Origin of the sequence: Vagococcus martis (genome assembly GCF_002026305.1) — a bacterium.
GTDB classification, from domain to species: Bacteria; Bacillota; Bacilli; order Lactobacillales; family Vagococcaceae; genus Vagococcus; species Vagococcus martis.
Map to the genome: position 1 here is coordinate 1 of NZ_MVAB01000003.1, position 46,801 is coordinate 46,801.

Annotated in this window: 14 protein-coding genes and 9 pseudogenes; all 23 read right to left on the reverse strand. The window is 29.5% G+C overall.

The genetic code is table 11. From position 1 onward, the window contains the following. Positions 1-2,678: 2,678 nt before the first annotated feature. A pseudogene (locus BW731_RS12250) lies at positions 2,679-3,608 on the reverse strand (replication initiation protein). Between the two features lie 1,068 nt (positions 3,609-4,676). After that, positions 4,677-5,150: a hypothetical protein gene (locus BW731_RS12255; protein WP_079348697.1), complete on the reverse strand. Its 474-nt coding sequence runs from the start codon at positions 5,148-5,150 to the stop codon at positions 4,677-4,679. 1,312 nt (positions 5,151-6,462) lie between these two features. Beyond that, a pseudogene (locus BW731_RS12260) lies at positions 6,463-7,392 on the reverse strand (replication initiation protein); the annotation flags it as partial. A 1,069-nt stretch (positions 7,393-8,461) separates the two neighbouring features. Further along, entirely contained in the window at positions 8,462-8,935 is a 474-nt protein-coding gene (locus BW731_RS12265; protein ID WP_079348697.1) for a hypothetical protein, read from the reverse strand. Between the two features lie 1,320 nt (positions 8,936-10,255). Beyond that, a pseudogene (locus tag BW731_RS12275) lies at positions 10,256-11,186 on the reverse strand (replication initiation protein). A gap of 1,040 nt (positions 11,187-12,226) precedes the next feature. Beyond that, positions 12,227-12,700, reverse strand: a complete 474-nt coding sequence (locus BW731_RS12280) for a hypothetical protein (protein ID WP_079348697.1) — start codon at positions 12,698-12,700, stop codon at positions 12,227-12,229. A gap of 1,790 nt (positions 12,701-14,490) precedes the next feature. Further along, positions 14,491-14,886, reverse strand: a pseudogene (locus BW731_RS12945) (replication initiation protein). A 1,383-nt stretch (positions 14,887-16,269) separates the two neighbouring features. Beyond that, on the reverse strand, positions 16,270-16,512 hold the full coding sequence (locus BW731_RS12305; RefSeq protein WP_079348707.1) for a hypothetical protein: 243 nt from the start codon (positions 16,510-16,512) through the stop codon (positions 16,270-16,272). 1,320 nt (positions 16,513-17,832) lie between these two features. Continuing rightward, positions 17,833-18,763 (reverse strand): annotated as a pseudogene (locus tag BW731_RS12315) (replication initiation protein). A gap of 1,306 nt (positions 18,764-20,069) precedes the next feature. Beyond that, the gene (locus BW731_RS12685) at positions 20,070-20,225 is read right to left on the reverse strand and encodes a hypothetical protein (RefSeq protein ID WP_158080224.1); all 156 of its coding nucleotides are present in this window, start codon (positions 20,223-20,225) and stop codon (positions 20,070-20,072) included. Between the two features lie 1,463 nt (positions 20,226-21,688). Continuing rightward, positions 21,689-22,575 (reverse strand): annotated as a pseudogene (locus tag BW731_RS12320) (replication initiation protein). Between the two features lie 1,069 nt (positions 22,576-23,644). Then, positions 23,645-23,950 (reverse strand): hypothetical protein, encoded by a 306-nt coding sequence (locus BW731_RS12325; protein WP_079348711.1) that lies wholly within the window; start codon positions 23,948-23,950, stop codon positions 23,645-23,647. 1,489 nt (positions 23,951-25,439) lie between these two features. Beyond that, positions 25,440-26,366: a replication initiation protein gene (locus tag BW731_RS12335; RefSeq protein ID WP_079348712.1), complete on the reverse strand. Its 927-nt coding sequence runs from the start codon at positions 26,364-26,366 to the stop codon at positions 25,440-25,442. A gap of 1,070 nt (positions 26,367-27,436) precedes the next feature. Then, positions 27,437-27,910, reverse strand: a complete 474-nt coding sequence (locus tag BW731_RS12340; RefSeq protein ID WP_079348697.1) for a hypothetical protein — start codon at positions 27,908-27,910, stop codon at positions 27,437-27,439. A 1,319-nt stretch (positions 27,911-29,229) separates the two neighbouring features. Continuing rightward, on the reverse strand, positions 29,230-30,156 hold the full coding sequence (locus BW731_RS12350) for a replication initiation protein (protein WP_079348712.1): 927 nt from the start codon (positions 30,154-30,156) through the stop codon (positions 29,230-29,232). A 1,069-nt stretch (positions 30,157-31,225) separates the two neighbouring features. Continuing rightward, positions 31,226-31,699, reverse strand: coding sequence for a hypothetical protein (locus BW731_RS12355; RefSeq protein WP_079348697.1), 474 nt, complete (start codon positions 31,697-31,699; stop codon positions 31,226-31,228). 1,319 nt (positions 31,700-33,018) lie between these two features. Beyond that, complete coding sequence (locus BW731_RS12365; protein WP_079348712.1) at positions 33,019-33,945, reverse strand: replication initiation protein; 927 nt, start codon at positions 33,943-33,945, stop codon at positions 33,019-33,021. A gap of 1,069 nt (positions 33,946-35,014) precedes the next feature. Beyond that, positions 35,015-35,488: a hypothetical protein gene (locus tag BW731_RS12370; protein WP_079348697.1), complete on the reverse strand. Its 474-nt coding sequence runs from the start codon at positions 35,486-35,488 to the stop codon at positions 35,015-35,017. A gap of 1,319 nt (positions 35,489-36,807) precedes the next feature. Then, positions 36,808-37,735, reverse strand: a pseudogene (locus BW731_RS12380) (replication initiation protein). Positions 37,736-40,620: 2,885 nt separating this feature from the next. Continuing rightward, positions 40,621-41,542 (reverse strand): annotated as a pseudogene (locus tag BW731_RS12390) (replication initiation protein). A gap of 1,065 nt (positions 41,543-42,607) precedes the next feature. Next, positions 42,608-43,081 carry a hypothetical protein gene (locus tag BW731_RS12395; protein ID WP_079348697.1) on the reverse strand — a complete coding sequence of 158 codons (474 nt, stop codon included), beginning with the start codon at positions 43,079-43,081 and terminating at the stop codon, positions 42,608-42,610. A 1,424-nt stretch (positions 43,082-44,505) separates the two neighbouring features. Further along, positions 44,506-45,266, reverse strand: a pseudogene (locus BW731_RS12405) (replication initiation protein); the annotation flags it as partial. 1,268 nt (positions 45,267-46,534) lie between these two features. Then, on the reverse strand, positions 46,535-46,801 hold a 267-nt coding region (locus BW731_RS12950), incomplete at its 5' end, for a hypothetical protein (protein ID WP_233120570.1).

Sequence of the window (46,801 nt, forward strand, 5' to 3'; positions counted from 1 at the left end):
TGTATCCCTTGGGGCTCTAATGCTCAACTGGTGTCTAAAAGAGGTTTAAAAGAGGTTTAAAAAAGATTATAAAAAAGGTCGACTATTTTTCCCACCTAAAAACCCACTCTTTTTTAAATTGATCTATGCGTAACATGAAAAAAATAAAAAATGAGTGAGAGAAAACCACTCTCACATTCCACTCACGCAGTCGCTACACGCTCCTTTGCTAAAACCTAAAACATTTCTCTAAGGAAATAATTCAATAGTATTAAAATGCAAAAAAAGAACTGTTTAAGCTCATCTAGATAAAATCTTAGTTTAATAAATAAAGCGTCTTTCAGACGGTCAGGGTAAACCCTAACAACCCTAAAGTAATTATCTAAAGATTATGCTATATTATTAATGCACTTAGCCCATTTCTATTTGAAAGGGGGGCTAGACATATGTTAAAACAATTCATCTTGTTATTCATCACGACTGTTTTTACTACAGTAATTACAGTTATAACTACAAAGTTATTAAATCGTTGGTTTGACGATGAAGATGATGATTAAAGGCATGAGTGCCAACAAACCCACACGCTAGAACTTCGCACTAGCGACAAAAAAAGCCACTACCTCATCACAGGTAGTGGCTTTTGTGCTAGACATACTAGCAATTCATCTTGTTTTCGCACTCTTATTATATCATGATTTACAAAGATAAATCAAAAAGTTAACATAAATCAAATTACATCTAGTTATCCTTTCATTTTTAGGATATATAAATAAAATATTTATCCAATTATAATAGTTCTTGGAACAAATATACTTAATATTCTAATTATAGTTTTTTAAATAACCAACGTTATAAATCGTATTAGGCAAAAGCTAATAATGCCATACTTGAAACTTAATTTTAAATGATCGTTTTACTTTGTATTTCTTCTAAGGGTAATTTTTTTAATAGCCAAGGCATGCTCAGTTCAATTTCTAATTGTACAATAGGTTTCAGCTAGTGACCTGGGTGAAATGGATATGCTTTCAGTAAATCCAATTCCTATATTATTAAATTTAACAAAATTTGGAGTGGAAACTTCTTTACTATGCTCTATCCAAAATGGAGGTCCATTAATTATTTTTCCTGAAAAATGATAGAAGACACTATAATGGTGAAAGCCATCATCATCTTCAAATAAGTGCCAAACCTCAGCTTCTTTTTTAGGATTAATACCAAAAGACCTAAATAATATTAGTAGATAAGTCTAAGTAATCACATGCCAAACAATAGTTTTTACAATAATTACATTTTACAGGCATTAGTAATATAAGCTCCTTTTGAATAAAATATTTTGTCTTTTTATAATTGGAAGAAATAGAATAACCTGCTATATGAATGTTCATACATAATAAACTCACTTTCTACTAATTATTAAATATCACCTTTCCATTTCACTAAATCAATAAAAGAAAATTTTTACCACTAATCAACAGCTTGTGATTAGTGTAAAATTTATTAATTATGCTGTGACATTTTTCCAGAATCATTACATAAGTTGTTTAATGAATTATGTATCGAACCTACACCTCAACATAAAAAAATGAACAATTGTAAAATCTCACTAAGTTAAAACACCTCATTCACTCACAAGTTAATTAAAATTACTCCTAAATTATATCAAGAGGAATTATAAATTCTTTGTAGATTTAATGAATGATTTTAGTTAATTTGCACGAAGTCGATTGGAAAAAACACGCGTACTGCACGTGGCGGGAATAGCTTTAGTGTTACTCTTATTGCAATTTGTAGTCTTTTTAAAGTTATCATAATGATAGGTCAGCAGTATTAATAATACTAGTTTTATTATAATAAAACTAGTATTATTAATACATTCAATGTATTGTTTATATCAATCAAAATAAAATAGAAAGGACGTTAGTTATTGTGCGATTTTTAAAATGGTTATTTTTTATTTTAGGCACATTAATTACATTAATTAATATTCCTAAATTTTGTATCAATTATTTTTAGATTTTTTAATCCCCAAAATAATTTTGGAGAATTAATTGGAGAATTAGTTGGTTCTATAGCTATACCGTGTGTATTTTTCGTACTATTTTTTATATTACAGAATAATCAAAAGTAAAAAATATAATAAATGTGTACAAGTAATATACCTGTGATGCTAATTAACTTTGGCAAATGTAAATGCAAAAATTAGTTATTTAATTGATTGCTTAACATAATCTCGCTTTAAAGAAGTTACACATCTACCAACACATCGAGACACCCACTTTGTGAATCTCAACTGGTCTACCTAAAAATGAAAAAAGAAGCCTTGAAAATAGGGCTTCTTTTTTTGTTGAATTTGTGAAAGGTGACGAAAGAAAATGGAGTCACCTGTTATTCTTTTTCTGTCTGGCGACAAGAACACTCAATGATATTGAGTGTCGTTTAACTATCCGATAATCGATTTGCCTGATCGGATGAAAAAAGAAAAGGGATTGATTCCTTTTCTTTTCCCCGTAGTCTAATCTAAAGACTATATTCTGTATGCAAACTAATAGCCTTATAGGATAGCAGCAAGTAGGTTATATTGTGTACACAATAGACTACTTGGCAGGGAAAAAGTCTTTTTCCCTTGCATCCCTTTTAAAACATCCTAAGAACGAATAAATTAACTTAAAAAAAAGAGCCTCTAGTGAGTTCTTTTTGAGTTAATCAAATCCTTTTTGAAGAGTATTTAATACCTCTTGTTTCCAATGATCTTCTTCAACTTGTTTTGTTTCTTTTTTTTCTGTGCCAAAAAGTCTGCCTCATGAGTGCCAATTTTTAAGCCTAAAACTTTATCTTTAGCGACCCATTTTTCTTTTTTGGGAAAGGTCACCATTGTGTTCAATGTTAAATAGCTTAATGCGTAAATCTTCTTGTTGTCCCTTAGAAAAATCATCCGCATTTTTTTGCTTCAGCTTTAAAAGAAAATTGATAACCAATGACTGGCTTACCTCGTCCCTTTCCGTATTTCTTTTTGATGGTTAAACCTCTAAAAGAGGTGTTAGTTCTTCTTTTATTGGTTTTAGGACTGTTCTATCGATTTCTCCTAAATTTTTTTTGATAACTTTTTGGGACATCTAATAATTCAAAAAAGTCTTCTTTTGAGAAATAAGCATAGCCAGTAGTTCTAAATTGTTTTAGTAATCGAAACATAGTTTTAGAATAACTACTTTGTAAATCGGTAAATTGTCTTAAAGAGTATCTAACCCACTCATCTAAATTATTTAGTAACGGAATAGCTTTTTCGTGAATTTGAATTTCTGCATAAGGAGTATCTACTTTGCCATTTATTTTAAATTCATTGAAACATAACAAAACGTTCTCGTTCTAGTCCATCGGAACTTCTGCGTCCAAATCGTAAATCCATTAACTTGTCATAAGTACTCTCTAAATCATCAATAAAGCGATTATTTGCGGTTGCTTTATAATTACTCAAATCTTTTAATTGATCAAAAGAAAAAGCAACTTTTTTCTCACCCTTTTCTCTCATCCTGGAAACGATAGAAAAAAATAGATTCATCTCTACAGCAGAGAATTTTCTTAAAGGAATAGTATTTAATTCTGTATGGTATTTTTACTAATTCATTGGTCAAAATATCACATCCTAACTATTTATATGTAATATCATAATATAGTCCATACAAATAATCCATATATAAACTCCATACAAACAGACAAAACTCCATACATAAACAGACAAAACTCCATACATAAACAGACAAAACTCCATACATAAACAGACAAAACTCCATGCAAACATCTCTGTATCCCTTGGGCTCTAATGCTCAACTGGTGTCTAAAAGAGGTTTAAAAGAGGTTTAAAAAAGATTATAAAAAAGGTCGACTATTTTTCCCACCTAAAAACCCACTCTTTTTATTAAATTGATCTATGCGTAACATGAAAAAAAATAAAAAATGAGTGAGAGAAAACCACTCTCACATTCCACTCACGCAGTCGCTACACGCTCCTTTGCTAAAACCTAAAACATTTCTCTAAGGAAATAATTCAATAGTATTAAAATGCAAAAAAGAACTGTTTAAGCTCATCTAGATAAAACTCTTAGTTTAATAAATAAAGCGTCTTTCAGACGGTCAGGGTAAACCCTAACAACCCTAAAGTAATTATCTAAAGATTATGCTATATTTATTAATGGCACTTAGCCCATTTTCTATTTGAAAGGGGGGCTAGACATATGTTAAAACAATTCATCTTGTTATTCATCACGACTGTTTTTACTACAGTAATTACAGTTATAACTACAAAGTTATTAAATCGTTGGTTTGACGATGAAGATGATGATTAAAGGCATGAGTGCCAACAAACCCACACGCTAGAACTTCGCACTAGCGACAAAAAAAAGCCACTACCTCATCACAGGTAGTGGCTTTTGTGCTAGACATACTAGCAATTCATCTTGTTTTCGCACTCTTATTATATCATGATTTACAAAGATAAATCAAAAAGTTAACATAAATCAAATTACATCTAGTTATCCTTTCATTTTTAGGATATATAAATAAAATATTTATCCAATTATAATAGTTCTTGGAACAAATATACTTAATATTCTAATTATAGTTTTTTAAATAACCAACGTTATAAATCGTATTAGGCAAAAGCTAATAATGCCATACTTGAAACTTAATTTTAAATGATCGTTTTACTTTGTATTTTCTTCTAAGGGTAATTTTTTTAATAGCCAAGGCATGCTCAGTTCAATTTCTAATTGTACAATAGGTTCAGCTAGTGACCTGGGTGAAATGGATATGCTTTCAGTAAATCCAATTCCTATATTATTAAATTTAACAAAATTTGGAGTGGAAACTTCTTTACTATGCTCTATCCAAAATGGAGGTCCATTAATTATTTTTCCTGAAAAATGATAGAAGACACTATAATGGTGAAAGCCATCATCATCTTCAAATAAGTGCCAAACCTCAGCTTCTTTTTTAGGATTAATACCAAAAGACCTAAATAATATCTTAGTAGATAAGTCTAAGTAATCACATGCCAAACAATAGTTTTTACAATAATTACATTTACAGGCATTAGTAATATAAGCTCCTTTTGAATAAAATAATTTTGTCTTTTTATAATTGGAAGAAATAGAATAACCTGCTATATGAATGTTCATACATAATAAACTCACTTTCTACTAATTATTAAATATCACCTTTCCATTTCACTAAATCAATAAAAGAAAATTTTTTACCACTAATCAACATAGCTTGTGATTAGTGTAAAATTTATTAATTATGCTGTGACATTTTTCCAGAATCATTACATAAGTTGTTTAATGAATTATGTATCGAACCTACACCTCAACATAAAAAAATGAACAATTGTAAAATCTCACTAAGTTAAAACACCTCATTCACTCACAAGTTAATTAAAATTACTCCTAAATTATATCAAGAGGAATTATAAATTCTTTGTAGATTTAATGAATGATTTAGTTAATTTGCACGAAGTCGATTGGAAAAAACACGCGTACTGCACGTGGCGGGAATAGCTTTGTGTTACTCTTTTGCAATTTGTAGTCTTTTTAAAGTTATCATAATGATAGGTCAGCAGTATTAATAATACTAGTTTTATTATAATAAAACTAGTATTATTAATACATTCAATGTTTGTTTATATATCAAAATAAAATAGAAAGGACGTTAGTTATTGTGCGATTTTTAAAATGGTTATTTTTTATTTTAGGCACATTAATTACATTAATTAATATTCCTAAATTTGTATCAATTATTTTTAGATTTTTTAATCCCCAAAATAATTTTGGAGAGAATTAATTGGAGAATTAGTTGGTTCTATAGCTATACCGTGTGTATTTTCGTACTATTTTTTATATTACAGAATAATCAAAAGTAAAAAATATAATAAATGTGTACAAGTAATATACCTGTGATGCTAATTAACTTTGGCAAAATGTAAATGCAAAAATTAGTTATTTAATTGATTGCTTAACATAATCTCGCTTTAAAGAAGTTACACATCTACCAACACATCGAGACACCCACTTTGTGAATCTCAACTGGTCTACCTAAAAATGAAAAAAGAAGCCTTGAAAATAGGGCTTCTTTTTTTGTTGAATTTGTGAAAGGTGACGAAAGAAAATGGAGTCACCTGTTATTCTTTTTCTGTCTGGCGACAAGAACACTCAATGATATTGAGTGTCGTTTAACTATCCGATAATCGATTTGCCTGATCGGATGAAAAAAGAAAAGGGATTGATTCCTTTTCTTTTCCCCGTAGTCTAATCTAAAGACTATATTCTATGCAAACTAATAGCCTTATAGGATAGCAGCAAGTAGGTTATATTGTGTACACAATAGACTACTTGGCAGGGAAAAAAGTCTTTTTCCCTTGCATCCCTTTTTAAAACATCCTAAGAACGAATAAATTAACTTAAAAAAAAGAGCCTCTAACAGTGAGTTCTTTTTTGAGTTAATCAAATCCTTTTGAAGAGTATTTAATACCTCTTGTTTCCAATGATCTTCTTCAACTTGTTTTGTTTCTTTTTGTTTCTGTGCCAAAAAGTCTGCCTCATGAGTGCCAATTTTTAAGCCTAAAACTTTATCTTTAGCGACCCATTTTTCTTTTTGGGAAAGGTCACCATTGTGTTCAATGTTAAATAGCTTAATGCGTAAATCTTCTTGTTGTCCCTTAGAAAAATCATCCGCATTTTTTGCTTCAGCTTTAAAAGAAAATTGATAACCAATGACTGGCTTACCTCGTCCCTTTCCGTATTTCTTTTTGATGGTTAAACCTCTAAAAAGAGGTGTTAGTTCTTCTTTTATTGGTTTTAGGACTGTTCTATCGATTTCTCCTAAATTTTTTTGATAACTTTTTGGGACATCTAATAATTCAAAAAAGTCTTCTTTTGAGAAATAAGCATAGCCAGTAGTTCTAAATTGTTTTAGTAATCGAAACATAGTTTTAGAATAACTACTTTGTAAATCGGTAAATTGTCTTAAAGAGTATCTAACCCACTCATCTAAATTATTTAGTAACGGAATAGCTTTTTCGTGAATTTGAATTTCTGCATAAGGAGTATCTACTTTGCCATTTATTTTAAATTCATTGAACATAACAAAACGTTCTCGTTCTAGTCCATCGGAACTTCTGCGTCCAAATCGTAAATCCATTAACTTGTCATAAGTACTCTCTAAATCATCAATAAAGCGATTATTTGCGGTTGCTTTATAATTACTCAAATCTTTTAATTGATCAAAAGAAAAAGCAACTTTTTTCTCACCCTTTTCTCTCATCCTGGAAACGATAGAAAAAAATAGATTCATCTCTACAGCAGAGAATTTTCTTAAAGGAATAGTATTTAATTCTGTATGGTATTTTACTAATTCATTGGTCAAAATATCACATCCTAACTATTTATATGTAATATCATAATATAGTCCATACAAATAATCCATATATAAACTCCATACAAACAGACAAAACTCCATACATAAACAGACAAAACTCCATACATAAACAGACAAAACTCCATACATAAACAGACAAAACTCCATGCAAACATCTCTGTATCCCTTGGGGCTCTAATGCTCAACTGGTGTCTAAAAGAGGTTTAAAAGAGGTTTAAAAAAGATTATAAAAAAGGTCGACTATTTTTCCCACCTAAAAACCCACTCTTTTTATTAAATTGATCTATGCGTAACATGAAAAAAAATAAAAAATGAGTGAGAGAAAACCACTCTCACATTCCACTCACGCAGTCGCTACACGCTCCTTTGCTAAAACCTAAAACATTTCTCTAAGGAAATAATTCAATAGTATTAAAATGCAAAAAAAGAACTGTTTAAGCTCATCTAGATAAAACTCTTAGTTTAATAAATAAAGCGTCTTTCAGACGGTCAGGGTAAACCCTAACAACCCTAAAGTAATTATCTAAAGATTATGCTATATTTATTAATGGCACTTAGCCCATTTTCTATTTGAAAGGGGGGCTAGACATATGTTAAAACAATTCATCTTGTTATTCATCACGACTGTTTTTACTACAGTAATTACAGTTATAACTACAAAGTTATTAAATCGTTGGTTTGACGATGAAGATGATGATTAAAGGCATGAGTGCCAACAAACCCACACGCTAGAACTTCGCACTAGCGACAAAAAAAGCCACTACCTCATCACAGGTAGTGGCTTTTGTGCTAGACATACTAGCAATTCATCTTGTTTTCGCACTCTTATTATATCATGATTTACAAAGATAAATCAAAAAGTTAACATAAATCAAATTACATCTAGTTATCCTTTCATTTTTAGGATATATAAATAAAATATTTATCCAATTATAATAGTTCTTGGAACAAATATACTTAATATTCTAATTATAGTTTTTTAAATAACCAACGTTATAAATCGTATTAGGCAAAAGCTAATAATGCCATACTTGAAACTTAATTTTAAATGATCGTTTTACTTTGTATTTTCTTCTAAGGGTAATTTTTTTAATAGCCAAGGCATGCTCAGTTCAATTTCTAATTGTACAATAGGTTCAGCTAGTGACCTGGGTGAAATGGATATGCTTTCAGTAAATCCAATTCCTATATTATTAAATTTAACAAAATTTGGAGTGGAAACTTCTTTACTATGCTCTATCCAAAATGGAGGTCCATTAATTATTTTTCCTGAAAAATGATAGAAGACACTATAATGGTGAAAGCCATCATCATCTTCAAATAAGTGCCAAACCTCAGCTTCTTTTTTAGGATTAATACCAAAAGACCTAAATAATATCTTAGTAGATAAGTCTAAGTAATCACATGCCAAACAATAGTTTTTACAATAATTACATTTACAGGCATTAGTAATATAAGCTCCTTTTGAATAAAATAATTTTGTCTTTTTATAATTGGAAGAAATAGAATAACCTGCTATATGAATGTTCATACATAATAAACTCACTTTCTACTAATTATTAAATATCACCTTTCCATTTCACTAAATCAATAAAAGAAAATTTTTTACCACTAATCAACATAGCTTGTGATTAGTGTAAAATTTATTAATTATGCTGTGACATTTTTCCAGAATCATTACATAAGTTGTTTAATGAATTATGTATCGAACCTACACCTCAACATAAAAAAATGAACAATTGTAAAATCTCACTAAGTTAAAACACCTCATTCACTCACAAGTTAATTAAAATTACTCCTAAATTATATCAAGAGGAATTATAAATTCTTTGTAGATTTAATGAATGATTTTAGTTAATTTGCACGAAGTCGATTGGAAAAAACACGCGTACTGCACGTGGCGGGAATAGCTTTAGTGTTACTCTTATTGCAATTTGTAGTCTTTTTAAAGTTATCATAATGATAGGTCAGCAGTATTAATAATACTAGTTTTATTATAATAAAACTAGTATTATTAATACATTCAATGTATTGTTTATATATCAAAATAAAATAGAAAGGACGTTAGTTATTGTGCGATTTTTAAAATGGTTATTTTTTATTTTAGGCACATTAATTACATTAATTAATATTCCTAAATTTGTATCAATTATTTTTAGATTTTTTAATCCCCAAAATAATTTTGGAGAATTAATTGGAGAATTAGTTGGTTCTATAGCTATACCGTGTGTATTTTTCGTACTATTTTTTATATTACAGAATAATCAAAAGTAAAAAATATAATAAATGTGTACAAGTAATATACCTGTGATGCTAATTAACTTTGGCAAAATGTAAATGCAAAAATTAGTTATTTAATTGATTGCTTAACATAATCTCGCTTTAAAGAAGTTACACATCTACCAACACATCGAGACACCCACTTTGTGAATCTCAACTGGTCTACCTAAAAATGAAAAAAAGAAGCCTTGAAAATAGGGCTTCTTTTTTTGTTGAATTTGTGAAAGGTGACGAAAGAAAATGGAGTCACCTGTTATTCTTTTTCTGTCTGGCGACAGAACACTCAATGATATTGAGTGTCGTTTAACTATCCGATAATCGATTTGCCTGATCGGATGAAAAAAGAAAAGGGATTGATTCCTTTTCTTTTCCCCGTAGTCTAATCTAAAGACTATATTCTGTATGCAAACTAATAGCCTTATAGGATAGCAGCAAGTAGGTTATATTGTGTACACAATAGACTACTTGGCAGGGAAAAAAGTCTTTTTCCCTTGCATCCCTTTTAAAACATCCTAAGAACGAATAAATTAACTTAAAAAAAAGAGCCTCTAACAGTGAGTTCTTTTTTGAGTTAATCAAATCCTTTTTGAAGAGTATTTAATACCTCTTGTTTCCAATGATCTTCTTCAACTTGTTTTGTTTCTTTTGTTTTCTGTGCCAAAAAGTCTGCCTCATGAGTGCCAATTTTTAAGCCTAAAACTTTATCTTTAGCGACCCATTTTTCTTTTTGGGAAAGGTCACCATTGTGTTCAATGTTAAATAGCTTAATGCGTAAATCTTCTTGTTGTCCCTTAGAAAAATCATCCGCATTTTTTTGCTTCAGCTTTAAAAGAAAATTGATAACCAATGACTGGCTTACCTCGTCCCTTTCCGTATTTCTTTTTGATGGTTAAACCTCTAAAAGAGGTGTTTAGTTCTTCTTTTATTGGTTTTAGGACTGTTCTATCGATTTCTCCTAAATTTTTTTGATAACTTTTTGGGACATCTAATAATTCAAAAAAGTCTTCTTTTGAGAAATAAGCATAGCCAGTAGTTCTAAATTGTTTTAGTAATCGAAACATAGTTTTAGAATAACTACTTTGTAAATCGGTAAATTGTCTTAAAGAGTATCTAACCCACTCATCTAAATTATTTAGTAACGGAATAGCTTTTTCGTGAATTTGAATTTCTGCATAAGGAGTATCTACTTTGCCATTTATTTTAAATTCATTGAACATAACAAAAACGTTCTCGTTCTAGTCCATCGGAACTTCTGCGTCCAAATCGTAAATCCATTAACTTGTCATAAGTACTCTCTAAATCATCAATAAAGCGATTATTTGCGGTTGCTTTATAATTACTCAAATCTTTTTAATTGATCAAAAAGAAAAAGCACTTTTTTTCTCACCCTTTTCTCTCATCCTGGAAACGATAGAAAAAAATAGATTCATCTCTACAGCAGAGAATTTTCTTAAAGGAATAGTATTTAATTCTGTATGGTATTTTACTAATTCATTGGTCAAAATATCACATCCTAACTATTTATATGTAATATCATAATATAGTCCATACAAATAATCCATATATAAACTCCATACAAACAGACAAACTCCATACATAAACAGACAAAACTCCATACATAAACAGACAAAACTCCATACATAAACAGACAAAACTCCATGCAAACATCTCTGTATCCCTTGGGGCTCTAATGCTCAACTGGTGTCTAAAAGAGGTTTAAAAGAGGTTTAAAAAGATTATAAAAAAGGTCGACTATTTTTCCCACCTAAAAACTCTTTTTAAAATGCATGAAAAAAAAAAAAAAATGAGTGAGAGAAAACCACTCTTCCACTCACGCAGTCGCTACACGCTCCTTTGCTAAAACTAAAACATTTCTCTAAGGAAATAATTCAATAGTATTAAATGCAAAAAAAGAACTGTTTAAGCTCATCTAGATAAAACTCTTAGTTTAATAAATAAGCGTCTTTCAGACGGTCAGGGTAAACCCTAACAACCCTAAAGTAATTATCTAAAGATTATGCTATATTATTAATGGCACTAGCCCATTTTCTATTTGAAAGGGGGGCTAGACATATGTTAAACAATTCATCTTGTTATTCATCACGACTGTTTTTTACTTACAGTAATTACAGTTATAACTACAAAGTTATTAAATCGTTGGTTTGACGATGAAGATGATGATTAAAGGCATGAGTGCCAACAAACCCACACGCTAGAACTTCGCACTAGCGACAAAAAAAGCCACTACCTCATCACAGGTAGTGGCTTTTGTGCTAGACATACTAGCAATTCATCTTGTTTTCGCACTCTTATTATATCATGATTTACAAAGATAAATCAAAAAGTTAACATAAATCAAATTACATCTAGTTATCCTTTCATTTTTAGGATATATAAATAAAATATTTATCCAATTATAATAGTTCTTGGAACAAATATACTTAATATTCTAATTATAGTTTTTAAATATAACCAACGTTATAAATCGTATTAGGCAAAAGCTAATAATGCCATACTTGAAACTTAATTTTAAATGATCGTTTTACTTTGTATTTTCTTCTAAGGGTAATTTTTTTAATAGCCAAGGCATGCTCAGTTCAATTTCTAATTGTACAATAGGTTCAGCTAGTGACCTGGGTGAAATGGATATGCTTTCAGTAAATCCAATTCCTATATTATTAAATTTAACAAAATTTGGAGTGGAAACTTCTTTACTATGCTCTATCCAAAATGGAGGTCCATTAATTATTTTTCCTGAAAAATGATAGAAGACACTATAATGGTGAAAGCCATCATCATCTTCAAATAAGTGCCAAACCTCAGCTTCTTTTTTAGGATTAATACCAAAAGACCTAAATAATATCTTAGTAGATAAGTCTAAGTAATCACATGCCAAACAATAGTTTTTACAATAATTACATTTACAGGCATTAGTAATATAAGCTCCTTTTGAATAAAATAATTTTGTCTTTTTATAATTGGAAGAAATAGAATAACCTGCTATATGAATGTTCATACATAATAAACTCACTTTCTACTAATTATTAAATATCACCTTTCCATTTCACTAAATCAATAAAAGAAAATTTTTTACCACTAATCAACATAGCTTGTGATTAGTGTAAAATTTATTAATTATGCTGTGACATTTTTCCAGAATCATTACATAAGTTGTTTAATGAATTATGTATCGAACCTACACCTCAACATAAAAAAATGAACAATTGTAAAATCTCACTAAGTTAAAACACCTCATTCACTCACAAGTTAATTAAAATTACTCCTAAATTATATCAAGAGGAATTATAAATTCTTTGTAGATTTAATGAATGATTTTAGTTAATTTGCACGAAGTCGATTGGAAAAAAACACGCGTACTGCACGTGGCGGGAATAGCTTTAGTGTTACTCTTATTGCAATTTGTAGTCTTTTTAAAGTTATCATAATGATAGGTCAGCAGTATTAATAATACTAGTTTTATTATAATAAAACTAGTATTATTAATACATTCAATGTATTGTTTATATATCAAAATAAAATAGAAAGGACGTTAGTTATTGTGCGATTTTTAAAATGGTTATTTTTTTATTTTAGGCACATTAATTACATTAATTAATATTCCTAAATTTGTATCAATTATTTTTAGATTTTTTAATCCCCAAAATAATTTTGGAGAATTAATTGGAGAATTAGTTGGTTCTATAGCTATACCGTGTGTATTTTTCGTACTATTTTTTATATTACAGAATAATCAAAAGTAAAAAATATAATAAATGTGTACAAGTAATATACCTGTGATGCTAATTAACTTTGGCAAAATGTAAATGCAAAAATTAGTTATTTAATTGATTGCTTAACATAATCTCGCTTTAAAGAAGTTACACATCTACCAACACATCGAGACACCCACTTTGTGAATCTCAACTGGTCTACCTAAAAATGAAAAAAGAAGCCTTGAAAATAGGGCTTCTTTTTTTGTTGAATTTGTGAAAGGTGACGAAAGAAAATGGAGTCACCTGTTATTCTTTTTCTGTCTGGCGACAAGAACACTCAATGATATTGAGTGTCGTTTAACTATCCGATAATCGATTTGCCTGATCGGATGAAAAAAGAAAAGGGATTGATTCCTTTTCTTTTCCCCGTAGTCTAATCTAAAGACTATATTCTGTATGCAAACTAATAGCCTTATAGGATAGCAGCAAGTAGGTTATATTGTGTACACAATAGACTACTTGGCAGGGAAAAAGTTTCTTTTTCCCTTGCATCCCTTTTAAAACATCCTAAGAACGAATAAATTAACTTAAAAAAAAGAGCCTCTAACAGTGAGTTCTTTTTTGAGTTAATCAAATCCTTTTTGAAGAGTATTTAATACCTCTTGTTTCCAATGATCTTCTTCAACTTGTTTTGTTTCTTTTTGTTTCTGTGCCAAAAAGTCTGCCTCATGAGTGCCAATTTTTAAGCCTAAAACTTTTATCTTTAGCGACCCATTTTTCTTTTTGGGAAAGGTCACCATTGTGTTCAATGTTAAATAGCTTAATGCGTAAATCTTCTTGTTGTCCCTTAGAAAAATCATCCGCATTTTTTGCTTCAGCTTTAAAAGAAAATTGATAACCAATGACTGGCTTAACCTCGTCCCTTTCCGTATTTCTTTTTGATGGTTTAAACCTCTAAAAAGAGGTGTTAGTTCTTCTTTTATTGGTTTTAGGACTGTTTCTATCGATTTCTCCTAAATTTTTTTGATAACTTTTTTGGACATCTAATAATTCAAAAAAGTCTTCTTTTGAGAAATAAGCATAGCCAGTAGTTCTAAATTGTTTTAGTAATCGAAAACATAGTTTTAGAATAACTACTTTGTAAATCGGTAAATTGTCTTAAAGAGTATCTAACCCACTCATCTAAATTATTTAGTAACGGAATAGCTTTTTCGTGAATTTGAATTTCTGCATAAGGAGTATCTACTTTGCCATTTATTTTAAATTCATTGAACATAACAAAACGTTCTCGTTCTAGTCCATCGGAACTTCTGCGTCCAAATCGTAAATTCCATTAACTTGTCATAAGTACTCTCTTAAATCATCAATAAAGCGATTATTTGCGGTTGCTTTATAATTACTTCAAATCTTTTAATTGATCAAAAGAAAAAGCAACTTTTTTCTCACCCTTTTCTCTCATCCTGGAAACGATAGAAAAAAATAGATTCATCTCTACAGCAGAGAATTTTCTTAAAGGAATAGTATTTAATTCTGTATGGTATTTTACTTAATTTCATTGGTCAAAATATCACATCCTAACTATTTTATATGTAATATCATAATATAGTCCATACAAATAATCCATATATAAACTCCATACAAACAGACAAAACTCCATACATAAACAGACAAAAACTCCATACATAAACAGACAAAAACTCCATACATAAACAGACAAAACTCCATGCAAACATCTCTGTATCCCTTGGGGCTCTAATGCTCAACTGGTGTCTAAAAGATGGTTTAAAAGAGTTTAAAAAGATTATAAAAAAGGTCGACTATTTTTCCCACCTAAAAACCCACTCTTTTTATTAAATTGATCTATGCGTAACATGAAAAAAAATAAAAAATGAGTGAGAGAAAACCACTCTCACATTCCACTCACGCAGTCGCTACACGCTCCTTTGCTAAAACCTAAAACATTTCTCTAAGGAAATAATTCAATAGTATTAAAATGCAAAAAAAAGAACTGTTTAAGCTCATCTAGATAAAACTCTTAGTTTAATAAATAAAGCGTCTTTCAGACGGTCAGGGTAAACCCTAACAACCCTAAAGTAATTATCTAAAGATTATGCTATATTTATTAATGGCACTTAGCCCATTTTCTATTTGAAAGGGGGGCTAGACATATGTTAAAACAATTCATCTTGTTATTCATCACGACTGTTTTTACTACAGTAATTACAGTTATAACTACAAAGTTATTAAATCGTTGGTTTGACGATGAAGATGATGATTAAAGGCATGAGTGCCAACAAACCCACACGCTAGAACTTCGCACTAGCGACAAAAAAAGCCACTACCTCATCACAGGTAGTGCTTTTGTGCTAGACATACTAGCAATTCATCTTGTTTTCGCACTCTTATTTATATCATGATTTTACAAAGATAAATCAAAAAGTTAACATAAATCAAATTACATCTAGTTATCCTTTCATTTTTAGGATATATAAATAAAATATTTATCCAATTATAATAGTTCTTGGAACAAATATACTTAATATTCTAATTATAGTTTTTTAAATAACCAACGTTATAAATCGTATTAGGCAAAAGCTAATAATGCCATACTTGAAACTTAATTTTAAATGATCGTTTTTACTTTTGTATTTTCTTCTAAGGGTAATTTTTTTAATAGCCAAGGCATGCTCAGTTCAATTTCTAATTGTACAATAGGTTCAGCTAGTGACCTGGGTTGAAATGGATATGCTTTCAGTAAATCCAATTCCTATATTATTAAATTTAACAAAATTTGGAGTGGAAACTTCTTTACTATGCTCTATCCAAAATGGAGGTCCATTAATTATTTTTCCTGAAAAATGATAGAAGACACTTATAATGGTGAAAGCCAATCATCATCTTCAAATAAGTGCCAAACCTCAGCTTCTTTTTTAGGATTAATACCAAAAGACCTAAATAATATCTTAGTAGATAAGTCTAAGTAATCACATGCCAAACAATAGTTTTTACAATAATTACATTTACAGGCATTAGTAATATAAGCTCCTTTTGAATAAAATAATTTTGTCTTTTTATAATTGGAAGAAATAGAATAACCTGCTATATGAATGTTCATACATAATAAACTCACTTTCTACTAATTATTAAATATCACCTTTCCATTTCACTAAATCAATAAAAGAAAATTTTTTACCACTAATCAACATAGCTTGTGATTAGTGTAAAATTTATTAATTATGCTGTGACATTTTCCAGAATCATTACATAAGTTGTTTAATGAATTATGTATCGAACCTACACCTCAACATAAAAAAATGAACAATTGTAAAAATCTCACTAAGTTAAAACACCTCATTCACTCACAAGTTAATTAAAATTACTCCTAAATTATATCAAGAGGAATTATAAATTCTTTGTAGATTTAATGAATGATTTTAGTTAATTTGCACGAAGTCGATTGGAAAAAACACGCGTACTGCACGTGGCGGGGAATAGCTTTAGTGTTACTCTTATTGCAATTTGTAGTCTTTTAAAGTTATCATAATGATAGGTCAGCAGTATTAATAATACTAGTTTTATTATAATAAAACTAGTATTATTAATACATTCAATGTATTGTTTATATATCAAAATAAAATAGAAAGGACGTTAGTTATTGTGCGATTTTTTAAAATGGTTATTTTTTATTTTAGGCACATTAATTACATTAATTAATATTCCTAAATTTGTATCAATTATTTTTAGATTTTTTAATCCCCAAAATAATTTTGGAGAATTAATTGGAGAATTAGTTGGTTCTATAGCTATACCGTGTGTATTTTTCGTACTATTTTTTATATTACAGAATAATCAAAAGTAAAAAATATAATAAATGTGTACAAGTAATATACCTGTGATGCTAATTAACTTTGGCAAAATGTAAATGCAAAAATTAGTTATTTAATTGATTGCTTAACATAATCTCGCTTTAAAGAAGTTACACATCTACCAACACATCGAGACACCCACTTTGTGAATCTCAACTGGTCTACCTAAAAATGAAAAAAGAAGCCTTGAAAATAGGGCTTCTTTTTTTGTTGAATTTGTGAAAGGTGACGAAAGAAAATGGAGTCACCTGTTATTCTTTTTCTGTCTGGCGACAAGAACACTCAATGATATTGAGTGTCGTTTAACTATCCGATAATCGATTTGCCTGATCGGATGAAAAAAGAAAAGGGATTGATTCCTTTTCTTTTCCCCGTAGTCTAATCTAAAGACTATATTCTGTATGCAAACTAATAGCCTTATAGGATAGCAGCAAGTAGGTTATATTGTGTACACAATAGACTACTTGGCAGGGAAAAAGTCTTTTTCCCTTGCATCCCTTTTAAAACATCCTAAGAACGAATAAATTAACTTAAAAAAAAGAGCCTCTAACAGTGAGTTCTTTTTTGAGTTAATCAAATCCTTTTTGAAGAGTATTTAATACCTCTTGTTTCCAATGATCTTCTTCAACTTGTTTTGTTTCTTTTTTGTTTCTGTGCCAAAAAGTCTGCCTCATGAGTGCCAATTTTTAAGCCTAAAACTTTATCTTTAGCGACCCATTTTTCTTTTGGGAAAGGTCACCATTGTGTTCAATGTTAAATAGCTTAATGCGTAAATCTTCTTGTTGTCCCTTAGAAAAATCATCCGCATTTTTTTGCTTCAGCTTTAAAAGAAAATTGATAACCAATGACTGGCTTACCTCGTCCCTTTCCGTATTTCTTTTTGATGGTTAAACCTCTAAAAAAGAGGTGTTAGTTCTTCTTTTATTGGTTTTAGGACTGTTCTATCGATTTCTCCTAAATTTTTTTTGATAACTTTTTGGGACATCTAATAATTCAAAAAAGTCTTCTTTTGAGAAATAAGCATAGCCAGTAGTTCTAAATTGTTTTAGTAATCGAAACATAGTTTTAGAATAACTACTTTGTAAATCGGTAAATTGTCTTAAAGAGTATCTAACCCACTCATCTAAATTATTTAGTAACGGAATAGCTTTTTTCGTGAATTTGAATTTCTGCATAAGGAGTATCTACTTTGCCATTTATTTTAAATTCATTGAACATAACAAAACGTTCTCGTTCTAGTCCATCGGAACTTCTGCGTCCAAATCGTAAATCCATTAACTTGTCATAAGTACTCTCTAAATCATCAATAAAGCGATTATTTGCGGTTGCTTTATAATTACTCAAATCTTTTAATTGATCAAAAGAAAAAGCAACTTTTTTCTCACCCTTTTCTCTCATCCTGGAAACGATAGAAAAAAATAGATTCATCTCTACAGCAGAGAATTTTCTTAAAGGAATAGTATTTAATTCTGTATGGTATTTTACTAATTCATTGGTCAAAATATCACATCCTAACTATTTATATGTAATATCATAATATAGTCCATACAAATAATCCATATATAAACTCCATACAAACAGACAAAACTCCATACATAAACAGACAAAACTCCATACATAAACAGACAAAACTCCATACATAAACAGACAAAACTCCATGCAAACATCTCTGTATCCCTTGGGGCTCTAATGCTCAACTGGTGTCTAAAAGAGGTTTAAAAGAGGTTTTAAAAAAGATTATAAAAAAGGTCGACTATTTTCCCACCTAAAAACCCACTCTTTTTATTAAAATTGATCTATGCGTAACATGAAAAAAAATAAAAAATGAGTGAGAGAAAACCACTCTCACATTCCACTCACGCAGTCGCTACACGCTCCTTTGCTAAAACCTAAAAACATTTCTCTAAGGAAATAATTCAATAGTATTAAAATGCAAAAAAAGAACTGTTTAAGCTCATCTAGATAAAACTCTTAGTTTAATAAATAAAGCGTCTTTCAGACGGTCAGGGTAAACCCTAACAACCCTAAAGTAATTATCTAAAGATTATGCTATATTTATTAATGGCACTTAGCCCATTTTCTATTTGAAAGGGGGGCTAGACATATGTTAAAACAATTCATCTTGTTATTCATCACGACTGTTTTTTACTACAGTAATTACAGTTATAACTACAAAGTTATTAAATCGTTGGTTTGACGATGAAGATGATGATTAAAGGCATGAGTGCCAACAAACCCACACGCTAGAACTTCGCACTAGCGACAAAAAAAAGCCACTACCTCATCACAGGTAGTGGCTTTTGTGCTAGACATACTAGCAATTCATCTTGTTTTCGCACTCTTATTATATTCATGATTTACAAAGATAAATCAAAAAGTTAACATAAATCAAATTACATCTAGTTATCCTTTCATTTTTAGGATATATAAATAAAATATTTATCCAATTATAATAGTTCTTGGAACAAATATACTTAATATTCTAATTATAGTTTTTTAAATAACCAACGTTATAAATCGTATTAGGCAAAAGCTAATAATGCCATACTTGAAACTTAATTTTAAATGATCGTTTTACTTTGTATTTTCTTCTAAGGGTAATTTTTTTAATAGCCAAGGCATGCTCAGTTCAATTTCTAATTGTACAATAGGTTCAGCTAGTGACCTGGGTGAAATGGATATGCTTTCAGTAAATCCAATTCCTATATTATTAAATTTAACAAAATTTGGAGTGGAAACTTCTTTACTATGCTCTATCCAAAATGGAGGTCCATTAATTATTTTTCCTGAAAAATGATAGAAGACACTATAATGGTGAAGCCATCATCATCTTCAAATAAGTGCCAAACCTCAGCTTCTTTTTAGGATTAATACCAAAAGACCTAAATAATATCTTAGTAGATAAGTCTAAGTAATCACATGCCAAACAATAGTTTTTTACAATAATTACATTTACAGGCATTAGTAATATAAGCTCCTTTTGAATAAAATAATTTTGTCTTTTTATAATTGGAAGAAATAGAATAACCTGCTATATGAATGTTCATACATAATAAACTCACTTTCTACTAATTATTAAATATCACCTTTCCATTTCACTAAATCAATAAAAAGAAAATTTTTACCACTAATCAACATAGCTTGTGATTAGTGTAAAATTTATTAATTATGCTGTGACATTTTTCCAGAATCATTACATAAGTTGTTTAATGAATTATGTATCGAACCTACACCTCAACATAAAAAAATGAACAATTGTAAAATCTCACTAAGTTAAAACACCTCATTCACTCACAAGTTAATTAAAATTACTCCTAAATTATATCAAGAGGAATTATAAATTCTTTGTAGATTTAATGAATGATTTTAGTTAATTTGCACGAAGTCGATTGGAAAAAACACGCGTACTGCACGTGGCGGGAATAGCTTTAGTGTTACTCTTATTGCAATTTGTAGTCTTTTTAAAGTTATCATAATGATAGGTCAGCAGTATTAATAATACTAGTTTTATTATAATAAAAACTAGTATTATTAATACATTCAATGTATTGTTTATATATCAAAATAAAATAGAAAGGACGTTAGTTATTGTTGCGATTTTTAAAATGGTTATTTTTTATTTTAGGCACATTAATTACATTAATTAATATTTCCTAAATTTGTATCAATTATTTTTAGATTTTTTAATCCCCAAATAATTTTGGAGAATTAATTGGAGAATTAGTTGGTTCTATAGCTATACGTGTGTATTTTTCGTACTATTTTTTATATTACAGAATAATCAAAAGTAAAAAAATATAATAAATGTGTACAAGTAATATACCTGTGATGCTAATTAACTTTGGCAAAATGTAAATGCAAAAATTAGTTATTTAATTGATTGCTTAACATAATCTCGCTTTAAAGAAGTTACACATCTACCAACACATCGAGACACCCACTTTGTGAATCTCAACTGGTCTACCTAAAAATGAAAAAAGAAGCTTGAAAATAGGGCTTCTTTTTTTGTTTGAATTTGTGAAAGGTGACGAAAGAAAATGGAGTCACCTGTTATTCTTTTTCTGTCTGGCGACAAGAACACTCAATGATATTGAGTGTCGTTTAACTATCCGATAATCGATTTGCCTGATCGGATGAAAAAAGAAAAGGATTGATTCCTTTTCTTTTCCCCGTAGTCTAATCTAAAGACTATATTCTGTATGCAAACTAATAGCCTTATAGGATAGCAGCAAGTAGGTTATATTGTGTACACAATAGACTACTTGGCAGGGAAAAAGTCTTTTTCCCTTGCATCCCTTTTTAAAACATCCTAAGAACGAATAAATTAACTTAAAAAAAAGAGCCTCTAACAGTGAGTTCTTTTTTGAGTTAATCAAATCCTTTTTGAAGAGTATTTTAATACCTCTTGTTTTCCAATGATCTTCTTCAACTTGTTTTGTTTCTTTTTGTTTCTGTTGCCAAAAAGTCTGCCTCATGAGTGCCAATTTTTAAGCCTAAAACTTTATCTTTAGCGACCCATTTTTCTTTTTGGGAAAGGTCACCATTGTGTTCAATTGTTAAATAGCTTAATGCCGTAAAATCTTCTTGTTTTGTCCCTTAGAAAAATCATCCGCATTTTTTGCTTCAGGCTTTAAAAGAAAATTGATAACCAATGACTGGCTTACCTTCGTCCCTTTCCGTATTTCTTTTTGATGGTTAAACCTCTAAAAAGAGGTGTTAGTTCTTCTTTTATTGGTTTTAGGACTGTTCTATCGATTTCTCCCTAAATTTTTTTTGATAACTTTTTTGGGACATCTAATAATTCAAAAAAGTCTTCTTTTGAGAAATAAGCATAGCCAGTAGTTCTAAATTGTTTTAGTAATCGAAAACATAGTTTTAGAATAACTACTTTGTAAATCGGTAAATTGTCTTAAAGAGTATCTAACCCACTCATCTAAATTATTTAGTAACGGAATAGCTTTTTCGTGAATTTGAATTTCTGCATAAGGAGTATCTACTTTGCCATTTATTTTAAATTCATTGAACATAACAAAACGTTCTCGTTCTAGTCCATCGGAACTTCTGCGTCCAAATCGTAAATCCATTAACTTGTCATAAGTACTCTCTAAATCATCAATAAAGCGATTATTTGCGGTTGCTTTATAATTACTTCAAATCTTTTAATTGATCAAAAGAAAAAGCAACTTTTTTCTCACCCTTTTTCTCTCATCCTGGAAACGATAGAAAAAAATAGATTCATCTCTACAGCAGAGAATTTTTCTTAAAGGAATAGTATTTAATTCTGTATGGTATTTTACTAATTCATTGGTCAAAATATCACATCCTAACTATTTATATGTAATATCATAATATAGTCCATACAAATAATCCATATATAAACTCCATACAAACAGACAAAACTCCATACATAAACAGACAAAAACTCCATACATAAACAGACAAAACTCCATACATAAACAGACAAAACTCCATGCAAACATCTCTGTATCCCTTGGGCTCTAATGCTCAACTGGTGTCTAAAAGAGGTTTAAAAGAGGTTTAAAAAAGATTATAAAAAAGGTCGACTATTTTTCCCACCTAAAAACCCACTCTTTTTATTAAATTGATCTATGCGTAACATGAAAAAAAATAAAAAATGAGTGAGAGAAAACCACTCTCACATTCCACTCACGCAGTCGCTACACGCTCCTTTGCTAAAACCTAAAACATTTCTCTAAGGAAATAATTCAATAGTATTAAAATGCAAAAAAAGAACTGTTTAAGCTCATCTAGATAAAACTCTTAGTTTAATAAATAAAGCGTCTTTCAGACGGTCAGGGTAAACCCTAACAACCCTAAAGTAATTATCTAAAGATTATGCTATATTTATTAATGGCACTTAGCCCATTTTCTATTTGAAAGGGGGGCTAGACATATGTTAAAACAATTCATCTTGTTATTCATCACGACTGTTTTTACTACAGTAATTACAGTTATAACTACAAAGTTATTAAATCGTTGGTTTGACGATGAAGATGATGATTAAAGGCATGAGTGCCAACAAACCCACACGCTAGAACTTCGCACTAGCGACAAAAAAAGCCACTACCTCATCACAGGTAGTGGCTTTTGTGCTAGACATACTAGCAATTCATCTTGTTTTCGCACTCTTATTATATCATGATTTACAAAGATAAATCAAAAAGTTAACATAAATCAAATTACATCTAGTTATCCTTTCATTTTTAGGATATATAAATAAAATATTTATCCAATTATAATAGTTCTTGGAACAAATATACTTAATATTCTAATTATAGTTTTTTAAATAACCAACGTTATAAATCGTATTAGGCAAAAGCTAATAATGCCATACTTGAAACTTAATTTTAAATGATCGTTTTACTTTGTATTTTCTTCTAAGGGTAATTTTTTTAATAGCCAAGGCATGCTCAGTTCAATTTCTAATTGTACAATAGGTTCAGCTAGTGACCTGGGTGAAATGGATATGCTTTCAGTAAATCCAATTCCTATATTATTAAATTTAACAAAATTTGGAGTGGAAACTTCTTTACTATGCTCTATCCAAAATGGAGGTCCATTAATTATTTTTCCTGAAAAATGATAGAAGACACTATAATGGTGAAAGCCATCATCATCTTCAAATAAGTGCCAAACCTCAGCTTCTTTTTTTAGGATTAATACCAAAAGACCTAAATAATATCTTAGTAGATAAGTCTAAGTAATCACATGCCAAACAATAGTTTTTTACAATAATTACATTTACAGGCATTAGTAATATAAGCTCCTTTTGAATAAAATAATTTTGTCTTTTTATAATTGGAAGAAATAGAATAACCTGCTATATGAATGTTCATACATAATAAACTCACTTTCTACTAATTATTAAATATCACCTTTCCATTTCACTAAATCAATAAAAGAAAATTTTTTACCACTAATCAACATAGCTTGTGATTAGTGTAAAATTTATTAATTATGCTGTGACATTTTTCCAGAATCATTACATAAGTTGTTTAATGAATTATGTATCGAACCTACACCTCAACATAAAAAAATGAACAATTGTAAAATCTCACTAAGTTAAAACACCTCATTCACTCACAAGTTAATTAAAATTACTCCTAAATTATATCAAGAGGAATTATAAATTCTTTGTAGATTTAATGAATGATTTTAGTTAATTTGCACGAAGTCGATTGGAAAAAACACGCGTACTGCACGTGGCGGGAATAGCTTTAGTGTTACTCTTATTGCAATTTGTAGTCTTTTTAAAGTTATCATAATGATAGGTCAGCAGTATTAATAATACTAGTTTTATTATAATAAAACTAGTATTATTAATACATTCAATGTATTGTTTATATATCAAAATAAAATAGAAAGGACGTTAGTTATTGTGCGATTTTTAAAATGGTTATTTTTTATTTTAGGCACATTAATTACATTAATTAATATTCCTAAATTTGTATCAATTATTTTTAGATTTTTTAATCCCCAAAATAATTTTGGAGAATTAATTGGAGAATTAGTTGGTTCTATAGCTATACCGTGTGTATTTTTCGTACTATTTTTTATATTACAGAATAATCAAAAGTAAAAAATATAATAAATGTGTACAAGTAATATACCTGTGATGCTAATTAACTTTGGCAAAATGTAAATGCAAAAATTAGTTATTTAATTGATTGCTTAACATAATCTCGCTTTAAAGAAGTTACACATCTACCAACACATCGAGACACCCACTTTGTGAATCTCAACTGGTCTACCTAAAAATGAAAAAAGAAGCCTTGAAAATAGGGCTTCTTTTTTTGTTGAATTTGTGAAAGGTGACGAAAGAAAATGGAGTCACCTGTTATTCTTTTTCTGTCTGGCGACAAGAACACTCAATGATATTGAGTGTCGTTTAACTATCCGATAATCGATTTGCCTGATCGGATGAAAAAAGAAAAGGGATTGATTCCTTTTCTTTTCCCCGTAGTCTAATCTAAAGACTATATTCTGTATGCAAACTAATAGCCTTATAGGATAGCAGCAAGTAGGTTATATTGTGTACACAATAGACTACTTGGCAGGGAAAAAGTCTTTTTCCCTTGCATCCCTTTTAAAACATCCTAAGAACGAATAAATTAACTTAAAAAAAAGAGCCTCTAACAGTGAGTTCTTTTTTGAGTTAATCAAATCCTTTTTGAAGAGTATTTAATACCTCTTGTTTCCAATGATCTTCTTCAACTTGTTTTGTTTCTTTTTGTTTCTGTGCCAAAAAGTCTGCCTCATGAGTGCCAATTTTTAAGCCTAAAACTTTATCTTTAGCGACCCATTTTTCTTTTTGGGAAAGGTCACCATTGTGTTCAATGTTAAATAGCTTAATGCGTAAATCTTCTTGTTGTCCCTTAGAAAAATCATCCGCATTTTTTGCTTCAGCTTTAAAAGAAAATTGATAACCAATGACTGGCTTACCTCGTCCCTTTCCGTATTTCTTTTTGATGGTTAAACCTCTAAAAAGAGGTGTTAGTTCTTCTTTTATTGGTTTTAGGACTGTTCTATCGATTTCTCCTAAATTTTTTTGATAACTTTTTGGGACATCTAATAATTCAAAAAAGTCTTCTTTTGAGAAATAAGCATAGCCAGTAGTTCTAAATTGTTTTAGTAATCGAAACATAGTTTTAGAATAACTACTTTGTAAATCGGTAAATTGTCTTAAAGAGTATCTAACCCACTCATCTAAATTATTTAGTAACGGAATAGCTTTTTCGTGAATTTGAATTTCTGCATAAGGAGTATCTACTTTGCCATTTATTTTAAATTCATTGAACATAACAAAACGTTCTCGTTCTAGTCCATCGGAACTTCTGCGTCCAAATCGTAAATCCATTAACTTGTCATAAGTACTCTCTAAATCATCAATAAAGCGATTATTTGCGGTTGCTTTATAATTACTCAAATCTTTTAATTGATCAAAAGAAAAAGCAACTTTTTTCTCACCCTTTTCTCTCATCCTGGAAACGATAGAAAAAAATAGATTCATCTCTACAGCAGAGAATTTTCTTAAAGGAATAGTATTTAATTCTGTATGGTATTTTACTAATTCATTGGTCAAAATATCACATCCTAACTATTTATATGTAATATCATAATATAGTCCATACAAATAATCCATATATAAACTCCATACAAACAGACAAAACTCCATACATAAACAGACAAAACTCCATACATAAACAGACAAAACTCCATACATAAACAGACAAAACTCCATGCAAACATCTCTGTATCCCTTGGGGCTCTAATGCTCAACTGGTGTCTAAAAGAGGTTTAAAAGAGGTTTAAAAAAGATTATAAAAAAGGTCGACTATTTTTCCCACCTAAAAACCCACTCTTTTTATTAAATTGATCTATGCGTAACATGAAAAAAAATAAAAAATGAGTGAGAGAAAACCACTCTCACATTCCACTCACGCAGTCGCTACACGCTCCTTTGCTAAAACCTAAAACATTTCTCTAAGGAAATAATTCAATAGTATTAAAATGCAAAAAAAGAACTGTTTAAGCTCATCTAGATAAAACTCTTAGTTTAATAAATAAAGCGTCTTTCAGACGGTCAGGGTAAACCCTAACAACCCTAAAGTAATTATCTAAAGATTATGCTATATTTATTAATGGCACTTAGCCCATTTTCTATTTGAAAGGGGGGCTAGACATATGTTAAAACAATTCATCTTGTTATTCATCACGACTGTTTTTACTACAGTAATTACAGTTATAACTACAAAGTTATTAAATCGTTGGTTTGACGATGAAGATGATGATTAAAGGCATGAGTGCCAACAAACCCACACGCTAGAACTTCGCACTAGCGACAAAAAAAGCCACTACCTCATCACAGGTAGTGGCTTTTGTGCTAGACATACTAGCAATTCATCTTGTTTTCGCACTCTTATTATATCATGATTTACAAAGATAAATCAAAAAGTTAACATAAATCAAATTACATCTAGTTATCCTTTCATTTTTAGGATATATAAATAAAATATTTATCCAATTATAATAGTTCTTGGAACAAATATACTTAATATTCTAATTATAGTTTTTTTAAATAACCAACGTTATAAATCGTATTAGGCAAAAGCTAATAATGCCATACTTGAAACTTAATTTTAAATGATCGTTTTACTTTGTATTTTCTTCTAAGGGTAATTTTTTTAATAGCCAAGGCATGCTCAGTTCAATTTCTAATTGTACAATAGGTTCAGCTAGTGACCTGGGTGAAATGGATATGCTTTCAGTAAATCCAATTCCTATATTATTAAATTTAACAAAATTTGGAGTGGAAACTTCTTTACTATGCTCTATCCAAAATGGAGGTCCATTAATTATTTTTCCTGAAAAATGATAGAAGACACTATAATGGTGAAAGCCATCATCATCTTCAAATAAGTGCCAAACCTCAGCTTCTTTTTTAGGATTAATACCAAAAGACCTAAATAATATCTTAGTAGATAAGTCTAAGTAATCACATGCCAAACAATAGTTTTTACAATAATTACATTTACAGGCATTAGTAATATAAGCTCCTTTTGAATAAAATAATTTTGTCTTTTTATAATTGGAAGAAATAGAATAACCTGCTATATGAATGTTCATACATAATAAACTCACTTTCTACTAATTATTAAATATCACCTTTCCATTTCACTAAATCAATAAAAGAAAATTTTTTACCACTAATCAACATAGCTTGTGATTAGTGTAAAATTTATTAATTATGCTGTGACATTTTTCCAGAATCATTACATAAGTTGTTTAATGAATTATGTATCGAACCTACACCTCAACATAAAAAAATGAACAATTGTAAAATCTCACTAAGTTAAAACACCTCATTCACTCACAAGTTAATTAAAATTACTCCTAAATTATATCAAGAGGAATTATAAATTCTTTGTAGATTTAATGAATGATTTTAGTTAATTTGCACGAAGTCGATTGGAAAAAACACGCGTACTGCACGTGGCGGGAATAGCTTTAGTGTTACTCTTATTGCAATTTGTAGTCTTTTTAAAGTTATCATAATGATAGGTCAGCAGTATTAATAATACTAGTTTTATTATAATAAAACTAGTATTATTAATACATTCAATGTATTGTTTATATATCAAAATAAAATAGAAAGGACGTTAGTTATTGTGCGATTTTTAAAATGGTTATTTTTTATTTTAGGCACATTAATTACATTAATTAATATTCCTAAATTTGTATCAATTATTTTTAGATTTTTTAATCCCCAAAATAATTTTGGAGAATTAATTGGAGAATTAGTTGGTTCTATAGCTATACCGTGTGTATTTTTCGTACTATTTTTTATATTACAGAATAATCAAAAGTAAAAAATATAATAAATGTGTACAAGTAATATACCTGTGATGCTAATTAACTTTGGCAAAATGTAAATGCAAAAATTAGTTATTTAATTGATTGCTTAACATAATCTCGCTTTAAAGAAGTTACACATCTACCAACACATCGAGACACCCACTTTGTGAATCTCAACTGGTCTACCTAAAAATGAAAAAAGAAGCCTTGAAAATAGGGCTTCTTTTTTTGTTGAATTTGTGAAAGGTGACGAAAGAAAATGGAGTCACCTGTTATTCTTTTTCTGTCTGGCGACAAGAACACTCAATGATATTGAGTGTCGTTTAACTATCCGATAATCGATTTGCCTGATCGGATGAAAAAAGAAAAGGGATTGATTCCTTTTCTTTTCCCCGTAGTCTAATCTAAAGACTATATTCTGTATGCAAACTAATAGCCTTATAGGATAGCAGCAAGTAGGTTATATTGTGTACACAATAGACTACTTGGCAGGGAAAAAGTCTTTTTCCCTTGCATCCCTTTTAAAACATCCTAAGAACGAATAAATTAACTTAAAAAAAAGAGCCTCTAACAGTGAGTTCTTTTTTGAGTTAATCAAATCCTTTTTGAAGAGTATTTAATACCTCTTGTTTCCAATGATCTTCTTCAACTTGTTTTGTTTCTTTTTGTTTCTGTGCCAAAAAGTCTGCCTCATGAGTGCCAATTTTTAAGCCTAAAACTTTATCTTTAGCGACCCATTTTTCTTTTTGGGAAAGGTCACCATTGTGTTCAATGTTAAATAGCTTAATGCGTAAATCTTCTTGTTGTCCCTTAGAAAAATCATCCGCATTTTTTGCTTCAGCTTTAAAAGAAAATTGATAACCAATGACTGGCTTACCTCGTCCCTTTCCGTATTTCTTTTTGATGGTTAAACCTCTAAAAAGAGGTGTTAGTTCTTCTTTTATTGGTTTTAGGACTGTTCTATCGATTTCTCCTAAATTTTTTTGATAACTTTTTGGGACATCTAATAATTCAAAAAAGTCTTCTTTTGAGAAATAAGCATAGCCAGTAGTTCTAAATTGTTTTAGTAATCGAAACATAGTTTTAGAATAACTACTTTGTAAATCGGTAAATTGTCTTAAAGAGTATCTAACCCACTCATCTAAATTATTTAGTAACGGAATAGCTTTTTCGTGAATTTGAATTTCTGCATAAGGAGTATCTACTTTGCCATTTATTTTAAATTCATTGAACATAACAAAACGTTCTCGTTCTAGTCCATCGGAACTTCTGCGTCCAAATCGTAAATCCATTAACTTGTCATAAGTACTCTCTAAATCATCAATAAAGCGATTATTTGCGGTTGCTTTATAATTACTCAAATCTTTTAATTGATCAAAAGAAAAAGCAACTTTTTTCTCACCCTTTTCTCTCATCCTGGAAACGATAGAAAAAAATAGATTCATCTCTACAGCAGAGAATTTTCTTAAAGGAATAGTATTTAATTCTGTATGGTATTTTACTAATTCATTGGTCAAAATATCACATCCTAACTATTTATATGTAATATCATAATATAGTCCATACAAATAATCCATATATAAACTCCATACAAACAGACAAAACTCCATACATAAACAGACAAAACTCCATACATAAACAGACAAAACTCCATACATAAACAGACAAAACTCCATGCAAACATCTCTGTATCCCTTGGGGCTCTAATGCTCAACTGGTGTCTAAAAGAGGTTTAAAAGAGGTTTAAAAAAGATTATAAAAAAGGTCGACTATTTTTCCCACCTAAAAACCCACTCTTTTTATTAAATTGATCTATGCGTAACATGAAAAAAAATAAAAAATGAGTGAGAGAAAACCACTCTCACATTCCACTCACGCAGTCGCTACACGCTCCTTTGCTAAAACCTAAAACATTTCTCTAAGGAAATAATTCAATAGTATTAAAATGCAAAAAAAGAACTGTTTAAGCTCATCTAGATAAAACTCTTAGTTTAATAAATAAAGCGTCTTTCAGACGGTCAGGGTAAACCCTAACAACCCTAAAGTAATTATCTAAAGATTATGCTATATTTATTAATGGCACTTAGCCCATTTTCTATTTGAAAGGGGGGCTAGACATATGTTAAAACAATTCATCTTGTTATTCATCACGACTGTTTTTACTACAGTAATTACAGTTATAACTACAAAGTTATTAAATCGTTGGTTTGACGATGAAGATGATGATTAAAGGCATGAGTGCCAACAAACCCACACGCTAGAACTTCGCACTAGCGACAAAAAAAGCCACTACCTCATCACAGGTAGTGGCTTTTGTGCTAGACATACTAGCAATTCATCTTGTTTTCGCACTCTTATTATATCATGATTTACAAAGATAAATCAAAAAGTTAACATAAATCAAATTACATCTAGTTATCCTTTCATTTTTAGGATATATAAATAAAATATTTATCCAATTATAATAGTTCTTGGAACAAATATACTTAATATTCTAATTATAGTTTTTTAAATAACCAACGTTATAAATCGTATTAGGCAAAAGCTAATAATGCCATACTTGAAACTTAATTTTAAATGATCGTTTTACTTTGTATTTTCTTCTAAGGGTAATTTTTTTAATAGCCAAGGCATGCTCAGTTCAATTTCTAATTGTACAATAGGTTCAGCTAGTGACCTGGGTGAAATGGATATGCTTTCAGTAAATCCAATTCCTATATTATTAAATTTAACAAAATTTGGAGTGGAAACTTCTTTACTATGCTCTATCCAAAATGGAGGTCCATTAATTATTTTTCCTGAAAAATGATAGAAGACACTATAATGGTGAAAGCCATCATCATCTTCAAATAAGTGCCAAACCTCAGCTTCTTTTTTAGGATTAATACCAAAAGACCTAAATAATATCTTAGTAGATAAGTCTAAGTAATCACATGCCAAACAATAGTTTTTACAATAATTACATTTACAGGCATTAGTAATATAAGCTCCTTTTGAATAAAATAATTTTGTCTTTTTATAATTGGAAGAAATAGAATAACCTGCTATATGAATGTTCATACATAATAAACTCACTTTCTACTAATTATTAAATATCACCTTTCCATTTCACTAAATCAATAAAAGAAAATTTTTTACCACTAATCAACATAGCTTGTGATTAGTGTAAAATTTATTAATTATGCTGTGACATTTTTCCAGAATCATTACATAAGTTGTTTAATGAATTATGTATCGAACCTACACCTCAACATAAAAAAATGAACAATTGTAAAATCTCACTAAGTTAAAACACCTCATTCACTCACAAGTTAATTAAAATTACTCCTAAATTATATCAAGAGGAATTATAAATTCTTTGTAGATTTAATGAATGATTTTAGTTAATTTGCACGAAGTCGATTGGAAAAAACACGCGTACTGCACGTGGCGGGAATAGCTTTAGTGTTACTCTTATTGCAATTTGTAGTCTTTTTAAAGTTATCATAATGATAGGTCAGCAGTATTAATAATACTAGTTTTATTATAATAAAACTAGTATTATTAATACATTCAATGTATTGTTTATATATCAAAATAAAATAGAAAGGACGTTAGTTATTGTGCGATTTTTAAAATGGTTATTTTTTATTTTAGGCACATTAATTACATTAATTAATATTCCTAAATTTGTATCAATTATTTTTAGATTTTTTAATCCCCAAAATAATTTTGGAGAATTAATTGGAGAATTAGTTGGTTCTATAGCTATACCGTGTGTATTTTTCGTACTATTTTTTATATTACAGAATAATCAAAAGTAAAAAATATAATAAATGTGTACAAGTAATATACCTGTGATGCTAATTAACTTTGGCAAAATGTAAATGCAAAAATTAGTTATTTAATTGATTGCTTAACATAATCTCGCTTTAAAGAAGTTACACATCTACCAACACATCGAGACACCCACTTTGTGAATCTCAACTGGTCTACCTAAAAATGAAAAAAGAAGCCTTGAAAATAGGGCTTCTTTTTTTGTTGAATTTGTGAAAGGTGACGAAAGAAAATGGAGTCACCTGTTATTCTTTTTCTGTCTGGCGACAAGAACACTCAATGATATTGAGTGTCGTTTAACTATCCGATAATCGATTTGCCTGATCGGATGAAAAAAGAAAAGGGATTGATTCCTTTTCTTTTCCCCGTAGTCTAATCTAAAGACTATATTCTGTATGCAAACTAATAGCCTTATAGGATAGCAGCAAGTAGGTTATATTGTGTACACAATAGACTACTTGGCAGGGAAAAAGTCTTTTTCCCTTGCATCCCTTTTAAAACATCCTAAGAACGAATAAATTAACTTAAAAAAAAGAGCCTCTAACAGTGAGTTCTTTTTTGAGTTAATCAAATCCTTTTTGAAGAGTATTTAATACCTCTTGTTTCCAATGATCTTCTTCAACTTGTTTTGTTTCTTTTTGTTTCTGTGCCAAAAAGTCTGCCTCATGAGTGCCAATTTTTAAGCCTAAAACTTTATCTTTAGCGACCCATTTTTCTTTTTGGGAAAGGTCACCATTGTGTTCAATGTTAAATAGCTTAATGCGTAAATCTTCTTGTTGTCCCTTAGAAAAATCATCCGCATTTTTTGCTTCAGCTTTAAAAGAAAATTGATAACCAATGACTGGCTTACCTCGTCCCTTTCCGTATTTCTTTTTGATGGTTAAACCTCTAAAAAGAGGTGTTAGTTCTTCTTTTATTGGTTTTAGGACTGTTCTATCGATTTCTCCTAAATTTTTTTGATAACTTTTTGGGACATCTAATAATTCAAAAAAGTCTTCTTTTGAGAAATAAGCATAGCCAGTAGTTCTAAATTGTTTTAGTAATCGAAACATAGTTTTAGAATAACTACTTTGTAAATCGGTAAATTGTCTTAAAGAGTATCTAACCCACTCATCTAAATTATTTAGTAACGGAATAGCTTTTTCGTGAATTTGAATTTCTGCATAAGGAGTATCTACTTTGCCATTTATTTTAAATTCATTGAACATAACAAAACGTTCTCGTTCTAGTCCATCGGAACTTCTGCGTCCAAATCGTAAATCCATTAACTTGTCATAAGTACTCTCTAAATCATCAATAAAGCGATTATTTGCGGTTGCTTTATAATTACTCAAATCTTTTAATTGATCAAAAGAAAAAGCAACTTTTTTCTCACCCTTTTCTCTCATCCTGGAAACGATAGAAAAAAATAGATTCATCTCTACAGCAGAGAATTTTCTTAAAGGAATAGTATTTAATTCTGTATGGTATTTTACTAATTCATTGGTCAAAATATCACATCCTAACTATTTATATGTAATATCATAATATAGTCCATACAAATAATCCATATATAAACTCCATACAAACAGACAAAACTCCATACATAAACAGACAAAACTCCATACATAAACAGACAAAACTCCATACATAAACAGACAAAACTCCATGCAAACATCTCTGTATCCCTTGGGGCTCTAATGCTCAACTGGTGTCTAAAAGAGGTTTAAAAGAGGTTTAAAAAAGATTATAAAAAAGGTCGACTATTTTTCCCACCTAAAAACCCACTCTTTTTATTAAATTGATCTATGCGTAACATGAAAAAAAATAAAAAATGAGTGAGAGAAAACCACTCTCACATTCCACTCACGCAGTCGCTACACGCTCCTTTGCTAAAACCTAAAACATTTCTCTAAGGAAATAATTCAATAGTATTAAAATGCAAAAAAAGAACTGTTTAAGCTCATCTAGATAAAACTCTTAGTTTAATAAATAAAGCGTCTTTCAGACGGTCAGGGTAAACCCTAACAACCCTAAAGTAATTATCTAAAGATTATGCTATATTTATTAATGGCACTTAGCCCATTTTCTATTTGAAAGGGGGGCTAGACATATGTTAAAACAATTCATCTTGTTATTCATCACGACTGTTTTTACTACAGTAATTACAGTTATAACTACAAAGTTATTAAATCGTTGGTTTGACGATGAAGATGATGATTAAAGGCATGAGTGCCAACAAACCCACACGCTAGAACTTCGCACTAGCGACAAAAAAAGCCACTACCTCATCACAGGTAGTGGCTTTTGTGCTAGACATACTAGCAATTCATCTTGTTTTCGCACTCTTATTATATCATGATTTACAAAGATAAATCAAAAAGTTAACATAAATCAAATTACATCTAGTTATCCTTTCATTTTTAGGATATATAAATAAAATATTTATCCAATTATAATAGTTCTTGGAACAAATATACTTAATATTCTAATTATAGTTTTTTAAATAACCAACGTTATAAATCGTATTAGGCAAAAGCTAATAATGCCATACTTGAAACTTAATTTTAAATGATCGTTTTACTTTGTATTTTCTTCTAAGGGTAATTTTTTTAATAGCCAAGGCATGCTCAGTTCAATTTCTAATTGTACAATAGGTTCAGCTAGTGACCTGGGTGAAATGGATATGCTTTCAGTAAATCCAATTCCTATATTATTAAATTTAACAAAATTTGGAGTGGAAACTTCTTTACTATGCTCTATCCAAAATGGAGGTCCATTAATTATTTTTCCTGAAAAATGATAGAAGACACTATAATGGTGAAAGCCATCATCATCTTCAAATAAGTGCCAAACCTCAGCTTCTTTTTTAGGATTAATACCAAAAGACCTAAATAATATCTTAGTAGATAAGTCTAAGTAATCACATGCCAAACAATAGTTTTTACAATAATTACATTTACAGGCATTAGTAATATAAGCTCCTTTTGAATAAAATAATTTTGTCTTTTTATAATTGGAAGAAATAGAATAACCTGCTATATGAATGTTCATACATAATAAACTCACTTTCTACTAATTATTAAATATCACCTTTCCATTTCACTAAATCAATAAAAGAAAATTTTTTTACCACTAATCAACATAGCTTGTGATTAGTGTAAAATTTATTAATTATGCTGTGACATTTTTCCAGAATCATTACATAAGTTGTTTAATGAATTATGTATCGAACCTACACCTCAACATAAAAAAATGAACAATTGTAAAATCTCACTAAGTTAAAACACCTCATTCACTCACAAGTTAATTAAAATTACTCCTAAATTATATCAAGAGGAATTATAAATTCTTTGTAGATTTAATGAATGATTTTAGTTAATTTGCACGAAGTCGATTGGAAAAAACACGCGTACTGCACGTGGCGGGAATAGCTTTAGTGTTACTCTTATTGCAATTTGTAGTCTTTTTAAAGTTATCATAATGATAGGTCAGCAGTATTAATAATACTAGTTTTATTATAATAAAACTAGTATTATTAATACATTCAATGTATTGTTTATATATCAAAATAAAATAGAAAGGACGTTAGTTATTGTGCGATTTTTAAAATGGTTATTTTTTATTTTAGGCACATTAATTACATTAATTAATATTCCTAAATTTGTATCAATTATTTTTAGATTTTTTAATCCCCAAAATAATTTTGGAGAATTAATTGGAGAATTAGTTGGTTCTATAGCTATACCGTGTGTATTTTTCGTACTATTTTTTATATTACAGAATAATCAAAAGTAAAAAATATAATAAATGTGTACAAGTAATATACCTGTGATGCTAATTAACTTTGGCAAAATGTAAATGCAAAAATTAGTTATTTAATTGATTGCTTAACATAATCTCGCTTTAAAGAAGTTACACATCTACCAACACATCGAGACACCCACTTTGTGAATCTCAACTGGTCTACCTAAAAATGAAAAAAGAAGCCTTGAAAATAGGGCTTCTTTTTTTGTTGAATTTGTGAAAGGTGACGAAAGAAAATGGAGTCACCTGTTATTCTTTTTCTGTCTGGCGACAAGAACACTCAATGATATTGAGTGTCGTTTAACTATCCGATAATCGATTTGCCTGATCGGATGAAAAAAGAAAAGGGATTGATTCCTTTTCTTTTCCCCGTAGTCTAATCTAAAGACTATATTCTGTATGCAAACTAATAGCCTTATAGGATAGCAGCAAGTAGGTTATATTGTGTACACAATAGACTACTTGGCAGGGAAAAAGTCTTTTTCCCTTGCATCCTTTTAAAACATCCTAAGAACGAATAAATTAACTTAAAAAAAAGAGCCTCTAACAGTGAGTTCTTTTTTGAGTTAATCAAATCCTTTTTGAAGAGTATTTAATACCTCTTGTTTCCAATGATCTTCTTCAACTTGTTTTGTTTCTTTTTGTTTCTGTGCCAAAAAGTCTGCCTCATGAGTGCCAATTTTTAAGCCTAAAACTTTATCTTTAGCGACCCATTTTTCTTTTTGGGAAAGGTCACCATTGTGTTCAATGTTAAATAGCTTAATGCGTAAATCTTCTTGTTGTCCCTTAGAAAAATCATCCGCATTTTTTGCTTCAGCTTTAAAAGAAAATTGATAACCAATGACTGGCTTACCTCGTCCCTTTCCGTATTTCTTTTTGATGGTTAAACCTCTAAAAAGAGGTGTTAGTTCTTCTTTTATTGGTTTTAGGACTGTTCTATCGATTTCTCCTAAATTTTTTTGATAACTTTTTGGGACATCTAATAATTCAAAAAAAGTCTTCTTTTGAGAAATAAGCATAGCCAGTAGTTCTAAATTGTTTTAGTAATCGAAACATAGTTTTAGAATAACTACTTTGTAAATCGGTAAATTGTCTTAAAGAGTATCTAACCCACTCATCTAAATTATTTAGTAACGGAATAGCTTTTTCGTGAATTTGAATTTCTGCATAAGGAGTATCTACTTTGCCATTTATTTTAAATTCATTGAACATAACAAAACGTTCTCGTTCTAGTCCATCGGAACTTCTGCGTCCAAATCGTAAATCCATTAACTTGTCATAAGTACTCTCTAAATCATCAATAAAGCGATTATTTGCGGTTGCTTTATAATTACTCAAATCTTTTAATTGATCAAAAGAAAAAGCAACTTTTTTCTCACCCTTTTCTCTCATCCTGGAAACGATAGAAAAAAATAGATTCATCTCTACAGCAGAGAATTTTCTTAAAGGAATAGTATTTAATTCTGTATGGTATTTTACTAATTCATTGGTCAAAATATCACATCCTAACTATTTATATGTAATATCATAATATAGTCCATACAAATAATCCATATATAAACTCCATACAAACAGACAAAACTCCATACATAAACAGACAAAACTCCATACATAAACAGACAAAACTCCATACATAAACAGACAAAACTCCATGCAAACATCTCTGTATCCCTTGGGGCTCTAATGCTCAACTGGTGTCTAAAAGAGGTTTAAAAGAGGTTTAAAAAAGATTATAAAAAAGGTCGACTATTTTTCCCACCTAAAAACCCACTCTTTTTATTAAATTGATCTATGCGTAACATGAAAAAAAAATAAAAAATGAGTGAGAGAAAACCACTCTCACATTCCACTCACGCAGTCGCTACACGCTCCTTTGCTAAAACCTAAAACATTTCTCTAAGGAAATAATTCAATAGTATTAAAATGCAAAAAAAGAACTGTTTAAGCTCATCTAGATAAAACTCTTAGTTTAATAAATAAAGCGTCTTTCAGACGGTCAGGGTAAACCCTAACAACCCTAAAGTAATTATCTAAAGATTATGCTATATTTATTAATGGCACTTAGCCCATTTTCTATTTGAAAGGGGGGCTAGACATATGTTAAAAACAATTCATCTTGTTATTCATCACGACTGTTTTTACTACAGTAATTACAGTTATAACTACAAAGTTATTAAATCGTTGGTTTGACGATGAAGATGATGATTAAAGGCATGAGTGCCAACAAACCCACACGCTAGAACTTCGCACTAGCGACAAAAAAAGCCACTACCTCATCACAGGTAGTGGCTTTTGTGCTAGACATACTAGCAATTCATCTTGTTTTCGCACTCTTATTATATCATGATTTACAAAGATAAATCAAAAAGTTAACATAAATCAAATTACATCTAGTTATCCTTTCATTTTTAGGATATATAAATAAAATATTTATCCAATTATAATAGTTCTTGGAACAAATATACTTAATATTCTAATTATAGTTTTTTAAATAACCAACGTTATAAATCGTATTAGGCAAAAGCTAATAATGCCATACTTGAAACTTAATTTTAAATGATCGTTTTACTTTGTATTTTCTTCTAAGGGTAATTTTTTTAATAGCCAAGGCATGCTCAGTTCAATTTCTAATTGTACAATAGGTTCAGCTAGTGACCTGGGTGAAATGGATATGCTTTCAGTAAATCCAATTCCTATATTATTAAATTTAACAAAATTTGGAGTGGAAACTTTCTTTACTATGCTCTATCCAAAATGGGAGGTCCATTAATTATTTTTCCTGAAAAATGATAGAAGACACTATAATGGTGAAAGCCATCATCATCTTCAAATAAGTGCCAACCTCAGCTTCTTTTTTAGGATTAATACCAAAAGACCTAAATAATATCTTAGTAGATAAGTCTAAGTAATCACATGCCAAACAATAGTTTTTACAATAATTACATTTACAGGCATTAGTAATATAAGCTCCTTTTGAATAAAATAATTTTGTCTTTTTATAATTTGGAAGAAATAGAATAACCTGCTATATGAATGTTCCATACATAATAAACTCACTTTCTACTAATTATTAAATATCACCTTTCCATTTCACTAAATCAATAAAAAGAAAATTTTTTACCACTAATCAACATAGCTTGTGATTAGTGTAAAATTTATTAATTATGCTGTGACATTTTTCCAGAATCATTACATAATTGTTTAATGAATTATGTATCGAACCTACACCTCAACATAAAAAAATGAACAATTGTAAAATCTCACTAAGTTTAAAACACCTCATTCACTCACAAGTTAATTTAAAATTACTCCTAAATTATATCAAGAGGAATTATAAAATTCTTTGTAGATTTAATGAATGATTTTAGTTAATTTGCACGAAGTCGATTGGAAAAAACACGCGTACTGCACGTGGCGGGAATAGCTTTAGTGTTACTCTTATTGCAATTTGTAGTCTTTTTAAAGTTATCATAATGATAGGTCAGCAGTATTTAATAATACTAGTTTTTTTATTTAATAAAACTAAGTATTATTAATACATTCAATGTATTGTTTATATATCAAAATAAAATAGAAAGGACGTTAGTTATTGTTGCGATTTTTTAAATGGTTATTTTTTATTTTAGGCACATTAATTACATTAATTAATATTCCTAAATTTGTATCAATTATTTTTAGATTTTTTAATCCCCAAAATAATTTTGGAGAATTAATTGGAGAATTAGTTGGTTCTATAGCTATACCGTGTGTATTTTTCGTACTATTTTTTTATATTACAGAATAATCAAAAAAGTAAAAAAAATATAATAAATGTGTACAAGTAATATACCTGTGATGCTAATTAACTTTGGCAAAATGTAAATGCAAAAAATTAGTTATTTAATTGATTGCTTAACATAATCTCGCTTTAAAGAAGTTACACATCTACCAACACATCGAGACACCCACTTTGTGAATCTCAACTGGTCTACCTAAAAATGAAAAAAGAAGCCTTGAAAATAGGGCTTCTTTTTTTTGTTGAATTTGTGAAAGGTGACGAAAGAAAATGGAGTCACCTGTTATTCTTTTTCTGTCTGGCGACAAGAACACTCAATGATATTGAGTGTCGTTTAACTATCCGATAATCGATTTGCCTGATCGGATGAAAAAAGGAAAAGGGATTGATTCCTTTTCTTTTTCCCCGTAGTCTAATCTAAAGACTATATTCTGTATGCAAACTAATAGCCTTATAGGATAGCAGCAAGTAGGTTATATTGTGTACACAATAGACTACTTGGCAGGGAAAAAGTCTTTTTCCCTTGCATCCCTTTTTAAAACATCCTAAGAACGAATAAATTAACTTAAAAAAAAGAGCCTCTAACAGTGAGTTCTTTTTTGAGTTAATCAAATCCTTTTTGAAGAGTATTTAATACCTCTTGTTTCCAATGATCTTCTTCAACTTGTTTTGTTTCTTTTGTTTCTGTGCCAAAAAGTCTGCCTCATGAGTGCCAATTTTTAAGCCTAAAACTTTATCTTTAGCGACCCATTTTTCTTTTTGGGAAAGGTCACCATTGTGTTCAATGTTAAATAGCTTAATGCGTAAATCTTCTTGTTGTCCCTTAGAAAAATCCCGCATTTTTTGCTTCAGCTTTAAAAGAAAATTGATAACCAATGACTGGCTTACCTCGTCCCTTTCCGTATTTCTTTTTGATGGTTAAACCTCTAAAAAGAGGTGTTAGTTCTTCTTTTATTGGTTTTAGGACTGTTCTATCGATTTCTCCTAAATTTTTTTGATAACTTTTTGGGACATCTAATAATTCAAAAAAGTCTTCTTTTGAGAAATAAGCATAGCCAGTAGTTCTAAATTGTTTTAGTAATCGAAACATAGTTTTAGAATAACTACTTTGTAAATCGGTAAATTGTCTTAAAGAGTATCTAACCCACTCATCTAAATTATTTAGTAACGGAATAGCTTTTTCGAATTTGAATTTCTGCATAAGGAGTATCTACTTTGCCATTTATTTTAAATTCATTGAATAAACAAAACGTCTCGTTCTAGTCCATCGGAACTTCTGCGTCCAAATCGTAAATCCATTAACTTGTCATAAGTACTCTCTAAATCATCAATAAAGCGATTATTTGCGGTTGCTTTTAATAATTACTCAAATCTTTTAATTGATCAAAAGAAAAAGCAACTTTTTTCTCACCCTTTTCTCTCATCCTGGAAACGATAGAAAAAAATAGATTCATCTCTACAGCAGAGAATTTTCTTAAAGGAATAGTATTTAATTCTGTATGGTATTTTACTAATTCATTGGTCAAAATATCACATCCTAACTATTTATATGTAATATCATAATATAGTCCATACAAATAATCCATATATAAACTCCATACAAACAGACAAAAACTCCATACATAAACAGACAAAACTCCATACATAAACAGACAAAACTCCATACATAAACAGACAAAACTCCATGCAAACATCTCTGTATCCCTTGGGGCTCTAATGCTCAACTGGTGTCTAAAAGAGGTTTAAAAGAGGTTTAAAAAAGATTATAAAAAAGGTCGACTATTTTTCCCACCTAAAAACCCACTCTTTTTATTAAATTGATCTATGCGTAACATGAAAAAAAATAAAAAATGAGTGAGAGAAAACCACTCTCACATTCCACTCACGCAGTCGCTACACGCTCCTTTGCTAAAACCTAAAACATTTCTCTAAGGAAATAATTCAATAGTATTAAAATGCAAAAAAAGAACTGTTTAAGCTCATCTAGATAAAACTCTTAGTTTAATAAATAAAGCGTCTTTCAGACGGTCAGGGTAAACCCTAACAACCCTAAAGTAATTATCTAAAGATTATGCTATATTTATTAATGGCACTTAGCCCATTTTCTATTTGAAAGGGGGGCTAGACATATGTTAAAACAATTCATCTTGTTATTCATCACGACTGTTTTTACTACAGTAATTACAGTTATAACTACAAAGTTATTAAATCGTTGGTTTGACGATGAAGATGATGATTAAAGGCATGAGTGCCACAAACCCACACGCTAGAACTTCGCACTAGCGACAAAAAAGCCACTACCTCATCACAGGTAGTGGCTTTTGTGCTAGACATACTAGCAATTCATCTTGTTTTCGCACTCTTATTATATCATGATTTACAAAGATAAATCAAAAACATAACATTTTACATCTAGTTATCCTTTCATTTTTAGGATATATATAAATAAAATATTTATCCAATTATAATAGTTCTTGGAACAAATATACTTAATATTCTAATTATATAGTTTTTTAAATAACCAACGTTATAAATCGTATTAGGCAAAAGCTAATAATGCCATACTTGAAACTTAATTTTAAATGATCGTTTTACTTTGTATTTTCTTCTAAGGGTAATTTTTTTAATAGCCAAGGCATGCTCAGTTCAATTTCTAATTGTACAATAGGTTCAGCTAGTGACCTGGGTGAAATGGATATGCTTTCAGTAAATCCAATTCCTATATTATTAAATTTAACAAAATTTGGAGTGGAAACTTCTTTACTATGCTCTATCCAAAATGGAGGTCCATTAATTATTTTTCCTGAAAAATGATAGAAGACACTATAATGGTGAAAGCCATCATCATCTTCAAATAAGTGCCAAACCTCAGCTTCTTTTTTAGGATTAATACCAAAAGACCTAAATAATATCTTAGTAGATAAGTCTAAGTAATCACATGCCAAACAATAGTTTTTACAATAATTACATTTACAGGCATTAGTAATATAAGCTCCTTTTGAATAAAATAATTTTGTCTTTTTATAATTGGAAGAAATAGAATAACCTGCTATATGAATGTTCATACATAATAAACTCACTTTCTACTAATTATTAAATATCACCTTTCCATTTCACTAAATCAATAAAAGAAAATTTTTTACCACTAATCAACATAGCTTGTGATTAGTGTAAAATTTATTATTATTATGCTGTGACATTTTTCCAGAATCATTACATAAGTTGTTTAATGAATTATGTATCGAACCTACACCTCAACATAAAAAAATGAACAATTGTAAAATCTCACTAAGTTAAAACACCTCATTCACTCACAAGTTAATTAAAATTACTCCTAAATTATATCAAGAGGAATTATAAATTCTTTGTAGATTTAATGAATGATTTTAGTTAATTTGCACGAAGTCGATTGGAAAAAACACGCGTACTGCACGTGGCGGGAATAGCTTTAGTGTTACTCTTATTGCAATTTGTAGTCTTTTTAAAGTTATCATAATGATAGGTCAGCAGTATTAATAATACTAGTTTTATTATAATAAAACTAGTATTATTAATACATTCAATGTATTGTTTATATATCAAAATAAAATAGAAAGGACGTTAGTTATTGTGCGATTTTTAAAATGGTTATTTTTTATTTTAGGCACATTAATTACATTAATTAATATTCCTAAATTTGTATCAATTATTTTTAGATTTTTTAATCCCCAAAATAATTTTGGAGAATTAATTGGAGAATTAGTTGGTTCTATAGCTATACCGTGTGTATTTTTCGTACTATTTTTTATATTACAGAATAATCAAAAGTAAAAAATATAATAAATGTGTACAAGTAATATACCTGTGATGCTAATTAACTTTGGCAAAATGTAAATGCAAAAATTAGTTATTTAATTGATTGCTTAACATAATCTCGCTTTAAAGAAGTTACACATCTACCAACACATCGAGACACCCACTTTGTGAATCTCAACTGGTCTACCTAAAAATGAAAAAAGAAGCCTTGAAAATAGGGCTTCTTTTTTTGTTGAATTTGTGAAAGGTGACGAAAGAAAATGGAGTCACCTGTTATTCTTTTTCTGTCTGGCGACAAGAACACTCAATGATATTGAGTGTCGTTTAACTATCCGATAATCGATTTGCCTGATCGGATGAAAAAAGAAAAGGGATTGATTCCTTTTTCTTTCCCCGTAGTCTAATCTAAAGACTATATTCTGTATGCAAACTAATAGCCTTATAGGATAGCAGCAAGTAGGTTATATTGTGTACACAATAGACTACTTGGCAGGGAAAAAGTCTTTTTCCCTTGCATCCCTTTTAAAACATCCTAAGAACGAATAAATTAACTTAAAAAAAGAGCCTCTAACAGTGAGTTCTTTTTTGAGTTAATCAAATCCTTTTTGAAGAGTATTTAATACCTAACCTTTGTTTCCCCTAACACTTTTTTTTCTTGCCTCTTTTTGGTTCTTCGGCCAAAGAAAGACCGGTTGTCACCATTGTGTTCAATGTTAAATAGCTTAATGCGTAAATCTTCTTGTTGTCCCTTAGAAAAATCATCCGCATTTTTTGCTTCAGCTTTAAAAGAAAATTGATAACCAATGACTGGCTTACCTCGTCCCTTTCCGTATTTCTTTTTGATGGTTAAACCTCTAAAAAGAGGTGTTAGTTCTTCTTTTATTGGTTTTAGGACTGTTCTATCGATTTCTCCTAAATTTTTTGATAACTTTTTGGGACATCTAATAATTCAAAAAAGTCTTCTTTTGAGAAATAAGCATAGCCAGTAGTTCTAAATTGTTTTAGTAATCGAAACATAGTTTTAGAATAACTACTTTGTAAATCGGTAAATTGTCTTAAAGAGTATCTAACCCACTCATCTAAATTATTTAGTAACGGAATAGCTTTTTCGTGAATTTGAATTTCTGCATAAGGAGTATCTACTTTGCCATTTATTTTAAATTCATTGAACATAACAAAACGTTCTCGTTCTAGTCCATCGGAACTTCTGCGTCCAAATCGTAAATCCATTAACTTGTCATAAGTACTCTCTAAATCATCAATAAAGCGATTATTTGCGGTTGCTTTATAATTACTCAAATCTTTTAATTGATCAAAAGAAAAAGCAACTTTTTTCTCACCCTTTTCTCTCATCCTGGAAACGATAGAAAAAAATAGATTCATCTCTACAGCAGAGAATTTTCTTAAAGGAATAGTATTTAATTCTGTATGGTATTTTACTAATTCATTGGTCAAAATATCACATCCTAACTATTTATATGTAATATCATAATATAGTCCATACAAATAATCCATATATAAACTCCATACAAACAGACAAAACTCCATACATAAACAGACAAACTCCATACATAAACAGACAAAACTCCATACATAAACAGACAAAACTCCATGCAAACATCTCTGTATCCCTTGGGGCTCTAATGCTCAACTGGTGTCTAAAAGAGGTTTAAAAGAGGTTTAAAAAAGATTATAAAAAAGGTCGACTATTTTTCCCACCTAAAAACCCACTCTTTTTATTAAATTGATCTATGCGTAACATGAAAAAAAATAAAAAATGAGTGAGAGAAAACCACTCTCACATTCCACTCACGCAGTCGCTACACGCTCCTTTGCTAAAACCTAAAACATTTCTCTAAGGAAATAATTCAATAGTATTAAAATGCAAAAAAAGAACTGTTTAAGCTCATCTAGATAAAACTCTTAGTTTAATAAATAAAGCGTCTTTCAGACGGTCAGGGTAAACCCTAACAACCCTAAAGTAATTATCTAAAGATTATGCTATATTTATTAATGGCACTTAGCCCATTTTCTATTTGAAAGGGGGGCTAGACATATGTTAAAACAATTCATCTTGTTATTCATCACGACTGTTTTTACTACAGTAATTACAGTTATAACTACAAAGTTATTAAATCGTTGGTTTGACGATGAAGATGATGATTAAAGGCATGAGTGCCAACAAACCCACACGCTAGAACTTCGCACTAGCGACAAAAAAAGCCACTACCTCATCACAGGTAGTGGCTTTTGTGCTAGACATACTAGCAATTCATCTTGTTTTCGCACTCTTATTATATCATGATTTACAAAGATAAATCAAAAAGTTAACATAAATCAAATTACATCTAGTTATCCTTTCATTTTTAGGATATATAAAAAAATATTTATCCAATTATAATAGTTCTTGGAACAAATATACTTAATATTCTAATTATAGTTTTTTAAATAACAACGTTATAAATCGTATTAGGCAAAGCTAATAATGCCATACTTGAAACTTAATTTTAAATGATCGTTTTACTTTGTATTTTCTTCTAAGGGTAATTTTTTTAATAGCCAAGGCATGCTCAGTTCAATTTCTAATTGTACAATAGGTTCAGCTAGTGACCTGGGTGAAATGGATATGCTTTCAGTAAATCCAATTCCTATATTATTAAATTTAACAAAATTTGGAGTGGAAACTTCTTTACTATGCTCTATCCAAAATGGAGGTCCATTAATTATTTTTCCTGAAAAATGATAGAAGACACTATAATGGTGAAAGCCATCATCATCTTCAAATAAGTGCCAAACCTCAGCTTCTTTTTTAGGATTAATACCAAAATAAATAATATCTTAGTAGATAAGTCTAAGTAATCACATGCCAAACAATAGTTTTTACAATAATTACATTTACAGGCATTAGTAATATAAGCTCCTTTTGAATAAAATAATTTTGTCTTTTTATAATTGGAAGAAATAGAATAACCTGCTATATGAATGTTCAT

Coding starts and splice junctions, on each gene's coding strand:
- BW731_RS12255 (WP_079348697.1), bottom strand. CDS start 5,150: ATGAACATTCATATAGCAGGTTATTCTATTTCTTCCAATTATAAAAAG.
- BW731_RS12265 (WP_079348697.1), bottom strand. CDS start 8,935: ATGAACATTCATATAGCAGGTTATTCTATTTCTTCCAATTATAAAAAG.
- BW731_RS12280 (WP_079348697.1), bottom strand. CDS start 12,700: ATGAACATTCATATAGCAGGTTATTCTATTTCTTCCAATTATAAAAAG.
- BW731_RS12305 (WP_079348707.1), bottom strand. CDS start 16,512: ATGAACATTCATATAGCAGGTTATTCTATTTCTTCCAATTATAAAAAG.
- BW731_RS12685 (WP_158080224.1), bottom strand. CDS start 20,225: ATGCCTGTAAATGTAATTATTGTAAAAAACTATTGTTTGGCATGTGAT.
- BW731_RS12340 (WP_079348697.1), bottom strand. CDS start 27,910: ATGAACATTCATATAGCAGGTTATTCTATTTCTTCCAATTATAAAAAG.
- BW731_RS12355 (WP_079348697.1), bottom strand. CDS start 31,699: ATGAACATTCATATAGCAGGTTATTCTATTTCTTCCAATTATAAAAAG.
- BW731_RS12370 (WP_079348697.1), bottom strand. CDS start 35,488: ATGAACATTCATATAGCAGGTTATTCTATTTCTTCCAATTATAAAAAG.
- BW731_RS12395 (WP_079348697.1), bottom strand. CDS start 43,081: ATGAACATTCATATAGCAGGTTATTCTATTTCTTCCAATTATAAAAAG.